Source organism: Bacillus sp. FSL R9-9410, from assembly GCF_038050385.1.
Lineage (GTDB): Bacteria > Bacillota > Bacilli > Bacillales > Bacillaceae_G > Bacillus_A > Bacillus_A cereus_U.
The window spans coordinates 3225479-3283149 of record NZ_JBBOTV010000001.1; the positions used below are offsets into that span (position 1 = coordinate 3225479).

Sequence of the window (57671 nt, forward strand, 5' to 3'; positions counted from 1 at the left end):
TTTGTCCAGGTTTTAAATAAATTGCCGACCCTTCTACTCGTACCGCTTCACTACTAACCGATACTAACTCTTTCATTTTTCCTGATTCAGCAGCTAACAATGCTGTCATAATTTTTGTTATACTAGCAATTTTTTGTGGCTCATGTTCTAATTTTCCATATAGCACACGACCGGATTGTTGTTCCATTAAGACTGCGTTACGAGCGCTGACACCACCGTTCATTTTTGCATATGCAGGAATCGGCATAACGCTTGCGTACATTATAATTAGCGTAATTATTATACAAATTCGTCTCATATTTCCCCCCACGTCCTTTTGGCACTTTTTGTACAAGTGTATGCTTGGCCTTTTAAAATATGAACGAAATCTTCCTTCCACCTCCACTAAAAAAGACGCATGGGATATGCGTCTAATACGGTGTCCATTCAATTTGCTTCGCACTTTCAAATCTCTTTTCTACATCTGGCCAATTTACAACATTCCACCAGTTTTTAATATATTCATCTTTTCGATTTTGATATTGTAAATAATACGCATGTTCCCATACATCCAGTACAAGGAGTGGTATCGTATCCCACTGTGTAAACAATTGATGAAGCGTGCTTTGCAAAATTTCTAACCTTCCTGAACGGGGTACCCATACAAGAATCGCCCATCCTGAACCTTCCACTTTAGAAGCTGCTTCTGTGAAATGCTTTTGAAAACGTAAAAAACTTCCGAAATCTTGCTCAATTTGTTGTGAAAAAGCCCCTCTCGGACTTCCACCACCATCTTTTTTCATGTTATTCCAAAATATCGTGTGTAAGTAATGACCTGATCCATGAAAAGCCGCTTCTCTTTCCCAATGCTTAATTAAATCGAATTGATTTGTTTTTCTCGCTTCTTCCATCATCTTCTCTGCTTTATTTAATCCTTCCACGTAACTACGATGGTGTTTATCATGGTGTAACATCATAATTTCTCGTGAAATGTACGGTTCTAGCGCATTATATGGATAAGGTAATGGCGGAAGGGTATGCCCCCCAATCGGAACAGCTCGTTCGCTATCCCCTCTTTCACATAGTTCATATTCCTCTCCTTCTTGCATAAATACTTCCTGTAAATGGTGTTGAATATGTTCTACATCATCACTTATTTCATACATAAACTCGGCATCTGTGTCGTATTCATGCTCTTTCATACGCTCTAATAACGTTTGAATTTTATAAGCAAGCATATGGACATCATACACTTCCATTGCACGGCTATCTAATACTTGAAGAACACTTTCACACCAGCTTTCTACTTCATGAAAGTAATCTGTAAATACACCTTGCTGACTCATGTCACACCTCCTTGATGCTATTCACTTTAACTATATTCAATTAAAATCCCTTATATAACTGGACAAAAGGAAAAGAAGCTAAGCGTCCTTAGCTTCTTTTCCTTAATTAATATTTGTGCAACATTTTTGTTTGGTAATCTGTCTCATAATATTCTAGTTCTTCACGCATCAATTGAAATTTCCCTTCTAACTCCTTCATCACTCGTTCTATAGATCCAGGAGGGATTTGCTGAAAAACAATAGAATTTTTCCCTGTATAAGCAGAACGACTATTTTCATACCAATGATCATTCTTTGGCGAAAAAAACTCTGCAATTACTTGATGGTAAATCTTATATAAAACTTTTTCAGCTGCGGTCTTTCGAAATGGTTGGCCATTCAACAAAACAAAACATGCATCAAGTCCTTCTTCACAAAAAACAAGAAGTCTTCTTATTGATGCTAATATACCTTTATAATATTGCTCGTTTCCTGTTGGTGTCTCCTCCAATAAAGAAGGTAACGTATGATAATTCACATAATTAGTTATCAAGGAAATTACATCTTCTAAAAATATAGAAACTTGTTCTGTTTGATTTTCAACCATCAAATTAGACATGGCTTCTCTCTCCTTTGCCGTTTTACGCTATTTCTACTCTTTTATTTTTATGTAATTCAGCTAATATTTCTTGTACTTTCACCACTGTTCCCTCGTCAAAGTATCGTTGAAATTCTGTTACTTCATTGAGATACAAGCGTTTCTGCCCGCGTAGCTCTTTATTGTTCACTAAACAAGCAATCGCTACAATATCTCGTAAATATACGTCTTGTTCTTCTACTTTATAAACTGGATTTCCTTCAAAAGGGATAATTTCTTGTAAAATTTCTTCAAAATATCGAACATATAAGACAGAAAAGGTTTTCTCTTGATTATTTAATATATATGTCACTTCAGATCTATTAAAAAAATCTTCTGATGTATTCGGTTTTGCTTTTTCTAACTCATATCCTGCATAACCTATTATAATCATCTACTTCCCCTCTCTTCCTTCTTTCATCTTATCTTAACTTAATTTTTCGATAAACGAAATATTCTTTTAAATATAACCTATATAAAAAATAGCTTCCCTATACAGGAATTTACCTTTTTATTTTTCTTGAAGTTTGTCATAATAATATTATTGTCTCAGTTTTCTTACACAAGGAGAGTTGTATTTATGTCGTTTTCATGGAAACGTTTCTTACAAATCGGGAAAATAATCTTCCCATTTGTTGTCTTAACAATTGTTTTCTTTCAAGCTAAAAAAGAATTAGCAGGCATTTCTTTTTTAGAAGCAATTGAAACAATTAAAAACATTCCAACTGGTGGGGTATTTTTAGCGATTACACTCGGTGCATTTGCCGTTTCAACAATGTTCTTTTATGACTTTGTTATGCTTCGTTACTTAAAAGCAGATATACCTGTACAAAAGATTTTCCGTATCTCATGGATTGCAAACACTTTAAATGGATTTATCGGTTTTGGTGGTCTTGTTGGTGCCGGTGTACGTACAATGCTATATCGTCCACATATAAAAGAGAATGGGAAACTTATTAAAAGCATTGCTTGGATGACAACCGCTTTTATTAACGGATTAGCCATTCTGTCATTCCTCGGCCTTATTGGAATATTAGACACTAGTTTTATTCTGCACGAAAAACCGTGGTTATGGCCTGTTCTTATCTTCTTTGCTCTTTTCGTTCCTATATATATTGGGTTTTCTAAAATTAAAAATAGAAAAACAAAACAGCTAGACGGACAAGAAACTGAAGAAGAAGAGAAAAATCCAACTGTTTTATATTCATTAGTGTCATTAGTCGAGTGGGTATCTGCTGGTATCGTTATGTACGTCATTTTAATATTGTTTGGAATTGATATCGAATTTCAAAAGTTTTTAGGTGTTTATGTAATTGCTGCTTTAGCTGGTGTCGTAAGCCTTGTCCCTGGTGGTCTTGGTTCATTTGATCTTGTTTTCTTAACCGGACTAGGACAATACGGAGTTGATACAGGCGTATTACTACCCGCTATGTTATTATATCGACTTGTCTATTACATCTTACCATTCTGCCTTGGTCTCATTTTTGCAGCATTTGAAATGACCGGAGCGGCCATAAAAAAAATTGAGGATAAACCATTTATTGCACCTGCGTTAGAAACAACTGGTGTAATTTGGACTTTACAACGTGATTTTTTAGGGAAATTAGGTTCATGGGCATCCGCCGCTTTAACCGTATTCGCTGGCTTAATGGTTATTCTATCAACAATTTTACCGACTAGTATAAATCGAGCTCACGCCTTACATATTTTAGCTCCAAAGCACCTTATTCAATTTTCTTTTAGCTTATCATTAACATTCGGTATTCTCCTCCTGATTCTTTCGCGAGGCATATATTATGGAACAAAGCGTTCTTACTATATGACGATTGTTTCTTTAATTGGAGCAGCAATCTTTAATACCCTAAAAGGAATTGATATTGAAGAAACCTTTATTTTATTAATCGTACTTGCTGTGTTGTATATGCTTCGTAAAAGATTTGCACGCGAGAAAATGGAAGTCTCTCTTTCTGACATCGTAAAAGTTTTTATCTTCTTATTACTTACGTTATATTTATATAAAAACTTAGGTATTTTATTTGCGGGTGCAAAAGAAGCATTCCAACCTGATTTTGTCGTTCGAAATATTACACAAGTTAAACGAAGTGCATTAGCAGCAGCCTTTTTCGTTCCTACTTTTTTACTTATCGGTTCACTAATTGCCAATCGTTACCGTAGTCAATTTCCCGGGCAACCAGCAAATGATAAAAGGTTAGAAAACTTCTTAGATGAACATGGTGGGAACGTACTTAGTCATTTAGGTTTTTTAGGAGATAAACAGTTCTTCTTCAGTAGTGACGGAAAAGCACTTCTTCTCTTTTCAATTACTGGAAAACGTCTTGTTGTACTAGGTGATCCAATTGGTGATCCATCCTCCTACCGCACTGTGTTGCAAGAATTTTTAGCTGAAGCTGATCGATTTGGGTATATTTGCGTATTCTATCAAATTGAAAGCAAATGGATGAGCTTATACCACGATTTCGGCTACAACTTCTTTAAACTTGGCGAAGAGGCTGTCGTTGATTTAAATACCTTTACAATAACAGGAAAAAAACGTGCTGGTATGCGAGCTACTTTCAACCGTTTTGAACGAGAAGGTTATACATTCTCTATTCATGAGCCACCATTCTCAGACGAATTATATGAGGAACTAAAGAAAGTGTCTGATGCTTGGCTCGGCGGAAAAAAAGAGAAAGGATTTTCACTTGGGTACTTCGATCGTGAGTATATTAGTCGTGCCCCTATCGCTACATTATCTGATGCAGAGGGAAAAATCATTGCATTCACAACCTTTATGCCAGTATATCAAAGTGGCATATTATCTGTTGATTTAATGCGTTATTATCCAGATGCCCCTAGCGGAATTATGGATGCAATTTTTATCCACTTATTCCACTGGGCAAAAGAAAATGAATACCATTCCTTTAATATTGGTATGGCACCACTCTCAAATGTCGGTTTATCAACGCAATCGTTCTGGTCTGAACGAGTTGCTGCTGCAATATTTAATAACGTTCGTTACACATATAGCTTCAGCGGTTTACGACATTTCAAAGAAAAATACAAACCTGCATGGAGTGGAAAATATTTAGCATTTCGAAAGAATCATTCTTTACCAATTACAATGCTCTCTGTAACAAAATTAATAGGAAAACGAAAAAACAGCTAAGTACTTAGCTGTTTTTTCGTTTTTGCACTTGTATACTAAACTCCTTTTCATACTTCTTACCATTTATATAGAAATCCCCCCATATTTTATATGTTCCTTCTTCTGGAAATGTAATACGATATTGTAATTGTTCATCCGTATCAACAGGAATGGCGTATAAAAAATGTTTCCTCGTTTCATCAACGATATATAGAGCGTTGACTTCACCTCTCCCTGAATTTAATTTCAGCTTTTCTCCCTTTTTCGCTTGAAACTGAAATGTTAATGTCGTTGCCTCATTCGGATGTAATGCACCAAATAAAAGAGACACTTGATGCTCTCCTATATTTTTTGTAAGTACGGTATCGACAGGTATTTTCTTTTTATTCTTGTCCTTGTTTTTCTCCTTTTTTTCTTCACCAAAATCTTTCTTAGCAAATGATTCCACGGACTTGTTTTCATCTTCATACAAAAATATCGTGTACTCTTCACCTTTTGCTACATCTGAAGATAGCTTATACGATCCATTTCCAGCAAATATAGGCTTCGTTTGTTGTATGTTTTTCAAATTCCCATCCACTATCACTGCTCGAATTTGATCGTTCACACCACGAACTTCATTATTCATTTTATTTAGCAATTGAAACGAAATATCGACTTTTTCATTTCCCTTTTTATTTTTCACATCCCATTTCACTTCTTGAACATCTCCAGTCGTTTCTACAGTTTCTTGATATTTTTTTATGTAAAATCCTCCTGCCACAATAAGTACTAGTGCAATAAGCCCAATGACAAGATTTTTCAAAATATCACCTACCATTTTCATTGTTTTTATCTATGCAAAACCTCTTAAATATATATTCTAGATTATGATTTATGAAATCCTCCTCTTTTGCACATATTACAAATAAAAAAGATTTTAATTGAAAGGAGTCGTAGTGTATAATGCAAATGATATTGATTTCTATCAATACATTATAAGGAGGATTTTTCATGAGTGTACATATTGAAGCAAAACAAGGCGAAATTGCTGAATCTATTCTATTACCTGGTGATCCATTACGTGCAAAATATATTGCTGAAACATTTTTAGAGGATGTTACTTGTTATAACAACGTGCGTGGCATGTTAGGTTTCACTGGAACTTACAAAGGAAAGCGTGTATCTGTTCAAGGTACAGGCATGGGTGTTCCTTCTATTTCTATTTATGTAAACGAATTAATTCAAAGCTACGGAGTGAAAAATTTAATTCGTGTTGGGACATGTGGTGCAATTCAAAAAGATGTTAAGGTACGTGACATTATTATTGCGATGACGGCTTGTACAGATTCTAATATGAACCGCTTAACATTCCCAGGTTTTGATTTTGCTCCTGCTGCAAACTTTGATCTTTTAAAGAAAGCTTACGATGCTGGAACAGAAAAAGGATTACACGTTCGTGTTGGTAACGTATTAACAGCAGATGTATTTTATCGTGAGAGCATGGACATGGTTAAAAAACTTGGAGATTACGGTGTATTAGCAGTAGAGATGGAAACGACTGCTCTTTACACATTAGCAGCTAAATATGGTGTAAACGCATTATCTGTATTAACAGTAAGCGACCATATCTTCACTGGTGAAGAAACAACATCTGAAGAGCGTCAAACTACATTTAACGAAATGATTGAAATCGCTTTAGATGCAGCAATTCAGCAATAGCACACTAAAGAACTTGTCATACGTCTGGCGAGTTCTTTTTTATGCTAAAATACTTCGACAGTCACTGCACCTTCTCTTTATGTGACTTTCTATAAAAAACTACTTTAGAGAGAGACAGATTTATCCCCTCTACTTTTTTGTAACCTTTGTTATAATTAAGAAATCATTTATATTACAGTATTTTTCATACGAGGTGAAACAGTGAAGAACAGAAGCATCGTCTTTAAACTATTTTTATTAACATCAACTTTATTTACAATCATATTTCTCCTTTTTTTCCTTGGACAATCTCTATTTTTAGAGAAGTTCTATATTAATAAGAAAGTAAAAACCGTTCAAACGGCTTTTGAAAAATTCGTAGATAATTACGAGAAAAGCGACCAAGGCTTTGAGGAAACTAGAAAGTTAAAACAAGAATTTCATGATAAAACAAATGCCGAAATTCAATTTTTAGATTCTAACGGAATTATTAAAAGTGAAAACAGTTTTTACATTGATGTGATTAACCCTAACAATAATAAAACCTATTCCATCCCCCTTAACAATCTTTTAACACCAGAAGAATATAATAAATTCGCAAACTTAGGATTAAAAAAAGATGGAATAATTTATGTAGACGGACTACTCCAACCGAATAATATAATAACCCCTCAAGAATTAATAACTAATAATACTAGATGGGAAAATGAACAATTCAATTCAGATTTTCAATCCATTAGTGGTAATCCATCTAAAAATAAACTTAAAAATCGATATGATAATACTGGTTCTCCAATCCATTTTACTGGGGTAATATCTAAATTACAGCTTCCTTCCAAGACTGAGGTTCGTCTTGCAAAGGATTTTGAAACATTACAAGCTGTTCAATATTTTGCAAGAACTATTAGACAAGGTACTTCTAATTCAAATCAATTAAACACGTATATTTTAGATAGTGGGGAAAATATAAAAAACAGTGTCTTTGTAAAACCTATTATGGAAAACGGAGAAATTAAGGAGTACGCTTTTGTGATAGCATCTTTACAACCTGTTAATGAAGCGATGCTCGTTTTAAAAGATTATTATGTCTATGCCTTAATTATCGTGTTTCTCGTTATTATTTTGTTATCCTTCTACTACTCAAAAATCATTGTTAAACCATTAATTAAGATAAATCGCGTTACAAAAAAAATGGCCAACTTTGATTTTAGCGAGAAGTTACCTGTTACAGCAGACGATGAAATTGGCGGTTTATCAAGTAGTATTAATACACTCTCTGTAAATTTAAAAGATCGAATCGACCGATTAAATGTTGCCAATACAAAATTACAACAAGATATTGAACGCGAACGTCAATTGGAAAAAACGAGAAAAGAATTCATTTCTGGTGTATCTCATGAATTAAAAACACCACTTAGTGTTATTCGTAGCTTCGCTGAAGGTATTCAAGATGGCGTAAGTAAAGATACGACATATTATACAAATGTTATTTTGGAAGAGACAGATAATATGAACAGGCTCATTGTTGAAATGTTAGAATTAGCAAAACTAGAATCAGGTACGTACAAACTAGAAATGTCAACATTCTCGATCGGTGAATTAATTCAACAAGTCTATACAAAATTATTATTTAGTATGGAGGAAAAACATTTACAAGTGGACATCCACTCTGACTCTTCTCTATTTGTTAAAGCAAATCGTAGCCGTATTGAGCAAGTCGTTGTAAACTTACTTAGCAATGCAATTCGATATACTCCAGATGGTGAAAAAATACACGTCTCTGTTGTAGAAACGGAAGATACAGTGAAAATCGAAATTGAAAACACAGGTAATCCTATTCCAGAAGAAAGCCTTGAAAAAATTTGGGATCGCTTCTACCGTTTAGACGCTTCTCGTAGCCGTCATACTGGAGGTACTGGCCTTGGGTTATCCATTGTGAAAAACATTTTAGATCTCCATCGCGCCGAATACGGTGTGTATAATACCACTAATAGCGTTGTATTTTATTTTAATTTACAAAAAGTGAAAGAAGTCAAATAATTTGTCTTAATTTCACTAGGAGTTCACATGAAATTCACACTCTCCCTTTATAGTAAGAAACAAGTTAATCCTTTCCTTTACACATATAAAAGAGGAGAGTGCGTGAAATGAAACAAGCAGGACAACCTATTCAAAACGAAAAACAATTAGAAACTATCAAAAATATACTTTTACAATCTTCGAAACGTGATGGCTTATTATTCGTATTAGCTGTAAATTCTGGCTTAAAAGTAAGTGAAATCTTACAATTAAAAGTTAGTGATGTAATCGATGAAAATGAAAATGTTCGCCATTCCATTTTATTTTACAATGAAAAAGTAAAGAAACATAAATGGTTTGCTGTAAATGAAGACTTACAGCACGCAATCGAAGACTACATGAAAGAACGTAAAACTTGGAAACGTAATGAACCATTATTAAAGTCTCAAAAAGGAACAAAGTCTATTACGAGACAACATGCATGGTACATTTTAAACAAAGCTGCAAAAGAAGTTGGATTAGAAGGGATTAGCTCACATACACTTCGAAAAACTTGGGGCTATTGTGCATACAAATCAGGTGTTGATATTGCATTTTTACAACACTTCTTTGATCACAGTACTCCATCAAAAACTTTAAAGTATATCGGTATTGCTTAATAACTCTTATACATAAAAAAGGTTACCATTTGTAAATTTGGTAACCTTTTTTATGTTTCATATTCTCTTTTCTTGTCTCTCCTATACTGTAGTGGTAATCTAATAGTAAGGGGGAGAAATTATGAACACATTAACAATTGAATTACCGAAAGAAACGGCTGAAAAACTTGATTTATTAAAGAAATCTTATGAAAAGAAAACAGGTGCTACAATTTCTGAAAGCACTCTTGTTCAAACACTTATCTCAAAGGAATTTATCCAAGCGATAACTCCTTTTGATTTACAACAATTCGTCAATGGAAAAGAACAGCAGTAATGAACTGCACCCCAATTGTTAGACACAGTCTAACAACTGGAGGTGCAGTTTTTCTATGGCTAAATTTACAGCTGATGAAAAAATACAAATCGTTCTACGTTATTTGAACGGAAATGAAAGTTATCGAGAAATGGGTAGAGCGATCGGTATAAGTGGCACAATCATTTTGAATTGGGTAAACCAATATAAGCAGAATGGTGTGGAAGCTTTTCTAAAACGATGTACAAATTACACACAACAATTTAAACTAGACGTACTAAACTTTATGATTGAAAACGGTATGTCCTTATTTGAGACGGCAGCTATCTTTAACATTCCTGCCCCTTCAACGATTTCTGTTTGGAAAAAACAACTCGAAACACAAGGAATTGATGCCCTTCAATCTAAGAAAAAGGGGCGTCCATCCATGAAACAAGATTCAAATAAACAATTAAAACAAGCTTTAGCTAAAGGGTCAGTCGAAGCACTTGAAGCACGTATTAAACAGCTTGAAATGGAAAATGAGTACTTAAAAAAGTTGAATGCCTTAGTTCAAAACAAGGAAAAGTCACTAAACAAGACAAAGCGCAAGTAGTCTATGAATTAAGGCATAAATATTCGGTGAAGGCACTCGTGGAGTTAGCTAATATTCCACGAAGCACGTATTATGATTTAGTAAAGAAAATGAATCGCCCAGATGTAGATGCCGATTTGAAAGCTGAGATTAAAGCGATTTATGAGGAGAATGAAGGTCGTTATGGCTACCGTCGTATTCGTGATGAGTTAACGAATCGTGGTCAGAAAGTGAATCACAAAAAGGTGCAACGTATTATGAAAGAGCTTGGATTAAAGTGTGTTGTGCGTATGAAGAAATATAAATCCTATAAAGGGAAAGTCGGTAAAATTGCACCCAATATTTTAGAGCGTAATTTTTATGCAGATGCACCGAATCAAAAATGGGTAACAGACATCACAGAGTTTAAATTGTTTGGAGAAAAACTGTATGTATCACCTGTATTAGACTTGTATAATGGTGAAATTATTACCTATACAATTGGTTCTAGACCGACGTATTCACTTGTTTCAGAGATGTTAGAGAAAGCATTAGAACGTTTACCTGAAAACCACCAGCTACTGATGCATTCGGATCAAGGATGGCATTATCAAATGAGACAGTACGTCCGTACACTTGAATCAAGAGCTATCGTACAGAGTATGTCTCGAAAAGGAAACTGTTACGACAACGCAGTAATAGAGAATTTCTTTGGGATTATGAAGTCGGAGTTCCTCTATATAAAAGAATTTGAATGTATAGAGCATTTTAAAATAGAATTAGAAAAATATATAGATTATTATAATAAGAAACGGATTAAGGCAAAATTAAAAATGAGCCCGGTACAATACCGGACTCATTTGGATCAAGTAGCCTAATGAAATAACCGTGTCTAACTTTTAGGGGTCACTTCATAATCGCTGTTCTTTTTTTATTTATTTTCCGAAAAACTATTGACTATGATAATGATAACCATTATCATTTATTATGAAGCCAACAATTGATGAATCAACCAAACGCTCAGTAACATTGTTACCCCTCTTTTCCATATAGAAAAGCATTGTACATTCCCCCTGTTTGTACAGTGCTTTTCTTGTTTGTATTTATTCAAATAAATTTAATTGCTCTGGTTTCGGCTCGCCATATGTAATATTCGCCATTTCCATCAAGTGTTTCGCATTGTCCGCCGCATCCCCACCCGAATTATTATTAAACAAAACGTATATGTCCTTAGTCTTTTTTTTCAATTGCTCTAATCGTTTTACCCATTCTTTCAACTCATTATTATTGTATCGATATAAACAACGAACCGCTCTCCAATTTTCTCCTTTGTCAAGCCATCCATGAACATTCCGGCCATGAAAACGTATTAACGCCATGTCTGAGTTTGTTGCCTCTAATACAAGCGGTACTGAGCCTATTCCTGCCTGAGGCTCATCGCAAATTGTATGAATCCATTTTTCTTGTTCTAAAAATTGTAACGTCTTATCTCTCATTTCTGGATAAAACCATGTTTGATTTCGAAATTCTATTGCACATGGGAAATCTTCCATTTTTTCTCTCGTGTATCGAAGTAAATCTACATTTTTCACTTTACAATCGAACCATGGTGGATATTGAAATAAAATCATTTTTAATTTATTCGTTTCTATTAAAGGAAGAATTGATTGTTTATACACATCAAACATCTCATCGAACGTAGAAAAAGGGATTTCCCCTTTCATATGTCCTGTCATTCCTTGATAAGCTTTTACTATAAAAGAAAAATCTTTCGGCGTTTCCATCGCCCATTTTGTATAATTCCGCTCAGGTTGTATCGCATAAAATGAACTATCTACTTCCACAATGGGAAAATGTTCACTATAAGTTCGCAATTTATTTCTATTTTCATAGGGATTACTATATAAAGAATCATGATCTCCCCATCCCGTCACTCCAATAAAAAACAAACGAATTCCTCCCTTCCCAACTTCAGCTTACATTCATTCTATATTACTTCACAAAAATACCATCCAATCACTTTCATAAAGTCGCTCTTTCTTTAAGAGTATCCGTATAAAAATATGATATACTAGATGGAAGAATTTTTAAATTGAGGAGTTATTTATTTATGCTTCAAGACGATATTATTTTATCTCATGAAAATCGAATAAAAGAATTGGAAAATAAAGTACGGTTATATGAAGAACTTGTAAATCAATTACCACATCATTTCACATATAAAAATCCACATATTGGTTTACAAATAAAAAAAACGAGAACATCTCATTCTATTCAACACATACAACAAAAAGATAAAGAGCCTACCTTTCAGCTTACTTGCGATTCACTATTTTTATTTGAACAACTAGAAAAACATTTTGTTCATATTTTCGATGCATTCTCGCATCACGTCACTTTTATTAATAATAAAGGTAACATTACATTATGTAATCAGGCTGCAGCAGATGATTTTGGTGTAATACGAAATTCTATAATTGGGAAACCAATTCAACAATTACTAAACTTACCTGAAGAACAAATTAAAGCTATTGAAACGTTAAAAACGGGAACCGAAATATATAATGAGGAAGTGTTAGACAAAAACTATGGCATCGTAAATAACCGTATTATTCGTGATTATAATGGGGAGATTTTTCGAGTTATTAGTGTATTTCATTATTTAAATACAGAACGTGATGCCGAAAAGTTTTCCCTAGCTGGGCGAATTGCAGCTGGGATTGCACATGAAGTACGAAATCCCCTTACAACGGTACGTGGGTACTTGCAATTTCTACAAGATAGCGTTTCTCCATCCAATAAAGAATTGTTTAAAAGTCTACTCATCCCTGAATTAGATCGTGCCAATAGTATTATTACAAAATTTTTAGCTATTTCAAAAACGCGTGAATTTACTAGAGAACACTTTCCAATCAATACGTTTTTACGCGAGTATATTCAACAACTACTTGCTAGTGAAGTTTTTTTGCACAACATTTCTATTGACTATGATTTTTCTACCGAATTAGATGGTGTACTCGTCAATATTGATCGCCATGAACTCGTGCAAGTTTTTTTGAATTTATTTCAAAATGCTGTCGACGCTCAAGGTGAAGAACCTCTTTCTATTCAAATTACTAGTTATCTCTTAGATAATTTTGTTCGTATTACTTTCAAAGATAATGGAACCGGCATTCCTCCAGCTATTCAAGAATATATATTTGATCCGTTTTTCTCTACAAAAGACTCAGGAACGGGACTGGGATTATCAGTAACGAAGAAAATTATTCAAAATCATAATGGCACATTAAAAGTTACTAGTAATCAAAATGGTACAACTTTCACTATTTCTATCCCAATTTTACCTAAAACAAACCACGAAAGAATTAATCGTTAAAAATGTTGGACTGTTCCACGAACTGCACGCCAATTGTTAGATATAACCTAACAATTGGCGTGCAGTTTTTTTATTATAGCCTATTCTTTTTTTACTTATATAAATCTTTCTCTACCTCTTAATTTTTCTTTGTTTTCGCAAGATGGGTAAACTTCTTATTTTTTTGAAATAGTAGTTTGTCCATCACGAATTCAGTTTAATTTTCATTTTATTATATAGTAAAGACTATTTATTCTATAAAAGAAAGGAATGAAAAAATGTCCAACAAAAATAAAGGGAAAGTATTCTATGGTAATGATTGTTGCGAAGTAAGAGCTTGCAGTTATATTAATATCTCTAAGTCCGAACTTAAAGAGTATGTTAGACTTCTTCAAGCTCTTGGTCAAAATATTCAAGCTGTATTTCAAAACCCTTCTCAAGATAATATTGATAAACTAATTGATCTCCTAAATAATCTTCAAAAATTCCTCAGTTGCTTAGATTTATCACCTGCACAAGAACAAATCGGAAACTCTATTATTACTAACTTATTAACTATCCTAAAGACATCACCTTTCTCATGCGGAGCATTATACGTTGAACTACAAAGTCTGCTTAATTATTTATTGTATATTGCTAAGTTATTCAAAATCGATTGCTGTACTATCGATAAACTCGTTAAGCTCATTACAGAAATTCAAGCTATCCTAGTGCAATATGGATCAGGTTGCCTTGGCGGAGGAGCAATAGGTCCTACGGGAGCTACTGGACCTCAAGGGCCTCAAGGAGCTCAGGGACCGGCTGGCGCTCAAGGTACTACTGGTGCTCAAGGACCTCAAGGTATTCAAGGGCCAGCAGGGGCTCAAGGACCAGTTGGCGCTCAAGGACCAGCTGGATCCCAAGGCGCTACTGGACCTCAAGGTTCCCAAGGTATTCAAGGACCAGCTGGCGCTCAAGGCGCTACTGGATCTCAAGGTTCTACCGGCGCTCAAGGTTCTCAAGGACCGGCTGGATCCCAAGGCGCTACCGGATCTCAAGGTTCTCAAGGTATTCAAGGACCGGCTGGCGCTCAAGGCGCTACTGGATCTCAAGGTTCCCAAGGTATTCAAGGACCAGCTGGTCCTCAAGGCGCTACCGGATCTCAAGGTTCTCAAGGTATTCAAGGACCGGCTGGATCCCAAGGCGCTACTGGACCGTCGGGCACACCACTACCTGTAACTATAGGTGCAATAGGAAATTCTAATCCACAAACTATATCACCTGGAACAAATATCCAATTCAATCAAGTTTTCGAACTAAATAATCTCTTTTTTAATGACACTTCAGATACTTTAACTATTTTAGAAACAGGGGTATACGATATTAGTTTCTCAGCATCTACAACCTTCCCGGGTTCTTCACCATTTGGATTCGGTATTTCATTCAACGGTCAACCACCTACTCGTAATTTTTCAACTAACGTTATCGGTAGTGCGGTTTCTTTCTCCACAATTATTACTTTAACAGCTGGTACAACAATCTCTGTACAACCTACAGTAAATACTATTTCCATCCCTAACACTGGTGACACAACAGCTACACTATCAGTCTTCCGAATTTACTAACTTTTAGTTTTCATCTTATTTTTGAAAGACCAAGAATATTTAATTTATAGTAATTTGTATTATTTTGATTGCATATTAAATCTCTCTTTTAATAAGAAGGAGCACTTACTTTGGAAGATAAGTGCTCCTTCTTTACGTTTCTTTACGTTTCTTTACCTCAAATTCACTCTATCTTAATCCTCTTTTTGTATGATAAATAGTGAAGACAAAGACATGAAAGAGGGATGATAATGAGAATTATATCACTGACACGTTTTTGGTTTGTTCTTATGGTTTGCATAATTTTATGTATAGGGTTTCTTTTAACTCTAAATTATTCAAATGTTTCAAAAGCAGAAAGAAAAACAATTCCATACGAACTTCTGTATACAAAACAAAACAACATCCCGTATTCCTCTTCCACACAAAATGAAAAAAAAGTTATAAAAGGAATGCTTGTTACAGAAGCTTCTAGTTATGAAAACCTACTTCAAATCGCTGAAACGATTAAAGATCAATATAAAAATAAAGATGTTGATGAAATAACACTCTCTATCCATAATGAAAATACTGGAATTTTCGAAGAGGAATTACCATATGAACCTATTAGTAAAGGAATAATAACCGTCACGTTTGATTCTCAATCCTTCGGCAGGACCAATGTTACGCTAAATAAATAAACTGAAGCTGTAATCAGTGGCGCTTTTCCCACCCCCACTGATTATTAAGTTAAACCAATCAGATTTTTATAGGCAGCTCGATTCTCACCTAACTTCTTTTCTGTTGCCACATTTTGAATCGAGATAAAATCACTCATTTCTCATAAAAAAGAGGCGAACTCGTTATTCGCCTCTTTTTTTACCAAAATGGAATCCACTCTTTTACTTTATCTATCCATTCATTTTGCTGTTCTTTTCTTTGTTGTTCCTCTTCTTTTCGTTTTTTCTCTTCTTCTTTCCTTCGTTTTTCTTCCTCAATCATTTTTAATTGTTTTGTATAATCCGCCTCAGGTATTAGTGATAACTGAAATGCCTTTTGAGTTGGATTTCCATTCGCTTTCTTCATAATGTCCCGGAACATTGTCGTTGTAATTTGGCTGCCTCCTGGCACATAATGCTCACTATCCGTTTTATCATACCCTACCCAAATCGCACCTACTAAATCCGGTGTGTATCCAACAAACCACGAATCCTTCGCACCAGTGCTTGGTCCATTTACAAGCTGGGTAGTCCCTGTCTTGCCTGCGGTATCGATATTATTAACTTTCGCTTTTTCACCTGTTCCCCTTTCAATAACACCTTTTAATAAGTATGTCATCTTTTGGGCAACTTTCTCGTTCGTCACACGAGTTTCTTTCTTATACCATTTTCCAATTGTTTCCCCTTCAGCATTTTGGATTTCTCTAATGGCATGAGCTTCTACTTGGACACCATCATTTGCAAGTGCGCTATACGCTTGAGCCATTACAAATGGTGAAGTCCCTACATGCATACCTCCTAAAGCAATCGGATACGTACGGTCTTCAGGATCTAATGGAATACCAAACCGCTCTAAAGATTTCAATCCTTTATCTAATCCAATTTGCTCTAATAGCCAAACTGCTGAAACATTATATGACTTTGCCACTGCTTCATACATCGTTACATTACCATGGAACATATGATCACTATTTTGTGGTGCATATTCTTTAATATTAAATGGTTCATCTTTTAAGACATCGTATACTTCATATCCTTGCTCTAACGCTGGTACATACACTGCAAGAGGCTTTAACGTTGAACCTGGCTGTCTTTTTAATTGTGTTGCATGATTAAACTGTAAAAATTGATAAGGACCTCTACCTCCAACTAAAGCCGGAACACCGCCAGTTTTTGGATTCATAAGGACCACTCCAGTTTGCATAAGCTGATCTGAACCACTATCTTTAAAATAACTATCATTATTCACAACATCTTCAACCGCTTGTTGTTTTTTCGGGTCAAGTTCCGTATAAATACGATAACCACCTGCTAAAATTTCATTTTGTGTTAATTCATACTTGTCCATCGCTTCTCTAACAATATAATCTACGTATTGAGAATATTTCCCCTTATATTTATCGTCAACACCACGTCGTAATACAAGACCTGATTCTTTCTCCTGACTATATTGTTCTTCAGAAATATATCCTTGCTCCTTCATTAAACCTAATACGACATTACGTCTTTCAATTGATTTATTAAAGTTTTTATACGGTGAATACGCAGATGGCGCTTTAATTAATCCTGCAATCGTTGCAGCTTCTGAAATCGTTAAGTCTTTTACTTCTTTATCAAAATAAGATTTAGCTGCTCTTTTTATCCCCCAAGCACCTTCACCAAAATAAATTTGATTCATATACATTTCAACAATTTCATCTTTCGTATAAGTACGTTCTATTTTTTTCGTTAGAAAGTATTCCTTTATTTTACGCGAGAATGTACGGTCTTGCGTTAAAAATACATTTTTCGCAAGTTGTTGTGTAATTGTACTACCACCTGCCACAACTTCACCGGCTGTAATGTTCTTAAATACAGCACTTATGATTCCACTATAGTAAATACCATGATGACTAAAAAATTCCTTATCTTCTACTGCAACAATTGCTTGAACCATAATATCAGGAATATCTTTCCTTTTGACCCCTTCTGTTTTAGAAGAAGCTAATTTAGTCGCAACTTCATTATTTGCATCATAAATTAAAGTCGGTTGTGGAACAGCTTGTTTTAATTCAGATATATCTTGAATGGAAATTATTATATTTACAACAATAAATAGAGTAGCAAGTAAACTTCCCAATACAATTAATGAATTGCGTAGTTTCTTCCTCTTATTGAACCACTCAAGCGTTTTTTTAAAGTGAGTGTTCTTCAATTTCATTCGTTCACTTCCTTCATTTGTTTACACTCTTCTTTTTAAAAGGAAGAATATACCTCCTTTTAAATTTATTATAATAACGTAGTCGTTCCTATAGTGTAAAGCTTTTCTTTCACATTCATACTTTTTGCAAGAAAAGGACATTCTACAAGTAAGATATTCACTATTCAGTATTAATATTATTAATACAACAATGAGAGTTATGTTAAGTTTTTGTAAACTTTTCGATAAAATGTTTTAAAAAACGACAGTTTTTTGTTAGAATTGATTAGCCAATATATTTTACATATATTACTTTTGTGGGGGTAACAATAATGGTCTTTAAATCAAAGAAAGATAAATTTTCTGAAATGCTAATGAATGTTTCCGAAAATTTAAAAGAAGGCGCGCAGTTTTTCGTGGAGTATAAAATTAAAAATGCTAGCGATTTAAAAGAGTTTTCTATGCGCATGAAAGAGTATGAGTCAAAAGGTGACTCATTCATTCACGAAATCATTATGGAGCTAAACAAAGCGTTTATTACTCCTATTGAACGTGAAGACATCCTACAGCTTGCAATGAGTATGGATGATGTATTAGACGGATTAGATCACAGTGCTAGTCTATTCGAAATGTATTCTATTACAGAAGCTGATGAATACATGATTAAATTCGTTGAAGCAATTAATCAATGTGCAATTGAGATTGCAAATTCTGTTGAACTACTGTCTAAAAAGAAACTAGTCGATATTCGTACAAATGCGATTAAGATTAAGGATTACGAGTCACAATGTGATGATATTCGCCGTCATGCGATTAAGCACTTATTCTCTCGTGAGAAAGATCCGATTAAGATTATTCAATTTAAAGAGATTTACGAAGAGCTTGAAGAAGTAGCTGATAGCTGTCAAAGCGTTGCAAACGTATTAGAAACAATCATTATGAAGAACGCGTAAGGAGTTTGATCATGGATACACTCTTGATACTGACCGTTTTAGTAGTCATTTGCGCTTTAGCTTTTGACTTTATCAATGGATTTCACGATACAGCAAACGCTATTGCAACGGCTGTTTCAACGAAAGCTCTAAAGCCTAGACATGCAATTGTTATGGCAGCTATTATGAACTTTTTAGGTGCGATGACATTTACAGGTGTAGCAAAAACGATTACAAAAGATATCGTTGACCCGTTTGCCTTGCCAAATGGTTCACTTGTAATTTTAGCTGCTTTGCTTGCGGCAATAGTCTGGAATTTGCTCACTTGGTACTATGGCATTCCAAGTAGTTCTTCGCATGCAATCATTGGTGCAATCGCTGGTGCAGCAATTGCTGCTGCTGGTATTAGCTCATTAAACTATAAAGGGTTTATAAAAATTCTTGAAGCTTTAATCATTTCACCGATTATCGCTTTTGTTATTGGTTACATCGTATATAGTATTTTTAAAGTGGTCTTTAAAAACTTTAACTTAACGAAAACGAACAAGAACTTCCGTATATTCCAGATCTTCACTGCAGCATTACAAGCTTACACACATGGTACGAATGATGCACAAAAAGCAATGGGAATCATTACGATGGCTCTTATGGCCAATAACTATCATACTTCTGACGACATCCCGTTCTGGGTACAATTATGTTGTGCAATCGCAATGGGTCTTGGTACTTCTGTCGGTGGATGGAAAATTATTAAAACTGTCGGTGGACAAATTATGAAAATTCGTCCTGTAAATGGTGTAGCTGCCGATTTATCATCATCACTTGTTATTTTCGGTGCAACATTCATTCACTTACCAGTTAGTACAACGCACGTTATCTCTTCTTCTATTTTAGGGGTTGGTGCTTCACATCGTGTGAAAGGTGTAAAATGGGGAACTGCAAAACGCATGTTAATTACATGGGTTATTACACTTCCTATCTCAGCTTCTTTAGCTGCATTATTTTACTACTTATTACACTTAATCTTTTAATCAAAAGTCGTCTTCCTTATTTTTCTAGGAAGACGACTTTTTTGTGAACAAACCTATTTTTTATTAAAAAGCGTGTATAATGATTGATGGATAAGTTATATAGAGGAGTTGGCAATTTTGGAATACATCATGTTACTTTTCATCGGATTAATCGCCGGGACAGTTGGAAGCCTAGTCGGACTTGGAGGCGGAATTATTATCGTTCCATTATTAATTGGATTACACAGTTTATCACCACAACTCGCAGTAGGAACTTCAATGGTAACAGTCGTTTTTACAGGGCTGTCTTCTACCCTTACTTATATGAAACATAAACGGGTAGATTATAAAAGTGGACTTATTTTATTTATCGGGAGTGGCCCTGGTGGTATTATCGGATCATGGGCAAACAAATTTTTAAACCAAGATACATTTTCTTTATACTTTGGGATTTTTCTTATATTCGTCTCCATTCTTCTTATACTACGAGACAAATTGAAACCTCTTTCCCTATCAAATATGACTGTAATTAAGCGATCTTTTACAGATAAAGAAGGAAATACTGTAGACTATCAATTCCCACCATTTCTCGCTATCTTTATTGCCTTTATAGTTGGATTTATATCCGGATTATTCGGAATCGGTGGTGGCGCCTTACTTGTGCCAGCGATGATGCTCCTTTTTGCGTTCCCAGCACACATTGCTGTAGCAACTTCAATGTTTATCGTATTTCTCTCAGCAATTGTAAGTTCTTTAACTCACATCTCTCTAGGAAATGTCAGCTGGGCTTATGCATTAATTCTTATTCCTGGTGCATGGATTGGTGGAAAAATCGGGGCTTATATTAACACAAAATTAAGTGGTAATGCAGTAATTAATTTATTACGTATCACATTAATTATTCTTGGAACTAGATTAATCATTACTTCATTTTTATAACGCGTTCTTTCTAGAATGCGTTTTTTCTTATACACATGAATATAAAAAGGCTCCTAGGAGAACAAATAAAACTAAACAAACACTTAATAGCGTAAAATTTGAAATATGTACTTTCTTCAAGTTGATCACTCCTATAGCTATGACTGTTATCTTTATGATAGCGAAAAAACAGTTATCTTACAGTTACAAAGTGCTAACAATGCAAAATCATTTATTACAAATTTTATCCTTATATTTCATTTCTTTGTATAATCTATCGATTCAATAAAAAAAGATGTCATATTGACATCTTTTTAGTGAAGAAGTGACCATCCCATAAAGTCTTCATGTACTTGGCACGCCCTCTTATCGTTTCGATCATATAATTCAGCATAACTATCTGTTTCCTCATCATAAGCCATCGTATAAATAATTTGGCCGTCTATTTCAACGGATAAAACGACTCCACCTTTCATCTCTTCTACATGAATGATAGCATTCGCCGGAATTCTCATATCCGTCATCTTCATCGCATCTAACAATATACTAAACCCCCTACAGCGTATTCATTGCTAGTACTATTACACACTAAATAGTATACTACTGTAATAGCATACATTTCGTCAATGAAATTGCTGTTTAAAAAGCATATTATCTTTATACATATACGCTAAAATATAAGAAATAGAAATGTTTTAATGGGGGGCTAACATTGATTCTACATAAGGGAGATATATTATTCCGTCAAGGTGAGGACGGTCCTTTATACTTTATAAAAACAGGTTTATTAAAAGTTATTCGATTAGAAGAAAATGGAACAGCATTTTTATTTAATATTATCGTTCCTGGTGAAACGATACCTCACCATTCTTTAATTTCACCGAAGGAATATCATGGTACAGCTATCGCTTTAATGAAAACAGAAGTTGAGCCTATAATTAGTAATGAATGGTACGATCAACTTCAGGAAAATCCTGCATCATATGCAAATATCGCTATGCAATTACAAGCGAAGTTACGAATGATGCAACAGCGTATCGATCAATTAACAACCGTCTCTCCTAAAGAGCGCCTCCATCGTTTACAAGAATGGTTCACCTTATATTTAGGTGACATCCCTATTTATGAAATATTAACACAAACTGAAATTGGTCAGCTCATAGGTGTACGCCGTGAAACAGTAAATCGATTATTAAGAGAACAAGCGAAAAACGAGGTAAAATAATACCTCGTTTTTCGCTTGTTCAAATTTAATCTATTGTAAGCTTGCTGCGGGACCGAAAAATTCATAATGAATGTGCTCTTGTTTAACACCCAAATCAATTAATGCAGCATTTATATGTTTCATAAATGCTACTGGACCGCAGAAATAAAATTCTGCTTCAGTCGTTGGAATAATAGTTTGTAACCATTCACGTTCAATAAATCCTTCTTTATCAAAATTCTTCATTTCGACATCTTGCTCTGTCGGTGAAGAATAGCAAGTATATGCTTTAACTTGTTCATACTCTTTTTCTACTGTCTCAACATGCTCTTTCATCGCATGTGTATTACTATTTACCGCCGCATGTACAAAGCATACATTACGCTTTGATTCTTGTTCAATTAACGTATTTAACATGCTCATCATCGGTGTAATACCTACCCCACCACTAATTAGTACAACAGGTAATGTTGAATCCATATTTAATACGAAATCTCCCGCTGGTGCACTTACTGGTAAGACATCTCCTTCTCCTACATGATCATGTAGGTAATTAGATACTTTACCATCTGGTGTATCTACACCTTTTTCTTTCTTTACACTAATACGATAATATTCTTTTCCAGAAGCATCAGATAAGCTATATTGACGATTATGCGTATATGTTTCACCTTCAATATTTATTTGAATCGTTACATATTGTCCTGGGATGAATGAAGAAACTTTCCCGCCATCTTCAGGTTTTAAATAAAATGATGTAATAACGTCGCTTTCCTTCACTTTTTTAACAATCACAAAGTTGCGGAAATCTTTCCATCCACCTTCTTTATGTGCGGCTTCTTCATACATATCCGCTTCAATGCTAATGAATGCATCAGCAATGACGCCATAGGCTTCTCCCCATGCATTTAAAACTTCATCAGGTGCGCCTGCGACCTCTTTAATCGCTCGTAGCAAGCATGTACCTACTATTGGATAATGCTCTGCTTTAATACCTAAACTTCTATGCTTATGACCGATTTGTTTTACAACTGGAATAATAGCTTCTAAATTATCAATGTACGTTGCAGCTGCATAAACAGCATTTGCTAACGCTTGTTGTTGTCTTCCCTTTTTCTGATTCGTATGGTTAAAAATATTCAATAACTCCGGATGTTCCGAAAATAAAATTTGATAAAATCTCGTTGTAATTTCAACGCCTTTTTCTTGTAATAACGGTACTGTTGACTTTACGATTTCAATTGTTTTTGCACTTAACATTGTATCCCACTCCTCTATTTCCTTAACTGTTTTTAGTTTAACTGAATTGTATAATACATATTGTGATTTTAATCACTATTAACATGGTGTTTTTGTGAAAAATATATGAACAATTCACATATTAAATAAATTTTAACTAGTGTGGCGTGCTACCATCCGCCACTAATTATTAGCCCACATTAATTGTGCTCAAAAAAAAAGCTAACTAGAATTCTAGCTAGCCTACTACTTTGTTTGTATTGCTTGTTCAATCCTTTTTATATTCTGCCCATCTCCAAACTCTGTATACCCCCATACATTCGTTTCACCTTTATATTTATTCACAAGTATATCCAAGTCATGATATACGCGATGAGCATAGACTACATACTCAATATTCTGAAGCTCCACACCTTTCTTTACAATTTCATAACTTCTATTCACATCGCGTTTTATTTTTTCACTTTTTATTTCTTTATGTATATTTTTTAAAGAGGCTTCTTGCCCTTGAAACCATTGTTTAAAATGTTTCCAGTCCCCATCTGTATATTTCTCTGCCTTACCATAATTCAAGAAATTATTATAACTTTCATGTGTCGTACGAACAAAATCGAGTGTCTTCTTCTTCTCTTGTACCTCTTCTATTTGTGCTACTGTATTTACTCCAGCAGACTTATTCCCATAATATAATAGTACTTTCATAAGACTATAGCTCGCTATTGCCATCACAGTAATAGTTACCAATACACTTAACAATCTCTTCATATACAGAGCCCCTTTTCTACTATGAATATTACAATGTACTGTTACACTTGTAACATTCTCTCGTAGAAATGTAATTCCTGTTTAAATCCTTCTTGTCATTTCGACACTATTTTCCTACAAACTTCTCCTTGGTAAATGCTCTTGTAAAACAACATAACCTTCATAAGCTGTATAACCGAGTATAGCCATTAATCCGATATAACAAGCAAATACTGTCCATTTCGTTTTCGTATCGACTTTATAATAATTTTCTTGTTGTTCTTTTTCTGTTTCCCATTCATTTAATTTTCTTTCTGACATTTCAAATGCTTCTCTTATATGAATTGTATGCATTTCTTTTTCATCTTCATATGGGACATAATCAAGCGGCTCAAACTTTGGTAAAAGGTACTCTAGCACTTCAATCTTTTGAAGTTCTCCTGTTTTTAATTCTTTTTCACGTTCTCTTTGTCTTAATACATTCATCTCATGGTGAATCATATAAATCGTTCGATGCACCGCACCAGTTTCGTTTAATTCCTCTTCAAGCCTAGCAACATAGTCTTTCATTCCATCGATTTTATATCCTAATTCCTTAATCGGCTCATCTCTCTTTATTACTCTATATAGTTCCATACAACCGATAATAACAATAAATCCTCCTAAAATACTCTTGAAGTAAATAGAATAGCCGAGTAGTAAAACTAGCCCTGCTCCCCAAATTTTCGTACTTACAACTGAAATTATTCGTCCACCATCTAACGGAGAAACTGGAATTAAGTTAAAGAAATTAATCATACTGCCAAGTAAAATAATAAGCGCCCAAAATGGCTCTTTCGTTACCAGATAAAGTGGAATCGCGGGTAAAAATGAAAGCAATCCGAAAAGAGGTCCCATATAGGCAATGTATGCTTCATCTTTTGCATTTTTCGGCATCTCTTTCATCCCAATAAGAGCCCCCATAAAAGGTATGAAGATTGCTGGCGATGTTGGTATACCTTTCTTTCTCGCTGCCCATAAATGCCCCATCTCATGTACAAACAACAAATAAACGAGTGCTACCCCAAACTTCCAACCATATATGACTGCGTATGCACCAAGCGATAAAAACATACTAAATACTGTTGAAAATTTTGCTAACTTAAAAATGGCAAATACCCATTTTAACTTAGACAGTAAAAATAACCCTATTGCAACGATAACTCCCCATAATCCTTTTTTATTTTTTTTCATATTCCTCTCCTTTATCTCGCTTTACTGAGCCATATACACTCATCAAAACTTATTCTTTTTCTCTATTATGACATATTTTTTTCTATTGTTAGAAATAATGTTTATTTCATCCATTTTTAGCCAAAAATAAAAATAAAAGGAGGTAAATACAAATGAAATTACAATCTCTTATGATAGGCGCGCTATCGTTTTTAGCTTCAACTCTTATTTTTTATACCGTCAGTTACGTATTATTATTAGATTGGTTGCCAAATCACTTATTTATAGCCCTTATTATTCTTTCTGCTCTTATGATTTCCTTTCTAATTACACGAAAATCAATGAATGAACCATCTGCAAAAGCAAAATAATAGAGGGGATCTTTCCCCTCTATTATCATTTCCTAGGAAAGGCCATATAGACTTTATGATTCTTACTGTCCGCTATTTGCGGGCAGTAAGAATCCCACCTCAAAATTCGGCTGGAGCAAAGAAGTTAGGTGGGAGTCGTGCTAATAATCAGCGGGGGATGCCCCCCACTGATTAAAGTTTCACTTTATCTTTGTAAATTCATTTTTTCACCATACTCTTTAACAATTTGAATAATGTTTTGAAATGCTCCTACTTTTTCTTTCTTACTATTTAATATTTGTAAATCGTAATTATCATAATAAGTTTCTAGTGATTTTAATTGTGATTCTGAAGCATCTTTTATCGGAACAGTAACATTCAATTCATACTGTTTATACCCTTCCTTTACTTTTTCAGCTGAAATCATTTCACTATCTTTTGCGCCAATTAATTTTTGAACCTTTTCCGGGAAAATCAATTGCAAATAATATTCTTGTTCCTTTGCTAACTTATTATATAGTGATTGTGAAATCGTATAACGTACCGTATAATTTATTTTTTGATCGCCTGCTTTAATATGAAACGCGGTAATCTGCAAATCTTTTTTCGTTACTTCCGTTAAAGGCCCTACTTGCATCTCATCTTCTTTTTGTTCTAGAATCTTTGGAAAGATAGCCAAAAGTTTTTCCGTATTTTTTTCGTTCAGCATATACATATCTTTCTTATATTGCACCCATCCTCGGCGGTCTTCTCCTCTTAACCATGCATAATATGTTTCTTTTTTTCCATCTCTACTAATTTGTATTTCATATTCCGGTTCACCAAAACTACCCGTTACTTCTTGTTTTTCCGCTTTGTTTATAATATCCACCACCAACTCCGCATCCATTTTCTTTAAATTTTTTTCTTCTTTACCTTTTTGCATAACAGTTACTTGTAATGGTTCTTTCACTTCATTCACTGTCTCCTCTACTTGTTTCGATTCCTTCTTTTGCTCGGCTTGACCACACGACGCGAGTAAAATAACACATAAAAACATTAAATATTTCCCTTTCAAATCGATTCTCCTTTTCCAATAAGAAATTCTTATAATCCTCATACATAAAACAAAAACGTTACATTATATAGAATGAGCTATACTATACATTGAAGGGAGGATTTTACAATGTCCATTAATTTTCATGATGCAAATAATAAGTATACGTATGCAAATCGTAACGCACATATTTCATGGCAGGACACAATACACAATATTGCAGATGTGCAAAATAAAAAAGTAATTGATATAGGTTGTGGTGGCGGCATTTATACGAAAGAACTTGCTCTTATGGGTGCCAAAAGTGTTGTTGGGCTTGATTTTTCAAAAGAAATATTACAAGCTGCAAAAGAAAATTGTAATGCCTTCCCAAACATTTCATTCATTCACGGTGATGCGCATAATATTCCATACCCTAACGAAACATTCGACCTTATCATTTCACGTGCAGTCATTCATCACTTACAAGATATTCCTACATTTATAAGAGAGGCTTCTCGCATATTAAAAAAAGACGGTACACTTATTTTACAAGACCGAACTATTGAAGATTGTACAATTCCAGGAAATCCTGAACACATTCGTGGATATTTTTTCTCTGTATTTCCAAAACTCATTGAAATAGAATCAAAAAGAAGACCAAAAACCACTACCATACAGCAAGAATTACAAAAATATTCTCTTCAAGTATTCCCCATACAAACACAATGGGAAGTACGAAAAACACATGATTCTGTAGAAGCATTGCTGCAAGATTTATCTCCTCGAACCGGACGATCCATTCTATATGAATTAACAGATAATGAACTTTCTCAACTTCTACATCATATCCAAACGGCATTACAGAACGTCTCTCCTATCATCGAAAGAGATCGTTGGACAATTTGGAGTGCGAAAAAATTGTAAGGAAGGAAGCCTCACAAAATAATGTGAGGCTTCCTTCTTTCATAATCTAGTTTTGCAACACTCTTGATATCCTCCACTCCTGGCCTGTGCACTTCCACACTTCGGACATACTAAATATCTAGACTGATTTGTCAACAAACTACCTTTTTGAAAGAGTAAAACTTCTGCTTGTTTAAACGAACGCGAATAATATAACCACATAAAACCAATTATAGCAATAATGCCAAATAATACTCCCATCGCAAGCATTTCAGTCACCTCTTTTGGTTTGTTCTTTCCAGCAAGTGGATTGTTGTATTATTCTCTGCAAATTCAAATAATTCCTTCCTTATTCCTATAAATATGGATTTTCTCTATAAACTTTACAATTCTCTATAATGTTTTACAGCATTTTCACAAATAGCATTAACCCTTATATTCTCAGCTATATTTCTACAAGAAAGTGTATTTCCCAAAAAATATATTGACTTTCCAAAAAAAACATGTGAAAATATTGTCAGAATACTTGAATAAAAATTCATTGACGAGAACGAGTACGTTATAGGTCTGTTCCCCAGAGAGTTGGTATTTTGCTGAAAACCAATGCTCAGTTCGTAACCGAAAATCATCTCCGAGAAGTAGAACCGAATGCTGAAGTAAGTTCTTACCGGTCGTCCTCCGTTACAAGGAACACGTATCATGTTGTACGTTGTAAGCCGTATACATATAAATATATTTCTACATGTATAAATTAGGGTGGTATCGCGGGTAAATATAACTCGTCCCTTTCTTAAGGGACGAGTTTTTTGTGTTCTTACAATGAATTTACAAAAAAGGAGGCAAAAACAATGAACACTGTATCAAAAAAACATATTTTTTTCACAGGTCTTATGCTATTTTCTTTATTTTTTGGAGCAGGTAATTTAATTTTCCCTCCAATGCTTGGACAAAATGCTGGTGAAAACTTTTGGCCAGCAATGATTGGTTTTTTACTAACAGGAGTCGGCTTACCGCTACTTACTGTTATCGCCATTTCTCTATCAGGAAATGGTATGCAACAACTTGCAAGTCATGTTCACCCATCATTCGGAATATTCTTTACAGTAGTTGTATACATTGCAATCGGTCCATCTATGGGCATCCCACGTGTTGCTAATGTCGCTTATGAAATGGGAGTTAGTTCTTTCTTACCAGAAACTATTCGCTCTAGCAGCCTAGCGCTATTTTTATACACGGTCATCTTCTTTGCTATCGTATTTTGGCTTAGCTTAAATCCTTCTAAACTCGTCGATCGTATCGGAAGCGTATTAACACCTATTTTATTACTCTCTATTTTCTTATTATTCGTTAAGGGTGTATTTACACCCCTCGGGCAATCCGGACCAGCAATGCAAGAGTATCAAATTTCTCCAATTTTCAAAGGTTTTATGGAAGGATACTTAACAATGGATACCATTTCAGCACTTGCATTTGGAATTATCGTTGTAAATGCAATTCGCTCAAAAGGTGTGAATGACCGTAAATCCATTGCCATCGCAACAGCAAAAGCAGGACTTATTGCCGCTACCGGTCTCGTACTTGTATATGGTGCACTTGGCTGGCTTGGTACAACTAGTGTCTCTCTCGGATACGCAACAAATGGCGGACAGCTCCTTACCGTTATCGTACAACAATTACTCGGTCCATATGGTCTAATTCTATTATCTCTTATCGTTACACTCGCTTGCTTAACAACATGTATTGGACTTGTATCTGCATGCAGTCAATACTTCTTAACATTATTAACGAAATTTTCATACAAAACGTTAGCAAGTGTCATTTGCTCATTAGGATTATTAGTTGCCAACTTAGGTTTAACAAAAATTATCGCAATCTCTGGTCCTATTTTACTTGTTGTATATCCAATTGCGATTGTACTCGTATTACTATCATTACTTCATAAATATTTCGGTGGATATCGTTCTGTTTATGTAGGTGCGTTAATTGGATCTGCAGTTGTGAGCCTATTTGATGGATTAAAACAAGGGAATATTCCTGTTTCATCTATCACATCTTATTTCGAGTTTATTCCATTATATAATGAAGGAATTGGCTGGTTAATACCAGCATTAGTTGGGGCTATTATCGGTTTTGCTATCGCAAAATTAAGTGGCGCCAAAGCAGTACCATTAACGGATCATTCATCTGAATCGAAAGTATCATAAAAAAACTCCCATTTCGGGAGTTTTTTACATTTGATAAGAAGTATGATTAAAGCTACTTACTTTATAAGCTTTCGTATAGTAATCAATATTCGTATCCACTGTTTCTACTTTTACAACATCATAGCAATCTTCTTGCTTCACTAGAAATAAATAATATTCTTCTGTTGCCTCAATAATTGCAATACGATCTGTTTCAATATCATATTGTTCACAAAGTGCTTGCAGCGCATTCACATAGTTACCTAATTTTTTCGTTTCATCCATTCCAAATATCGTTTGAACTAACATACACTCTCTCCCCTTTGTATGTACTGTTAACACCTTAATGATAACGCTTACATAAATAACCGTCAATAAAAAGCTTTGACCATATATAGTCAAAGCTTCCTTCTTATTTCGTCAATTGGTGTCTAAACGCATAAATAACCGCCTGTGTCCGGTCACTTACATTTAGCTTATTTAATATATTACTCACATGTGTCTTTACTGTTTTAAGGGCAATAAACAACTCATCTGCAATCTCTTGATTACTTTTCCCCTCTGCAATTAATAACAAAATTTCAGACTCTCTTTCTGTTAACTCCTCATGCAAAGGTTGTTCTTTCTTCTGACGCATACGAGACATCATTTTGCCAGTAACTTTCGGCTCTAATACCGTTTCCCCATCATAAGTAGCTCGTACAGCGTCTGCAATATCACTCGCTCTTGATGTTTTTAATAAATAACTTGTCGCTCCCGCCTCAATAACAGGATATAACTTTTCATCATCTAAAAAGCTCGTTACAACTACAATTTTTGCTTCTGGCCATTCTTGAATAATAGCGTGTGTTGCTTCAACCCCGTCCATCTCATCCATAACAAGGTCCATTAAAATAATATCCGGTCTTAATTGCAAAGCTAACTCTGAACCTTTTCTTCCATTTTCAGCTTCTCCAACTACTTCAATATCTGGCTGCGTTGATAAATATGCTGATACACCCATTCGAACCATTTCATGATCATCAACTAATAATACTTTTATCATGATTCTCCCCCTCTCTCAATCATAATCGGTACTTTCACTTCTATTTGCGTACCTTTATTCGGAAAACTAAGAACTTTTAATGTACCACCAATTTCATGAACTCGCTCTTGCATTGACCTTAAACCGTATGAACCAGCCTTATTAACACCAACTTTAAACCCAACGCCGTCATCAATAATTTTCAAAATCGCATATTGATCAATTTTACGAAGGCGTACTTCGGTTTTCTTTGCCTTCGCATGCCGTAAAGTATTAGACAGCGCCTCTTGTACAATACGGAATAAATGATCCTCTACACCTTTTTTTAATTGAATCGGTTCAATTAACCATTCAATTTTCATATGTTGCTTTCTAGACAGCTCTGTTAATAATTCTTCTATACCCTCTGTTAGTTTCTTACCTTCTAACTGCACTGGGCGTAAATGAAGGAGCAATGCCCTCATTTCTGATTGTGCATTTACAACCATATTTTCAACAAGCTGCAACTGTTTTTGCGTCGTGTCTGGAATTTTAGCTACTTGTTCATTAATGGCTGACATCATCATCGACATTGCAAAAAGCTGCTGACTTACAGAATCATGCAGCTCTCTCGCTAATCGATGCCTTTCTTGAGAAATCGCTTCTTGTCTCATCTCTTCATTCCAATGGGCTCGTTCATTCGTTACTTTTTGAAATAGCCCAGCTTGCTCCTCTAAGCGACGAGCAAGACCAATTACTTTTCGTTCCACTTCATGAAATTCATCATCCGCCGTAAATGAAACATCACTCGGAAAATTCCCTCGCTCTACTTCAAATAGAAAAGTATTTAATCCTTGTATACGCTGCTCTATATAATAACCGATCGCATATCCTACAATTCCTCCGATAAGAAGACTCGTACTCATAATAAACAAGCCAATTGGAACAGAAGCAATGGATTCTTTCCATAGTAAATCATAAACTTGTTGCTCACTTTTCCATACATATACAATTGTACAAATAAGTGCGATACTCACAGAGGACAACATAGAATAACGAATATACATCCACGAAATATTCCTTTGTTTTTTCATTATACTTTCCTCACTTCCGTATCGCCTACGACAAGCGAAGAAATAATTTTAATACGACGAGGGGCTTCTTTATACTGTTCTGTTCTAAACGTAACATTACGGTTAAATCCAGTTTCTTCATGTCCTGGCAGGAGCACTCGCCCAACAATAACAGAATGATTTAAAGACAATTCAATATCATATGGTACATATAAACGAATATTACCAATGACGCCCCGAATAACAATAACCGTTTCCCCCTCTGGAATCATAGCAGTTGTTAAATCAATCTCGACGTCACAAGCACCATATTGGACGTTAATATCCTCTATTTCATAAATATGATCCATCATTCGTACATTACCTACAAACATATTTTTTATATACGGTTCTGTACGATATATTTGTTTTTCTTCATCTATATATCCCTTTTCTTTAATTTCAACTTTCATTGCTTTTTGCTGATGTCCTTGTTGAATAAGTTGATAACCAATTAAAGCTAAACAAGCAAACACAACAAGTACGAATGCTGCTGATGAAAATAAGAAGAATAAGAATACAATACCACCGACAAATAAAAATACATTCCCTCTTACATAACGATTCTTCTTTCGATAATGTCTTCCAAACATAATCATAATAAATGCAAATATTAGACCACCTGGTTCAAAATGTCCAAGTATCATATCAAGAAAAAGACCGAATCCAAATATGATGAGGAGCATCCCCATAAATTGTGTTTTTGAAAAGCGCTTCTTCATTTCAGCTCCCCCCTCTTTGTCACATATACATAGAAGAAAAGGCATTGCTTTCCAACACCTTTTCTCCTATCACTATATCATAAGCCTGTTTTATTATATACTACAATTATTTTGTTACTTCTTTCGTTAATGATACTTCATTTTTCTCTTTCATTTCACGCTCTAGTTTTGCAATTTTCATATCAAATGTATCACGCTCATGCTCTTCATTTATACGAAGCTCTACGTCACGAATATGATCTTCAATTTCTTCGAATCGTAAGAACGGATTATTTTCATCCATTTTATGCATAGCAGTATTCATACGACGGTTTGCATGCGCCATATTTTCACGTGCCATTAATTCCATACGCTTTGCGTTCATTTCTTTTAATTTATTTTTCATTTCTGAAAGACGACGCTCTAACTCATCAATTTGCTCTACAACACCAGCATACATTTCTTCTAAGCGAGTTACTTGCCCTTCATAATACGCTACTTCTTCTAATGCACGTTCATGCAATTGCAATTCGCCTGCTTCTTGTGCGATGATAGCTTGCTTTGATCTTTTATTAACGAAATAACGTGCTTGCTCAAGCTCACGAGCAAAGTTAGATTTTAATGTTTTATGACGCTGAATTAGCTTCTCAATTTTTGTTATTTCACGCTCACTGTCGCGTAAATATTGGTTTAACATAGCAATTGGATTTTTTCTTTCTTTCTCATCTAATACATTATGAAAATCAGCTAAAATTGCATCGCGTACACGTCCGAATAAAGATTGTTTCATTATAATCTTCCTCTCTTCTACTTTATAATTTGATTTGATTTATTTTATATTAGTTTTTCATTAACTTGTTCCACTCATCTTCAAAGTTGCTATATGATTTAGAACTTTCTGGAGCAGAATCAACAACTACATTTTTTCCTTTTTTCCACTCACGGTATCCGTAGTATAAAACTACTAATGCTGCGATACCGATTAATGCTGGGGAATGAGAAAGTGCAATGGACAAACCGATTAAACCAACAATACCCCAAGCTAACTTTCCAAAAAATGATTTAGCTCGCACAAATGATTTATAGCTCCAGTACACAACTCCTGCTCCGATTGCGAATCCTACAATACCAGCAAGACTACCAAGAGCAATTAAAGCCAAAATACCGGCCGCGATAAACGCTAGAAATTGTTTCATCTTGTGCTTGCCTCCCTTCGATTTGATACTCTTATCTTAACTATTTTTTCATTTTTTCATAACGAGCTTAAGAACTGTTTTCGACTCAGACTTAAGACCGAGTTGAATTCAGCCTTTTGCAAAACGAACATGTATGCGATGCGTATAGATACAGAAAAATCCTTATTCAATAACGGATGAGAATCTCAACTTGCACGTCAAAAAAATTAGCAATACGTACAAGCGTTTATTAAATTAAACATATTATTAAGAAAATTATGTTAAAATAAATCAAAAGGTTACATTTAAATTGAAGGGGATATATCATGAATTTACACATTACGAAAGAAATCAATACCGCCGCTAAAAACTATATAAACAATCAGCTTTATGAATATAATTTAAAGCACTTTCCATCTGATTTAAAAGACAGATACTTAGAGATTCATTTATTTCTTAAAGATGAAAATGGTAAAATACGCGGGGGAATATTAGGTGAAGTCTGTTGGAATTGGTTAGAGATTCACTCTTTTATCATAGATGAAGATATACGTGCATTAGGGTATGGAACTAAACTGTTATTAGAAGTAGAAAAAATCGCTTTAGAAAGAAATTGTGATTTTATAAAAGTTGACACTTTAAGCTTTCAAGCATTAGATTTCTATAAAAAATACGGTTATAAAGAGTATGGTATCCTCGATAACGTAGGAAGAGATTATAAACACTACTATTTGAAAAAGGATTTATAAATAATAAAAAACGCTCAGAGAATGTTCTCCGAGCGTTTTCAACTGCTAATAATAAATGTCTCTTTATGTTATGCAGTTTTATGATACTCTTTTTTTTCCGCCACTTTAGAAAACCTGGGGAAACCAATTAATATAGAAATGATTCCACATACTCCAACTAAAATTGGATAAAATGCATATGGTAACAATTCGACCGGAGATAACGCAGCAAACCCTGCCGCTGTTAACATTTGAGCACCATATGGGATTAACCCTTGTATACAGCAAGAGAAAAGATCTAATACACTCGCTGATTTACGGGGATCAATTTCATATTGATCTGCAATGTTTTTCGCAAGCGGACCTGTAAAGATAATTGAAATCGTATTATTCGCTGTACACATATTCGTCATACTCACTAAGCCAGCAATACCGAATTCTGCGCCCTTTTTCGAACGAATATTACGCGTTAAAAGATTCATTAAATATTGAATGCCACCATTATATTGGATCAGTTCAACCATACCACCGATTAAAATGGCAAGTAATACTAACTCCATCATACCGCCCATTCCAGTCGTTACACTTTTAAAGAAACTTTCTAACGTGTAACTTCCATCTATAAGACCGATAGCACCTGATAATACTGTTCCACCAGTTAATACAATGAGTACATTCCAGCCAAGTAGCGCGGTAATAAGTACTCCTGCATACGGTAAAATCTTTATCCAGTCAAAACTATGAGCTTTAATTGCTGTATCACTTCCTGAAGTAATTATTACTAATAGTACAATTGTAATAATAGCCGCTGGCAATACAATTAAAAAGTTCGTTTTAAACTTATCTTTCATTTCTGTTCCTTGCGAACGAACAGCTGCGATTGTTGTATCTGAAATAAATGATAAATTATCACCAAACATCGCTCCGCCAACAACAGTAGCCATCGTAAGTGCAATTGAGATATCAGTTTGCCCACTAATACCTACAGCAATCGGTGCTAACGCTGCAATTGTTCCCATTGAAGTTCCCATCGCTAATGAAATAAATGCCCCTATAACAAAAATTCCAGCTACGATAAATCCTGGTGGCAAAATAGTTAACGCTAAATTAACAGTGGAGTCTACTCCGCCCATTCCTTTTGCTGTTTCAGAAAATGCACCTGCAAGTACAAAAATTAATACCATAATCATAATATCTGGATTTCCTGCACCTTTAGCAAATCTTTCTACTTTCACATTAAAGCTTTCTTTACGATTCATCACTAAAGCAATTCCTACAGCAATTGAAATCGCTACAAGTATCGGCAATTTATAGAAATCACCTGTAATAATCCCAGAACCAATAAATAGCGCCAAAAATATTCCAAGTGGTAATAACGCTAAACCATTTCCTCTCGTTTCTTGCAAAGTATCATCTCTCCCTAGTTTTCAACCTTTTCTAATAAACAACAAAAGACCTCTTCCAACGAGAAGAGGTCTTATACATCTATAAGAAACACTCTTCTCATCTTTCAAGCACATGCTTGCTGGATTTGGCACAGCACTCTGAAATCGAGTCCGCTGCCGAGGCATCGTAGGGCCAGTCCCTCCGCCTCTCTTTATAAGAAGGTTTCATATTTATTTTTTAATAATAATTTCTTTCCTAACTTTACTCGCTTACAAAACAAAAGTCAATTATTTTTTGTATAGATTTTTTTGGTAATTATACAAAAATATGAATAAACCAATCATTTTAACTTTTCGATTTCTTTATCCAATATTGAGATCCAATAAAATTTTCTATTTTTTATCGTCGCGATAATCCATTTTGTTGTATTCCATGCTAACTCATATTCTTCCTTTGTAACATCACCAATTTTATAGGCATCCTCTAACTCCTCTTCATCCAATACATAAATCTCACCGTTTGGTAACAATACTACATCTAAATATAAATCATCAAAATAAGGTAAACCACGCTCGTCTATTTTATATTCTTTCGTCACGTCGATATAATATTGTACTAATTGTTTTTGATTGTCTAACATAGCTGTAATTGCAAAGTTTTTCCCGTTTATAAAATATTGCATCCATGTATACCCATCACCTGCAATGCAAAGCTCTTTACTATTGTATTCTTTATAACTAGGCTCTCTCACCTTTTTTATATCCAATATTCCTAACATACCTGCTTCAGCTTGTTTTACTGTGTATGTCTTCTCTATTAATCGCTTCCACGTAGAACCATCACCGTACTTACGTTTCATAACTTTCTCTCCTCTTCTACATACAGAAAAGCTCTCACATAATATGTGAGAGCTTTTCAAATCATAATTAAGCCGCTTGACCCTTTTCAGATATCTCTTTTAAATAGGCTTGTCCTTTTTCAGCGTCATATTGACCTTCCCACTTAGACATAACTACAGCCGCTAAAGAGTTACCTACAACGTTAACTGCTGTACGAGCCATATCTAGAATACGGTCAATACCTGCAATAAACGCTAAACCTTCAGCTGGAATACCTACTGTACCAAGTGTTGCTAATAATACAACGAATGATACGCCCGGTACACCCGCGATACCTTTTGATGTAACCATTAATACAAGTAATAATGTAATTTGTTGTGTAATGGATAATTCAATACCGTACATTTGAGCTAAGAAAATTGCCGCAATTGCTTGATATAAAGTTGATCCATCTAAGTTAAATGAATAACCTGTCGGAATAACGAAAGACGTAATTGCTTTCGGACAACCGAATTTCTCCATTTTCTCCATAATTTTCGGTAAAACTGTTTCTGAACTTGCTGTAGAGTACGCTAAGATCAGCTCGTCTTTTAAAATTTTAAAGAATTGGAAAATGTTAATACCGAATATTTTCGCTGTAAGTCCTAATACAACTACAACGAAGAAGATCATTGCTCCGTATACTACAATGAGTAATTTTCCTAATGGAATTAAAGAAGCTAATCCGAATGTAGAAACTGTAACACCAATTAATGCGAATACACCAAATGGTGCAAACTTCATAACTTGGTTTGTTACATAAAACATTGCATCTGCTACACCTTGGAAAAATTGTAGCACTGGTTTACCACGCTCACCAATCGCTGCTACACCTAAACCAAATAATACTGAGAAGAAGATAATAGCAAGCATATCACCTTCAGCTAATGATTTCATAATGTTCGTCGGAACAATATTTACAAACGTATCCGCGAACGAATGACTTTGTACTTGCTCTGTCGTAGCTGTATATTTTGAAATATCTGTTTTCGTCAATTTATCCATATCAACGCCTTTTCCAGGTTGGAAAATGTTCGCTATTAATAGACCAACAACAATTGCAATCGTTGTAATAATTTCAAAGTAAAGAATTGTTTTTCCGCCTAGTCGGCCTAATTTCTTAACATCGCCAACACCAGCAACGCCAACAACAATACTTGCTACAACAATCGGTACAACAATCATTTTAATCAATCGGATGAAAATATCACCAATTGGTTGTAAGTACTTCACCACTTCCTGATTGCCAAAGAAAATCGCCCCAACTGCAATACCAAGCGCAAGTCCTATTAAAATTTGCCATGCAAGTCCTATTCTTTTCATACTTGTGGTAACCCCCTCTTCGATGTGTCACTCTATCTCTCATTCTATCTCTATAAAACATGAAATTAAGAGTATTACATATTATTCGACAATTCACTACATTTTGTCCCTGTTAAAAATCATAAATCAAAATTTAAAATCTGACAACAAAATAAGTTTGCCCGAATGCAAATAATTTTGTTGACAAAAACAAAACTCATGTCAGAAAACCTCACATGAGAACGATTCCTCACTAGTGATTTATAGGTTTTCAAAGTAATGTTTCACCATCGAAAACTCCATCATTTTCCATGTTTTTTTTAGAACAAAATAGAAAATAGTACATTTTTGTATGCATGCAAAAATTTAACTTCATGACAAACAATACGAAAAGATAATAAATTCCGACAAAATTTAGCAAATTTATAAAGTTTTCTTTACATTATGATTACAACGATAGACACCCTTCTTCTTCTTATGATATATACATTCATAGGGAAAGGAGCAAGACAACAATGAAAAAGAAATTTGCAGCATTTAGTGTTTTAGCAGCTGGAACGATTTTCGTTTCCCCATTACTTTCACCCGTATACGCTGAAACGAATGAAAATAAATTATCTAATATTCAATCCGAATTAGAAGGCAAACAAAATGACTTACAAAATAAATCAGCTGAGAAAGAACAAATAGAAAAAGAAATCCAGGAATTACAAAAAAAAATCGACGAATTAACTACTTCTATTAATAAAAACGAAGCTGAATTAAACGATACAAAAAAAGAAATTAGCAAAACGCAGCAAGCAATTACTGAAAAAAAGAAACATATAGAGCAATTACAAACGAACATAGATACACGGCAGGAAGTTATTAAACAACGACTACAATCTATGCAAGAAAAGCCTCGTACGAGTATCATTACAGAAGTAATAACAAGTTCTGCAAATATTGCCGATCTTGTTGATAATATGTATTCTGTAAGTTTAATTTTAAATAACGATACAGATATTGTAAAAAAGCAAACAAGTGATCAAGATGCTGTGACGACCGAAAAAGAGGCTGTTGAGAAAAAAGAGCAACAACTGAAAGAATCTGAACAAAAATTAGAACAAAAACAACAAGAGTTACAAAGTAATCAACAACAGCAACAAACTCTTATTAAAGATCTACATACGAAAGTATCAAAAGTAGATTCCGAGATTGAAGGATTAGAAGAGTCACAAGGTATTTTAGAAAACCAGCGTCAAGCTGTTCAAAAAGCAATTGAAGAAGAAAAACGTGCGGAAGAAGCTCGGAAAGCGGAAGAGGCACGCAAGGCTGAGGAAGCAAAAAAACAAGCCGCCGCTTCTGCTAAAGAAAGCACACAATCCGCACCAACACTGCAAGATACGAACAAAGGTGGATTTATTAAACCAGCGGCTGGATCAAAAACTTCTGGATTCGGCACACGTTCTTTAGATAACCATAAAGGAATCGATATCGCAGCTCCGGGAACAGTTCCAATTATTGCCGCTGCAGATGGCGTTGTTATCCGTTCAGAATTATCCTCTAGTTACGGAAACGTTGTTTACTTATCTCACCGTGTTAACGGAAAAACATATACGACAGTGTATGCACATATGAGTAGCCGTTCTGTATCTAATGGACAAACTGTAAAACAAGGTGATCAACTTGGGTTTATGGGAAATACTGGCCAATCTTTCGGACAACATTTACACTTCGAACTTCACCTTGGAGAATGGAATGTCGGTAAGACAAACGCTGTCGATCCATCTCCTTATATTGGATTATAAAAAACTCGGTGCATACCGAGTTTTTTTACTACCATTTCACACTTTTTAGGCATTTCACATAAACTACAACTAAATGCCTATATTTTGCGGGGTGGTAAATATGAATACACAATTGCAAGAAGAAATAGAAGAAGCTAGAGAAACATACATCGGCCGGTTATTTACATTCGGCGGCTCAGCGTTATTTTTAATTGGATCATTTATCGCCGTTGTCACAGCTTATAAAGCATATAATCGCTTATTAAATACTTCTACAACATAATAAAAAGACGGAGAGATCTCCGCCTTTTTATTATGCAAACATTTTAAATACGCCTATCGCATTTAAAAATACGATAATTACAGTTACCGGAATAACATAACGAAGTAAGAAGAACCAAATGTTAAATAATGTTTTCCCTTTCGTTTCCGTAACTTCTAATTCTTTCATTAATAACTCTTTACTCATTTTATTTGGTACGAATAGCGAAATGGCTAGTACTCCGAGTGGCAGTAACACATTACTTACCGAAAAATCGACGAAATCAAAGAATGTCTTACCAAATATTTTCACATCACTCATAATTCCAAACGATAACGCTGATGGAATTCCAACTGCAAAAATAAGAATACCAATTAATAACGAAGCTGACGGACGCTTCTTCTCATTATCTTTCGCAACAGATGCTACTACAATTTCAAGCATTGAAATCGCAGATGTTAAAGTCGCAAAGAAGAATAAAACTAAAAACATAATGAAGAAAAATTGTCCAAATGGAATTTTCGCAAAGACAGCAGGAAGAACGATAAACAGTAGCCCTGGTCCTTCTGTCGGTTTAACTCCTAATGCGAAAATCGCCGGAAAAATCGCTAATCCTGCAAGTACTGTAACAAATACAGTTAAACTTACAATAGATGTTGCTGATTTAGCTAAATGCTCTTCTTTCTTTAAATACGAACTATACGTTACCATTACCGAGGCACCTACCGTTAGTGAGAAGAAAGATTGTCCCATCGCATATAAAATCGTATCTGCTGTAAGCTTTGAAAAATCTGGTTTTAAGAAGAACTCTACCCCAGCCATAGCACCATCAAGTGTTAACGCACGAATAATGATAGCAATAAATAAAATGAATAATAGCGGCATCATGTACTTACTTGCTTTTTCTATGCCTTTTTCCACACCTTTACTAACAACAAAAATGGTACAAAGCATAAAGATGAATTGCGCCCCAATCGCACTTACTGGATTTGAAATTGTTTCAGCAAACAATTGTCCATAATCGACTACTCCGTTCCAGAAACTACCTGTGACACTATAGTATAAATAAAGTAAAATCCATCCACCTACAACACTATAAAAAGATAGTACGCTAAAACAAGTAACAACCCCCATACGACCAATCCAAGGATATAACTTGCTATTTGGTACTAATACTTTATAAGCTGTAACTGCCTCTTTTTGAGTACTACGGCCAATAACAAATTCAGCTACAAGAAGAGGCATACCAATAAATATAGTTAATAGTAAGAATACAAGGAAGAATGCGCCTCCTCCGCCATTACCTGCAACATATGGAAACTTCCATATTGCCCCAAGACCTACTGCGGCTCCCGCTGCTGCGAGTACAAAGCCAATTTTCGACGTCCATTGCTGTGTTTCTTTCATCATAATTTCTCCTTTTCTGAATATTGTAATTTTTATTAATTATACACTTTCATTTCATACTCGCACACCTCCTTTAGAAAATAAAAAAGTCCCCTACACGCAAATATGCATGTAGAGGACGATATATGTAATATAAATACCGTGGTACCACCTCAATTGGATTGATAAATCCCACTTGTTCAAGTACAGGAAAATTCCGATACCCTATCCTTTTAACGGCGGAACCCGGGTTGCCTACTGCAATGTTCAGCATACCTCTCGCAAGCCCATTCTGTATATTTTATCGTACCGGGCTCACACCTTACCCCAGCTCTCTGAACGCATCAAATATACGTACTCTTCTTGCTCATCGATTTCATCTTTTGAAGTTACTTGTGATTATAAATTATATTCTTATAGTTGTAAAGTACAATTTCCCCCGAGTGGTGAGGACTCATAAATAGTGGGTGCTAGACACCTCACTGATTAAAGTTTCTCTTTATTTACTATCCTATATGAACTTTTCCCTCTAATTCTTGTAAAAAGAGTTCTCTCTTTTGTTCATTTTGAACATATATAGACTTTAATACTTCTTGTAATAATATATTTTTCTGCCTTTTCTCTACTTGTAATTCTTTCACTTTTATTCTAACTTCATATAAAAAATCAAGATACGATTCATACTTCTCATCATATTTATTTGCGATATCATCACGAATTTTTTTTGCAAGTTTCGGACTTGCCCCTCCAGTAGAAACAGCTACATTAAGTAGTCCACGATGAATTGCCGCCGGAAAATGAACATTTCCACTTTCCGGATTCGTAATAACATTTACCAATTGATTTACCGAGGCATCTTCAGCAATTCGTTCATTTAATACCGAATCGCTAGTCGCTGCAACTACTAAAAAAGCATCTTTAATATCACGTTTCTTATACTCTCTTTGATACCAACGAATTTTCTTTTCTTCTACAAGTTTCACTAAATTTGCATCTAATTCTGTACTTACCACAACAATATCCGCACCTTGTTTTAGTAAAGGAATAATTTTAAACCCTGCTACTTTCCCTCCACCAATGACAACAACACGTTTCTTATCAACTCGCACTGTAAGTGGATACATATTGATCTCCCTTCAATATTTCCTCTGTTTTCTGAATTAACATCTCTCGAAACGCTACATTATTTCCTAAATATGGACTTATTTTTATCTCTTCCGACTCATATTGACGCACTTCTTTCTCAACATGTTTCATGAGTAATCCTGTAAATAATAAGTAAGGCACCACAACAATGTTCCGTTCTTTTTGTTCTACAATTTCTTTCAACTTCTCATCAAACTTCGGCTCCGCGGCTGCTAAATAACAAACTTCCACCTCTTTAATGTTCTCTTCTTTTTGAAATAAAGAAGAAATCCACTTTATGTCTTGTAAAGTTTCCGGATCACTACTCCCTCTTGCAACAAGCAAAAGTGTTACTTCTTCTTCATAGTCTTTAATGCCACTTCCGTTATATACCGCTTTTACAAGCACTTCTGATACACCAAATGGATTACCATACACTATTTTGATATCCGGATATTCCTCGTTTAACTTTCGTAATTCAAGCGGAATATCTTTCTTTACATGTCCTGCCGCTAATAAAAAAACAGGAATAGCGACAATCTCTGTAGCACCACGCTTCACACATGTACGAAATCCTTCTTCAATAGAAGGATTCGCTAGCTCTAAAAAACAAATTTCTTGAATATTTGCCTCTACACGGTTCATACATGACGTAATAAATGCAACCGCTTCTTCTTTTGCTGCTTTCAAACGACTTCCATGACATATATATATAACAGCCTTCATTTTACAATACTCCGCTTACTTGATATGCATTTTCCGTTTGTTTCTCAAACCAATGTATCTTTTCTCTAAAACGGACAACTTCCCCAATAACAATCATACTCGGATTTTGAATTTGTTCTTTTTTGGCAACATCTACAATTGTTCCTAACGTCGCTGTAACAGTACGCTGCATAGATGTCGTTCCCCACTCAATGATAGCGGCAGGTGTACTTTGATCTTTCCCATGTTTTATTAGTTGTTCACATATGTAAGGTAAATTACTAACCCCCATATAGACCGCTAATGTATCTACACCTTTCGCTAAACTTTCCCACTTCACTTCCTCTGCAGCCCCTTCTTTCCGGTGCCCTGTCACAACAGCAAAACTTGCACTTGCATCGCGGTGCGTTACTGGAATTCCAGCGTAAGCAGGAGCTGCTATACCAGCTGAAATACCAGGAATAATTTCAAATGGGATACTTTGCTTCGCTAACGCTTCAGCTTCTTCTCCACCTCTTCCAAATACAAATGGATCTCCGCCCTTAAGCCTCGTTACAACTTTTCCTTTTTTCGCATATTTAATAAGAAATGTGTTAATTGTCTCTTGCTTCATCGTGTGATAATTCGGGAGTTTCCCGCAATAAATTAAATCCGCTTCAGGCTTTGCATAAGAAAGCAATTCTTTATTTACGAGACGGTCGTACAAAATAACATCAGCCTTCTCGATGCATCTCAACCCTTTAACAGTAATTAAATCCGGATCACCAGGACCCGCCCCGACGATATAAACCTTCCCCATCATCTCTCCTCATTTCTACTATAAAATGAAACTTCCACTCTTCATCACGAATGGAAGTTACTATTATTTCGTATTACATGTTCTCTACTCATGAATAACAAATGCCGCCCCTTTTCGAATCTTCTTTTTTTCATATAAAGAGAGTTCCTTCACTTCTGGTAGCGGTAAAAAGTATTTTTCAAGTTCTATCTCCGCAAGCTTAAATGCTTGCTCTTCACTTTGAGCAACAACGACTATTGGAACAACACTATTCACTAATACAGCTTCAAATCGATATAAATCCATATTGTCCCTCCTAAGACGCTATTACTTCTTCTACTACTTGGTTTAGTACAATTTGTAATTCTTCCACTCCAACACGTCCGACGAAATCATAAAACGTTTCGGCTAGTAATTTATTCTTTTGGAAATAACTTAAAAAGGACACGAGAACATCCGGCAAATCTTCTCCATCTATTTTCCCTTTTAATTTTTCGTTATATGCTCCTCCGTCTAATAGCGTTCCGCCCACATATATTTCAAACGCCTCAACGATTCCCTTTTCCTTCGTTTTCAGTTTTACCCCTTGCAAACCAATATCAGCAATTTGACGTTGACCACAGGAGTTCGGGCATCCTACCATATGAATTCGAACTGGAACATCGAGTGCAATTTGTGTATCTAAGTACTCTGCGATTTTGCGTAATCTTTCTTTCGTTTCTACTAACGCAAGATTGCAGTACTCAATACCAGTACATGAAACCGCATGACCAATAAATGATTTCGGATTTGCAGAAATCGCTTCAAACAACGGTTCACTTAATAATCCAGCAACATTTCCTGGCGGAATATTCGGAATAATAAAATTTTGAGAGTTACAAGTTCGAATTTGCCCGTTTCCATATTTCTTTGCAATTCTTGCAATCTCAAACATTTCCTCTGCATGTAAACGTCCTACTGGTACATTAAAGCCGACATACTTTAATCCTTCTTGTTTTTGATCTTGAACGCCATAAAAGTATCCTGCATTCCAGCCTTCGAGAGCACTTTCCCCTTTACTTTGCAATGGGCCTGTGTATTCTACTAGTTTCTCTTGAAATTTCTCAGCGCCCCAGTCAGCGACAAGAAATTTCAAGCGTGCTAAGTGGCGTTTTTCACGATATCCAAAATCACGGAATATAGTAGCAATTGCAATCGATACTGCCTTCACTTCTTCTGGTAAAACGAATGCATCTAATTCTTCCGCTAAGTACGGACGAGCTGATAAGCCTCCGCCTACTTTTATGTGAAAACCAACTTTTTTCTCACCATCTATTTCTTTCGTAGCAGGTGTAAATGCCACACAGTTAATCTCTGCATTTGCTGAATTATAAATGTTAGAACTAATAGACATTTTAAATTTACGTGGTAGATTAGAAAACTCTTCATTATGTTGGAAGTAATCGTATATTTCTTTAACAATCGATGTTGTATCAAATAGTTCATTCGCATCAATTCCAGCAAGTGGATTACCTGTAATATTACGCGTAATATCACCGCATGCCCCCGCTGAAGACAAACCAACTCTCGCTAATCTTTTAAAAATATCCGGAATTTGCCCAATTTCTAGCCAATGAAACTGAATCGCCTGTCTTGTCGTAATATCTAACACATCACGCCCATAATCTTCAGCGATGGAAGCTAGCACCTCTGCCTGCGCATTTGTAATAATCCCAGAAGGAATATTGACACGCATCATAAAATAGCCCGCTTCTTTCGGTCGTTGCAAATACAATCCCGCCCATTTAAAGGCGTCCCACTCTTCTTTCGGAATAGATTCAAATCCATTCTCCGCATAGTAAGGAATATCATTAAAGATTTCTAATCCGTCTGTCTCTAATTTCTTTTTCTCTGTTTGATTTAATTTTTCATTATTAGCCCACACTTTTTCATAACTCATCTTTTATCCCCCTATATAAAACTACGCTCTTGTAAGTACTTCACAATTTGCTCTGCACATTCTTCAATAGAATACTTGTGCGTTTCTACAATTAATTCTGCTTGTTTTGGTTCCTCATACGGTGAATCGATACCTGTAAACTCTTTAATATCACCTTTTCTCGCCTTTTTATAAAGTCCTTTCGGATCACGTTTCTCACACTCTTCAATTGGACATTTTACAAACACTTCTATAAACTCATCTGCAGCTAATAGTTCCCTAACTTGTTTTCGGTCTACTCGAAATGGTGAAATAAACGCTGTAAGGACAACAGTTCCTTGATCTACAAATAACTTCGCCACTTCACCAATACGTCTTATATTTTCCATGCGATCACTTTCAGAAAAACCTAAATCTTTATTTAAACCTTGGCGAATATTATCCCCATCTAGCACATAATTTCCGATATTCTTTTCAAACAGTTTGCGAGCAACCGCATTCGCTACTGTAGATTTACCCGAAGCTGATAAACCAGTAAACCAAACTACAAAACTGTGATGCCCATTCTTCACTCTTCTCTCATCTTTTGAAACAGAAGCTGTATGCCAAGTAATATTCGTATCCATCTCATTCTCTCCCTATTCTGTTACTACTTCTTTTTTCAAACCTTTAATTAGCACTTCCACTACTTCTTTACGACTAAATGTACTTGGCGGAATCTCACCATTCCTTAACATTTCTCGTACTTTCGTACCCGATAAGATGACACGGTCTTCTTTTCCATGCGGACATGTTTTCGTTGAAGCCATTGCTTCACATTTCGTGCAGTAAAAACTATGTTCAAAAAATAACGGCGTAATCCCTAACTCTTCTACTGTAAAATTCGTAAAGATTTCCTGCGCTTCATATGTTCCGTAATAGTCCCCTACCCCAGCATGATCACGCCCTACAATAAAGTGGGTGCAACCAAAGTTCTTTCTTACTAGTGCATGAAATATCGCTTCCCTTGGTCCTGCGTAACGCATTGCTGCAGGAAATACGCCTAAAAAGACACGGTTTTTCGGATAATAGTTTTGAAGTAGTACTTCATAGCTTTCCATCCTTACATCAGCAGGAATATCATCTGACTTTGTTTCCCCAACAAGTGGATTTAAAAAGAGACCGTCTACAATTTCAAGAGCAGACTTTTGAATATATTCATGAGCACGATGTACCGGGTTTCTCGTTTGAAATCCGACTACTGTTTTCCAGCCACGTTTTTTAAATTCTTCTCTCGTTTCAATCGGATCTAAATGATAAGAAGGAAATGGATTATTCCCAAAACGTTTTGTAAGAATAATAGCTCCTCCAACGTAAACGTTTGGTCGTTCATATAATTTCTTTACTCCTGGATGAGCTTCATCCGTCGTTTTATATACAAGTAACGCTTCTTTTTCTTTATCAGGTACAAAAATATCTTCTATTTGAATAACACCATATACATTTCCGGCGTTGACAAGTTTTACTTCCTCTCCAGCTTTCAGTCCCTCTGCTACTTCCTCTGTTACCGGCAATGTGATTGGTATACTCCATACGCTACCATTTGCTAAACGAAGCGTTTCTACGACCGAATCATAATCTTTTTCCCCTAAAAAACCAGTAAGCGGACTATACCCCCCTGTCGCTAGCAGTTCTAAATCACTTAACGCAATATTGTCTAGTTTAATTTCTTTTTCAATTTGTAATACGTCGTATGTCTCATCTACACGGTTTATTAATTCGTTTATTGTAGTCATTTTCTATATCCCCTCTTAGCTTTATTTCAAGATTCACCTTATTGGTAATGAATACCACATTCGGTTTTCACTTTCCCAGCCCATCTACCATCTCTTGAATCACCATCAGCTCCTACAGGTAACGTGCACTTCTCACACCCGATACTTGGATATCCAATATCATGCAATGGGTTATACGGCAAGTTATGTTTGTATACATATCGCCACACTTCTTTCCACGTCCAATGAATAAGCGGACAAACTTTAATAGATTGAAAACGATGATCTTGATTTATAAACTTTGTATGCTTACGCGTGTCTGATTGTTCCCTTCTTAAGCCTGATATCCACGCTTTTTCCGCTGCAAGTGATTTTTCTAACGGTAAAATTTTTCTAATACTACAGCAGAGATTTGGATTACTTTCCCATAACTTCTCTCCATGAAGCTTCGCTTGTTCATCGAGTGTAAGTTCTGGCTGTTTTTCTATAATATTTAATGAAGGAAATCTCTCGCGTACCTTCTTAATTAATTCGTACGTTTCTTGAAAATGAACATTTGTATCCAAAAATACAACTTTAGCAGATGGATTTACTTGGTTTATAAGATGCAATAAAACCATTCCCTCCACCCCAAAGCTACATGCATATACAATTTCATCTTTATATTCGTTATAAGCCCAACTTAATACGGATAGCGCGCCTTTCGTTTCATCTTCTTCAGAAAATGAAACACTATTTTCTTTCCACGTTTCGTACGTCAACATGTTTTTTCCCCCTGTAAAAGCAAAAAGACGGCTTTAACCTATTAAAAATAGATTAAAACCGCCTCTAGTTTTTCTAGTCAGCGCTTTTTACTTTAAACGAACCTTTTCACTTTTTTCTAATTGAATCACTTTTCCATCTTGCACAACAATTGTAATGGAACCATATTTCATATCAGCAAGCATCGCTTGAATTTTCTCAGATACTTCATCAAAATGCTCCCGTACGCTCACGCAAACAGCCCCCCTTTTTATTCATAAAAAAAATCTTTCCCATTTCGAAAAGACTGTTCGGTAATATATTTTACCTTATCTTTCAAAATGGATTCCATTTTGCTGGATTTAGCACCTTGCTTTCTATAAGCAGGTTGCCGAGCTTCGTAGGGCCAGTTCCCTCAGCTTCTCTTGATAAGCTTTGTATTTGTATTTTATCACAATTCTGATTTTTTTCAATCCTAGTTTTCCGATATATTTAATTATTTTTCCTTTTTTAAAAGGAGCTGCCTTTACTAGACAACTCCTCCTTTCTCATTCACACCAGCTCTTTAATACGTATGCGATCGTTCCCAATGATATTTTCATATGTTTCACGTTCTACGACAATTTGTGACGTCCCGCCTTTTGCAAAGACTACAGCCGGTCTACGAATACGATTATAATTATTAGCCATCGAGTACCCATATGCCCCTGTACAAGAAATCGCTAGTAAATCAGAAGAAGCAACTTTAGGAAGATTAATATCCCAAATCAGCATATCTCCACTTTCACAACATTTCCCAGCAATCGAAACAAGTTCCTCATTTTCATCATTCCCTCGATTCGCCAATATCGCCTCATAACGCGCTCCATATAGAGCCGGCCTTAAATTATCTGTCATCCCACCATCGACTGAAACATATTTTCTTATGCCTGGAATCTCTTTCACCGCTCCGACTGTATAAATTGTTGTTCCCGCATCCCCTACAATACTACGCCCTGGCTCAATCCATATTTCAGGAAGCGGATATTCACATAATGTAAACTGCTCTCTCACTGTACTTGTTACAGCGTGCACATACGTTTCAAGTGTTAACGGTGTATCAGACTCCGTATAACGTATACCGAAACCTCCGCCGACATTTAATACTTTCACCACATAGTTTGTTCGCTCTCTCACTTCTTCTAAAAATTGACGTAGTACTTCAATTGCTCGAACAAAACCAGCCGTTTCAAATATTTGCGATCCGATGTGCGAGTGAATTCCTAGCACATTATAATTTGATTTTTGCAAAGCTAGCTCAATTGCTTGCATCGCTTGACCATTTGAAACACCAAACCCAAATTTCGAATCCTCTTGACCTGTTGTTATATATTCGTGTGTATGTGCCTCTACTCCAGGCGTTACACGGATTAATATGTTCACAAATTTCCCATGTTGCACTGCTAAATCATGTAAAATTTCTAATTCTAAGAAATTATCTAACACAAAACAACCAATATTCGCCTGAAGAGCCATAATCATTTCTTCTTCTGTTTTATTATTTCCGTGAAAATGAATGCGCGATGCCGGAAATCCTGCTTGGAGTGCAGTATATAATTCTCCTCCAGAGACAACGTCTAAAGACATATTTTCTTCACGAGCTACTCGGCACATCTCCATGCACAAGAACGCCTTGCTAGCATATGCTACTTGATAAGAGAAACCACTTTCTTTAAAAGCACGATGAAACGCACGACATTTCCCTCGAATAGACTCTTCATCGTATACATAAAGTGGTGTTCCGTATTGTTTTGCTAGTTGCGTCGTATCGCACCCTCCAATTTCTAAGTGTCCTTGCCCATTGATTCGGCTTGTGCCGTGTAAATACATTTGAATTCCTCCCTTATTTCCTCTAAAACTCATAACCCCAATCTTCTATTCATTGCAGCACGCTTTTAGATAGACAAAAAACGCGCGGAACAATGTTCACACGCGTTTCTTATTAGGAAAAATATATATTGAAAAAATAAACGAGTTGTTATCTTCTCAAAATAAGAAACCGCATCAACATCTCCAAATAGCTCTTCATAAAATAAATATTATGACAGTACTACATTTATTCAATGCAGTCCCAATATATGAATAACGTGGTTATTCTTATATTTCGGCAATAGTCCCTTTCAACCTATGATCACAGATTCCACTAAATCTCCCATAGCTTACTCTTTCCTATCGCGGCCTCTACCTTTGAGAGTAGATGAGGTAAGTCTATTTAATTTTCAAACATCTAATTGTTGCTATTAACAATACCAAAGGACCATTTTATTTGTCAAACAATTTTTTATATTGTTTTTTTACAGTTTAATTTCGTGTTATCTGGTAAGCGCTTTATAGAAATTTTTGTAACAGTCCATTCTCCTTCTTCATTGTTAAACGTCATACTTATCTTCTCAAACGGCGGAAGTACTTTTCCACCTATTCCTGATTCATATTTCGTTATTTCAATTACTGCTTGAAATAAATATGTACCACTATAAAGTTTTTTTAAACTAATAATTTTAGGACAATCAAACGGTTTTAATTTTCCATATTGTTTCTCAATCGCTTCATTTATTTTTGGAAATAACACAGAATAAAGTGCATCTTCTATGAGCGGTGCATCATATTGTGCTACTGATACACTCGGTGAAGAAAAAATGATAAAACTAATGCATACTATAAAATATAATAATTTTCTCATTATAACCTCCGTATCATTACGCGATACTTTCTATGTTTAACAATTGATATTAATCATACATAGAAATTCCATTTTATTGTCTCCCACTTCGCTTTTTCTACTCAATTGTTGCAAAAAAAGCCCACAACTCTCTTTTATTTTCGTATAATGATACTCATAGTATAATAATCATAATAACAAAGGACCGTTCGTATATATAAAGTGAAGGTTTATTTAAATTAACTCACGAGAACTGTCATGCTTGTAAGAGAGGAGTATATTATGCTAAAACATTTGTTTCCAAAACTGCGATTTGCACTCGTTGCAGTCGTTTTATTATGGATTAAAACATATATTGTGTACAAGCTAGCATTTGATATTAAAATTGATAACTTCTTTGAAGAATTTATGCTTTTTATTAATCCAATAGCTTCATTGTTTTTATTTTTCGGTTTAGCTTTACTTGCATCTAAGTACCGAAACCGAATTATTATTGGAATTAGTTTTATACTGTCATTTATTTTATTTGGAAATGCAATGTTTTACGGATTCTATAACGATTTTGTTACTTTCCCTGTTTTATTCCAAACAAATAATATGGCTGACTTAGGAACGAGCATTAAAGAGCTCTTTACGTACAAAACATTACTTTTATTTGCAGATGCAATTATTTTAATGTTTATTTCACGTAAATTCCCATCATTTTGTGACAGGGCGCCACTTTCTCGTTCTGAGAAACGGACTTTCTTTAGTGGTGTAACAGCGCTATTGGCACTGCAAATTACTGTTTCAGTTATTTACAAACCACAAATGTTCTCACGCTCATTTGATCGTCAAACTGTCGTGAAAAATCTAGGTTTATACACATATCATCTATTTGATATTACACTTCAATCTAAATCTTCGGCTGAACGTGTATTTGCAAGTGGCGACGGATTCTCTGAAATTAAAAACTATACAGACGCAAAAGATAAGCAAGTTTATAAAAACTTATTTGGAGCTGCAAAAGGTAAAAATGTAATTTTAATTTCAATGGAATCTACACAAAGTTTTGTTATTAATAAAAAAATAAATGGAAAAGAGATTACTCCATTTTTAAATGAGTTTATAAAAGATAGTTTTTACTTCGATAACTTCTATCATCAAACGGGACAAGGTAAAACTTCCGATGCTGAATTTATCGTTGAAAACTCACTTTATCCGTTAGACCGTGGTTCTGTATTCTTTACTCATGCAACAAATGAATACACTGCCACACCAGAACAATTAAAGAAATACGGATATTCTTCTGCTGTCTTCCATTCAAACGATAAAACGTTTTGGAATCGTGACGTAATGTATCCTGCGCTTGGATATGATCGTTACTTTAATTTAAATGATTACGTAGGAACGGAACAAATGTCTGTCGGTTGGGGATTAAAAGATAAAGAGTTCTTTGAGCAATCTATTCCAAAGTTAAAATCTTTACCACAACCGTTCTATACGAAATTTATTACGTTAACAAACCATTTTCCATTTCTTCTAAATCCAGAAGATCAATATGTTGATGAATTTAATTCCGAAAGTGGTGTTTTAAATCGCTACTTCCCAACCGTTCGTTACACGGATGAAGCTCTTAAATTATTTATTAAACAATTGAAAGACGAAGGACTATATGATAATTCCGTTATTGTCATTTATGGTGATCATTACGGCATTTCTGAAAACCATAATGCAGCTATGGCTCAGTTCCTTGGGAAAGACGCTATTACACCGTTTGATTCTATGCAATTACAACGCGTCCCTCTCATTATTCATGTGCCTGGCCAAGAAGGAAAAGTCATCTCTAAAGTATCTGGTCAAATTGATATTAAACCAACTTTACTTCATTTACTTGGTATTAAAACGAATCAATCAGTTGAATTTGGAACTGACTTATTTATAAAAGAAAAAGATCCTCTTATGGTAATGCGCGATGGTAGTTTTGTAACAGAGGATTATGTGTACACAAAAAATATGTGCTACAAAAAAAGCTCCGGTGAAGAGGCAGATGTAGCGCTATGTCAGCCGTATATTGAAAAAGCAAAAACAGATTTAAAACTCTCTGACAAACTGATTTATGGAGATTTATTACGGTTCGATCCTAACAATCGATATAAAACTGGAACGATGACAACGAAATTTGAATAATGTAAGAAGCAACTTTGTGAAAAGTTGCTTCTTTTTTACTTACACTTCAAATCTTTCACAAATTGGGAATTTTTTTCGTATGAGAAAGAAATTTATGATATGATAAAATAAGTAAACTTTCATACACTAATTAAGAATTTATAACAGAAAGCAAGGGATCAGATTTTGTATAGAGCAGCTATTCCAAACTTATTTACGCTCGGGAATTTATATAGCGGATTTTTGTCAATCGGCTATGCATCTTTAGGATATTATAAATCAGCTGCTATTTTAGTACTGATCGGGATGATGTTAGATAGTCTTGATGGTCGTGTCGCTCGTTTATTACGCGTTGATTCACAAATGGGAAAAGAGCTTGATTCACTCGCGGATGTTGTAACATTTGGCGCAGCACCTGCTGTTTTAATGTATTACACATCTTTTTCCAACTACGGAATCATTGGACTATACATAGCGGGATTATTCCCTCTGTTCGGAGCATATCGCTTAGCACGATTTAATGTAACACCATCTTCTACTTCTATGAAATATTTCACTGGAGTTCCGATTACTGCAGCAGGAGGGCTTGTCGCTTTCCTAACATTATTTTCACATACCATTCCAAAAATCGTTCTTATTACAGTATTTGTAACGTTCGCATTTTTAATGGTGAGCCGAATTCGCATCCCAAGTTTAAAAGATGTACCAATTCCACGATATAGCATAATTATTACACTATTTTTAGTTGGAATTATTATTACAATGTACCAAACAAGCTTTGGCAACATTTCTGTTTTCTTATTCATTGCCATTCCACTATACATTTTGTATATGTTATCTCAATTTATTAGACAAAGACCTTCTAAAAAAACGAATAAAGAAAAATAAAAAACCTTCCGTATTTCGGAAGGTTTTTTATTTCGCTATTTAAGGGTATCCCGGTTGGCGAGGGCTAATAATCAGTGGATGGATCCCTCCACTGATTAAAGTTTCACTTTATTTTGTAACTAATACTTTTTGATTTACAGGTGTTACAGGTTCTTCACCATTTAATATAGCTAAAATATTTCTTACTGCCATTTCAGCCATTGCATCACGCGTTTCGAATGTTGCATTCCCTACGTGAGGAGCAAGCACCACATTCTTTAATCCTTTTAGCTCTTCTGTAATTTTCGGTTCAAATTCAAACACATCAAGAGCTGCACCTTCAATTTCATTTGTTTTTAGTGCATGAGCAAGTGCAAATTCATGCATAATTGGTCCACGTGAAGCATTTATAATATATGCTGTTTTCTTCATCATTTTAAACTGTTCTTCATCGATCATATGATGTAATTTCGGGTTATAAGCACAGTTAATTGTAATAAAGTCCGCTGATTGTAATAATTCTTCCAATGTTACATATGTTGCTCCCAGTTCACTTTCAGCTTCAGGCTTACGATTTGGCCCTGTATATAAAATATCCATTCCAAATGCTTTCGCACGCTTTGCAACTGCCTTCCCGATTTCTCCAAGGCCAATAATTCCAATTGTCTTACCATGTACTTCGCGGCCCAAGAAAAATAATGGTGCCCAGCCGTTAAATCCAGTTGTACGGCATAACGTATCCCCTTCAGGAATTCTACGTGCCGCTGCTAAAAGAAGTGCAAATGTTAATTCTGCTGTCGCTTCAGTTGATACTTTTGGTGTATTCGATACCACAATGCCTTTTTCTCCTGCATACGTGAAATCAATATTGTCGTAACCAGCACCATAGTTTGCAACAATCTTTAAATGAGGTGCCGCATCAATAACTTCTTTCGTAACCTTTGTAGAAAGTAAGCTTAACAATGCATCTTTATCTTTTACACGCTCTGTTAATTCGTCTAAAGAAATTAACTCTTCTTTATCGTACATTTCTACATCATGATCCTTTAATAATTCTAATCCGATTTCTGGAATTTTCCCTGCAACTAATATTTTCGCCACTACTAACACCTCTTCTATACAAAATAAGATATCTCTTATATTTCATTGTAAGAAATCCACATATAAAAACCAAGGAATTTGATTATAGTTTTGAAAATCGACACTTTTTCCCATAAGAAAAGAGGAGATTCATCTCTCCTCTCTTCTTATGCTTTCTCTTGTGATCCTTGCCCAAGCTTTGCATCGATTGTTCCTTCTGCAACTGTATCGCTAATTTGTTCTTCGATAACTGAGTTAGCTGTATTATTCGTTTCAGAAGTATAAGCCTGATTTGCCGCTTGTACGTTTTGTTTATTTTGTTGTTTCGCCATTTTCCACCCTCCTTTTCATTCTTTCTTATTTTGAACAAAAAGGGTGGTTTTCATCAAAAAATCGTGTTTTATTTTGAAATTGTTACTTCTTCTTCAAGCAATCTCATCGTTCTTACTCGTTTCGTAAATGTAGCTATGTGAGAAATATCATGATTGCGTAATGTCTTTATATTTTCTTCCACATATTTCCCTAAATCATTCGGATAATGAGCATCTGAGGAGAGAGTAATCGGAACTCCATGCTTAGCTAATACTTGTAAATAAAGCGGACTTGGACACATTTCGCGCACAGGATAGCGATAGTACAATCCCGCATTTATTTCTGTTGCGGTATTCGTTTCTACTAACGCACGCGCAATTTCCTTATAATAAGAAAGCTGTTCATTCTCATCTAACCGGTAATTAAATACTTTTATGTTATCGAGGTGAGCTATAATATCAAAGAGCTCAGAACGAACAGCACTTTCAACTGTAGCGAAAAACGTATGATATAAAGTATGTAACTCATGCGTATCAAAATACTCTTTCGTATCTGGATTATCAAATCCCCAGCCATCTATAAAATGGACCGAACCGATTACATAATCGAAGTCTCCTAATGCTAGTAAACCTTGTAACTCTTGTTCACCGCCGATAAAATAATCCGCTTCAATTCCAAGTTTGAGCGTTACCCCTCGTTTACTCCATCGCTCTTTTGCTTCTTCAATCGCCTTTGTAAAATCATAAAGAGACGTTACTCTTACTTGATCTAACCATTCTTTTTGCAAGCGACCAAGCTTAGAATCACTAATATTTACATACTTTTCATAATATCCTTGCGCCTCGCGAAAACGATATAAATGATCAACAATACCAACTTGTTTTATACCTTTTCGTAAAGCTTCTTCTAAATATAAATCAATCCATTTTGCTGTAAACGGCCCTTCCTTCACACGTTTTTGCAGGCGTTCTTGCGTTTTTATAAGCCACTCCATAGAATGTTTTTCTTCTTTAAGCGGTTCATAATATTGTAGTGCTTCATTTATTTTAGCAAGCCAACCTATTGAATACGGTCCTTCTTCTAAATGAATATGATAGTCCACTTTCATCTATATTCCCCCTTATAATGTATCTATTTCTCTTCTGTCCCCTACTCTCGAAAGCTTTCCGTTTCGTTCTTTCACTTCCTTCATAACATCTTCTAATGATATATTTTTTTCGGCTAATAAAACAAAACAGTGATAAAATACATCAACCATTTCTTTCACTAGTTCTTCTTTATCATTATTTTTAGACGCGATAATTACTTCGGTGCACTCCTCACCAATTTTCTTTAAAATTTTATCTTCACCTTTTGAAAATAAATAATTCGTATATGATTCAGAGAGTGGATTTTTCTTTCGTTCTTCAATTGTTTCAAATAATAACTTAAGGATATCTTCCATATGTATCCCCCTATATAATTTTGTAGTGAAAACAAGTTTTTTCTCCCGTATGGCAAGCAGGCCCTACTTGCTTTACGACAACAACGATTGCATCTTGATCACAGTCTAAATAAAGTGATTGCACATATTGGACATTTCCCGATGTACCTCCTTTATTCCATAACGATTGTCTCGAACGGGAATAAAACCATGTTCTTTTCGTTTCCAGCGTCTTGTCATACGCTTCTTCATTCATATAAGCTAACATTAAAACTTCTTTCGTATCTTCCTCGATAACAACTACCGGTATTAAACCTTTTGCAAAGTTAGGTTTCATAACCGCACCTCAACGTTTGCTTCTCTTAATTTTCGCTTTACATCCTGTACAGTCGCTTCACCATAATGAAAGATTGATGCTGCTAATGCTGCATCAACTGTTGTCTTTTGAAATACTTCTATAATGTGATCCACATGACCACATCCACCTGATGCGATTACTGGGACAGAAACGCTGTTTGAAATTACTTCTGTTAAACGAAGATCATATCCGTTTTTCGTTCCATCTGCATCCATACTCGTCAATAAAATTTCTCCTGCTCC

Annotated in this window: 61 protein-coding genes, 3 riboswitches and 2 other annotated features (2 of these 66 running past the window's edge); of the genes, 21 read left to right on the top strand and 40 right to left on the bottom strand. The window is 35.1% G+C overall.

The annotated features are described in order from the left end of the window. The 4 genes from MKX77_RS16755 to MKX77_RS16770 all read right to left on the bottom strand — a co-directional run. Positions 1–298: the start of a D-alanyl-D-alanine carboxypeptidase family protein gene (locus MKX77_RS16755; protein ID WP_341307264.1), read on the bottom strand. It extends 827 nt beyond the left edge of the window; 298 of the gene's 1125 nt are visible here — the first part of the coding sequence; the start codon lies at positions 296–298; its stop codon lies beyond the left edge, outside the window. 112 nt (positions 299–410) lie between these two features. After that, entirely contained in the window at positions 411–1325 is a 915-nt protein-coding gene (locus MKX77_RS16760) for a superoxide dismutase (protein WP_002030730.1), read from the bottom strand. A 106-nt stretch (positions 1326–1431) separates the two neighbouring features. Next, positions 1432–1923, bottom strand: a complete 492-nt coding sequence (locus MKX77_RS16765) for a YpuI family protein (RefSeq protein WP_002158618.1) — start codon at positions 1921–1923, stop codon at positions 1432–1434. A 22-nt stretch (positions 1924–1945) separates the two neighbouring features. Beyond that, positions 1946–2335: a hypothetical protein gene (locus MKX77_RS16770; RefSeq protein WP_341307265.1), complete on the bottom strand. Its 390-nt coding sequence runs from the start codon at positions 2333–2335 to the stop codon at positions 1946–1948. A 186-nt stretch (positions 2336–2521) separates the two neighbouring features. On the opposite strand from MKX77_RS16770, the gene mprF reads away from it, so the two are divergent. Continuing rightward, positions 2522–5107 carry a bifunctional lysylphosphatidylglycerol flippase/synthetase MprF gene (gene mprF, locus MKX77_RS16775; RefSeq protein WP_088078165.1) on the top strand — a complete coding sequence of 862 codons (2586 nt, stop codon included), beginning with the start codon at positions 2522–2524 and terminating at the stop codon, positions 5105–5107. Positions 5108–5111: 4 nt separating this feature from the next. On the opposite strand, the gene MKX77_RS16780 is transcribed toward mprF, so the two are convergent. Continuing rightward, complete coding sequence (locus MKX77_RS16780; RefSeq protein ID WP_341307975.1) at positions 5112–5906, bottom strand: hypothetical protein; 795 nt, start codon at positions 5904–5906, stop codon at positions 5112–5114. Positions 5907–6079: 173 nt separating this feature from the next. Between MKX77_RS16780 and deoD the strand changes: the two genes are divergently transcribed. The 5 genes from deoD (at position 6080) to MKX77_RS16805 (ending at position 11170) form a co-directional block, all read left to right on the top strand. Further along, positions 6080–6787 (top strand): purine-nucleoside phosphorylase, encoded by a 708-nt coding sequence (gene deoD / locus MKX77_RS16785; RefSeq protein ID WP_002158622.1) that lies wholly within the window; start codon positions 6080–6082, stop codon positions 6785–6787. Between the two features lie 201 nt (positions 6788–6988). After that, positions 6989–8806, top strand: a complete 1818-nt coding sequence (locus MKX77_RS16790; RefSeq protein WP_215555747.1) for a sensor histidine kinase — start codon at positions 6989–6991, stop codon at positions 8804–8806. A 107-nt stretch (positions 8807–8913) separates the two neighbouring features. Beyond that, complete coding sequence (locus MKX77_RS16795) at positions 8914–9444, top strand: tyrosine-type recombinase/integrase (protein WP_000806236.1); 531 nt, start codon at positions 8914–8916, stop codon at positions 9442–9444. Positions 9445–9565: 121 nt separating this feature from the next. Further along, a complete protein-coding gene (locus MKX77_RS16800; RefSeq protein ID WP_002149425.1) occupies positions 9566–9760 on the top strand; it encodes a DUF3924 family protein in 195 nt (64 codons plus the stop codon). A gap of 55 nt (positions 9761–9815) precedes the next feature. Then, a protein-coding gene (locus MKX77_RS16805; protein WP_341306157.1) for an IS3 family transposase occupies positions 9816–11170 on the top strand; the annotation gives its coding sequence in 2 pieces (ribosomal slippage) (positions 9816–10269 and positions 10269–11170; 1356 coding nt in all). A gap of 225 nt (positions 11171–11395) precedes the next feature. On the opposite strand, the gene MKX77_RS16810 is transcribed toward MKX77_RS16805, so the two are convergent. After that, positions 11396–12241 (bottom strand): DUF72 domain-containing protein, encoded by an 846-nt coding sequence (locus MKX77_RS16810; RefSeq protein ID WP_341307266.1) that lies wholly within the window; start codon positions 12239–12241, stop codon positions 11396–11398. Positions 12242–12402: 161 nt separating this feature from the next. On the opposite strand from MKX77_RS16810, the gene MKX77_RS16815 reads away from it, so the two are divergent. The 3 genes from MKX77_RS16815 to MKX77_RS16825 all read left to right on the top strand — a co-directional run bounded on the left by MKX77_RS16815 (position 12403) and on the right by MKX77_RS16825 (position 15910). Further along, entirely contained in the window at positions 12403–13668 is a 1266-nt protein-coding gene (locus MKX77_RS16815) for an ATP-binding protein (protein WP_341307267.1), read from the top strand. A 257-nt stretch (positions 13669–13925) separates the two neighbouring features. Continuing rightward, positions 13926–15251: a Gly-Xaa-Xaa repeat protein gene (locus MKX77_RS16820; protein ID WP_341307268.1), complete on the top strand. Its 1326-nt coding sequence runs from the start codon at positions 13926–13928 to the stop codon at positions 15249–15251. 230 nt (positions 15252–15481) lie between these two features. Continuing rightward, positions 15482–15910, top strand: a complete 429-nt coding sequence (locus MKX77_RS16825; protein WP_341307269.1) for a hypothetical protein — start codon at positions 15482–15484, stop codon at positions 15908–15910. Positions 15911–16088: 178 nt separating this feature from the next. On the opposite strand, the gene MKX77_RS16830 is transcribed toward MKX77_RS16825, so the two are convergent. Continuing rightward, a complete protein-coding gene (locus tag MKX77_RS16830) occupies positions 16089–18128 on the bottom strand; it encodes a transglycosylase domain-containing protein (protein ID WP_341307270.1) in 2040 nt (679 codons plus the stop codon). 311 nt (positions 18129–18439) lie between these two features. On the opposite strand from MKX77_RS16830, the gene MKX77_RS16835 reads away from it, so the two are divergent. The 3 genes from MKX77_RS16835 (at position 18440) to MKX77_RS16845 (ending at position 20988) form a co-directional block, all read left to right on the top strand. Then, the gene (locus tag MKX77_RS16835) at positions 18440–19060 is read left to right on the top strand and encodes a DUF47 domain-containing protein (RefSeq protein ID WP_002086688.1); all 621 of its coding nucleotides are present in this window, start codon (positions 18440–18442) and stop codon (positions 19058–19060) included. A gap of 11 nt (positions 19061–19071) precedes the next feature. Beyond that, the gene (locus tag MKX77_RS16840; RefSeq protein WP_002149443.1) at positions 19072–20070 is read left to right on the top strand and encodes an inorganic phosphate transporter; all 999 of its coding nucleotides are present in this window, start codon (positions 19072–19074) and stop codon (positions 20068–20070) included. 117 nt (positions 20071–20187) lie between these two features. Continuing rightward, positions 20188–20988 carry a sulfite exporter TauE/SafE family protein gene (locus MKX77_RS16845; RefSeq protein ID WP_215555741.1) on the top strand — a complete coding sequence of 267 codons (801 nt, stop codon included), beginning with the start codon at positions 20188–20190 and terminating at the stop codon, positions 20986–20988. A 293-nt stretch (positions 20989–21281) separates the two neighbouring features. On the opposite strand, the gene MKX77_RS16850 is transcribed toward MKX77_RS16845, so the two are convergent. After that, positions 21282–21509, bottom strand: a complete 228-nt coding sequence (locus tag MKX77_RS16850; RefSeq protein WP_000883004.1) for a hypothetical protein — start codon at positions 21507–21509, stop codon at positions 21282–21284. A 170-nt stretch (positions 21510–21679) separates the two neighbouring features. Here MKX77_RS16850 and MKX77_RS16855 point away from each other — a divergent pair, with 170 nt between their 5' ends. Next, positions 21680–22192, top strand: coding sequence for a Crp/Fnr family transcriptional regulator (locus MKX77_RS16855; RefSeq protein ID WP_341307271.1), 513 nt, complete (start codon positions 21680–21682; stop codon positions 22190–22192). A gap of 30 nt (positions 22193–22222) precedes the next feature. On the opposite strand, the gene hmpA is transcribed toward MKX77_RS16855, so the two are convergent. The 3 genes from hmpA to MKX77_RS16870 form a co-directional block, all read right to left on the bottom strand. Further along, positions 22223–23431 carry an NO-inducible flavohemoprotein gene (gene hmpA, locus MKX77_RS16860; protein WP_341307272.1) on the bottom strand — a complete coding sequence of 403 codons (1209 nt, stop codon included), beginning with the start codon at positions 23429–23431 and terminating at the stop codon, positions 22223–22225. A gap of 225 nt (positions 23432–23656) precedes the next feature. Further along, positions 23657–24175, bottom strand: a complete 519-nt coding sequence (locus tag MKX77_RS16865; protein ID WP_215555738.1) for a hypothetical protein — start codon at positions 24173–24175, stop codon at positions 23657–23659. A 114-nt stretch (positions 24176–24289) separates the two neighbouring features. Beyond that, positions 24290–25387: a site-2 protease family protein gene (locus MKX77_RS16870; protein WP_341307273.1), complete on the bottom strand. Its 1098-nt coding sequence runs from the start codon at positions 25385–25387 to the stop codon at positions 24290–24292. Between the two features lie 152 nt (positions 25388–25539). Between MKX77_RS16870 and MKX77_RS16875 the strand changes: the two genes are divergently transcribed. Continuing rightward, on the top strand, positions 25540–25737 hold the full coding sequence (locus MKX77_RS16875; RefSeq protein WP_000776287.1) for a hypothetical protein: 198 nt from the start codon (positions 25540–25542) through the stop codon (positions 25735–25737). A gap of 184 nt (positions 25738–25921) precedes the next feature. On the opposite strand, the gene MKX77_RS16880 is transcribed toward MKX77_RS16875, so the two are convergent. Then, a complete protein-coding gene (locus MKX77_RS16880) occupies positions 25922–26773 on the bottom strand; it encodes a hypothetical protein (RefSeq protein ID WP_341307274.1) in 852 nt (283 codons plus the stop codon). 108 nt (positions 26774–26881) lie between these two features. Here MKX77_RS16880 and MKX77_RS16885 point away from each other — a divergent pair, with 108 nt between their 5' ends. Next, on the top strand, positions 26882–27658 hold the full coding sequence (locus MKX77_RS16885; RefSeq protein ID WP_341307275.1) for a class I SAM-dependent methyltransferase: 777 nt from the start codon (positions 26882–26884) through the stop codon (positions 27656–27658). A gap of 39 nt (positions 27659–27697) precedes the next feature. On the opposite strand, the gene MKX77_RS16890 is transcribed toward MKX77_RS16885, so the two are convergent. Then, positions 27698–27907, bottom strand: a complete 210-nt coding sequence (locus MKX77_RS16890; RefSeq protein ID WP_000880631.1) for a hypothetical protein — start codon at positions 27905–27907, stop codon at positions 27698–27700. A 262-nt stretch (positions 27908–28169) separates the two neighbouring features. Further along, positions 28170–28427 (top strand) — a binding site (T-box leader). A gap of 58 nt (positions 28428–28485) precedes the next feature. Here MKX77_RS16890 and brnQ3 point away from each other — a divergent pair. Beyond that, on the top strand, positions 28486–29841 hold the full coding sequence (gene brnQ3, locus MKX77_RS16895; protein ID WP_341307276.1) for a branched-chain amino acid transport system II carrier protein BrnQ3: 1356 nt from the start codon (positions 28486–28488) through the stop codon (positions 29839–29841). A gap of 24 nt (positions 29842–29865) precedes the next feature. Here the strand turns inward: brnQ3 and MKX77_RS16900 are convergent, their stop codons facing one another. The 6 genes from MKX77_RS16900 to MKX77_RS16925 form a co-directional block, all read right to left on the bottom strand. Further along, positions 29866–30222 carry a DUF3992 domain-containing protein gene (locus MKX77_RS16900; protein ID WP_002126339.1) on the bottom strand — a complete coding sequence of 119 codons (357 nt, stop codon included), beginning with the start codon at positions 30220–30222 and terminating at the stop codon, positions 29866–29868. A gap of 10 nt (positions 30223–30232) precedes the next feature. Next, on the bottom strand, positions 30233–30865 hold the full coding sequence (locus tag MKX77_RS16905) for a response regulator (protein ID WP_075308725.1): 633 nt from the start codon (positions 30863–30865) through the stop codon (positions 30233–30235). Next, the gene (locus MKX77_RS16910) at positions 30862–31917 is read right to left on the bottom strand and encodes a sensor histidine kinase (protein WP_002158640.1); all 1056 of its coding nucleotides are present in this window, start codon (positions 31915–31917) and stop codon (positions 30862–30864) included. Before MKX77_RS16910 ends, MKX77_RS16905 begins: the two co-directional genes overlap by 4 nt. Beyond that, a complete protein-coding gene (liaF, locus tag MKX77_RS16915) occupies positions 31917–32657 on the bottom strand; it encodes a cell wall-active antibiotics response protein LiaF (protein WP_341307277.1) in 741 nt (246 codons plus the stop codon). Before liaF ends, MKX77_RS16910 begins: the two co-directional genes overlap by 1 nt. Positions 32658–32763: 106 nt before the next feature. Continuing rightward, positions 32764–33426 carry a PspA/IM30 family protein gene (locus MKX77_RS16920; RefSeq protein ID WP_088098860.1) on the bottom strand — a complete coding sequence of 221 codons (663 nt, stop codon included), beginning with the start codon at positions 33424–33426 and terminating at the stop codon, positions 32764–32766. 49 nt (positions 33427–33475) lie between these two features. Continuing rightward, positions 33476–33832, bottom strand: a complete 357-nt coding sequence (locus MKX77_RS16925; protein ID WP_341307278.1) for a lmo0954 family membrane protein — start codon at positions 33830–33832, stop codon at positions 33476–33478. Between the two features lie 305 nt (positions 33833–34137). On the opposite strand from MKX77_RS16925, the gene MKX77_RS16930 reads away from it, so the two are divergent. After that, a complete protein-coding gene (locus MKX77_RS16930; protein WP_215555730.1) occupies positions 34138–34560 on the top strand; it encodes a GNAT family N-acetyltransferase in 423 nt (140 codons plus the stop codon). 68 nt (positions 34561–34628) lie between these two features. On the opposite strand, the gene MKX77_RS16935 is transcribed toward MKX77_RS16930, so the two are convergent. The 3 genes from MKX77_RS16935 to gltP all read right to left on the bottom strand — a co-directional run bounded on the left by MKX77_RS16935 (position 34629) and on the right by gltP (position 38126). Then, entirely contained in the window at positions 34629–35945 is a 1317-nt protein-coding gene (locus MKX77_RS16935) for a Na+/H+ antiporter NhaC family protein (RefSeq protein WP_341307279.1), read from the bottom strand. A 94-nt stretch (positions 35946–36039) separates the two neighbouring features. Then, positions 36040–36145: riboswitch (SAM riboswitch) on the bottom strand. Between the two features lie 120 nt (positions 36146–36265). After that, positions 36266–36784: a DUF402 domain-containing protein gene (locus MKX77_RS16940; RefSeq protein WP_341307280.1), complete on the bottom strand. Its 519-nt coding sequence runs from the start codon at positions 36782–36784 to the stop codon at positions 36266–36268. A 67-nt stretch (positions 36785–36851) separates the two neighbouring features. Beyond that, a complete protein-coding gene (gene gltP, locus MKX77_RS16945) occupies positions 36852–38126 on the bottom strand; it encodes a glutamate/aspartate:proton symporter GltP (protein WP_002158645.1) in 1275 nt (424 codons plus the stop codon). 494 nt (positions 38127–38620) lie between these two features. On the opposite strand from gltP, the gene MKX77_RS16950 reads away from it, so the two are divergent. Further along, entirely contained in the window at positions 38621–39895 is a 1275-nt protein-coding gene (locus MKX77_RS16950; protein ID WP_341307281.1) for a murein hydrolase activator EnvC family protein, read from the top strand. A gap of 100 nt (positions 39896–39995) precedes the next feature. Further along, positions 39996–40157 (top strand): hypothetical protein, encoded by a 162-nt coding sequence (locus MKX77_RS16955; RefSeq protein WP_002158647.1) that lies wholly within the window; start codon positions 39996–39998, stop codon positions 40155–40157. 30 nt (positions 40158–40187) lie between these two features. Here the strand turns inward: MKX77_RS16955 and MKX77_RS16960 are convergent, their stop codons facing one another. From MKX77_RS16960 to MKX77_RS17015, 12 genes are all read right to left on the bottom strand, one after another. Then, a complete protein-coding gene (locus MKX77_RS16960; protein WP_341307282.1) occupies positions 40188–41543 on the bottom strand; it encodes a sodium-dependent transporter in 1356 nt (451 codons plus the stop codon). 111 nt (positions 41544–41654) lie between these two features. Then, positions 41655–41902 (bottom strand) — a binding site (T-box leader). Positions 41903–42028: 126 nt separating this feature from the next. Further along, positions 42029–42646: an NAD(P)-binding protein gene (locus MKX77_RS16965; protein WP_341307283.1), complete on the bottom strand. Its 618-nt coding sequence runs from the start codon at positions 42644–42646 to the stop codon at positions 42029–42031. Beyond that, positions 42621–43373: a sirohydrochlorin chelatase gene (locus MKX77_RS16970; protein ID WP_341307284.1), complete on the bottom strand. Its 753-nt coding sequence runs from the start codon at positions 43371–43373 to the stop codon at positions 42621–42623. Before MKX77_RS16970 ends, MKX77_RS16965 begins: the two co-directional genes overlap by 26 nt. A 1-nt stretch (position 43374) precedes the next feature. Continuing rightward, the gene (gene cobA, locus MKX77_RS16975) at positions 43375–44151 is read right to left on the bottom strand and encodes a uroporphyrinogen-III C-methyltransferase (RefSeq protein WP_341307285.1); all 777 of its coding nucleotides are present in this window, start codon (positions 44149–44151) and stop codon (positions 43375–43377) included. Positions 44152–44235: 84 nt separating this feature from the next. Next, on the bottom strand, positions 44236–44436 hold the full coding sequence (locus MKX77_RS16980) for a DUF3906 family protein (RefSeq protein WP_341307286.1): 201 nt from the start codon (positions 44434–44436) through the stop codon (positions 44236–44238). 10 nt (positions 44437–44446) lie between these two features. Beyond that, positions 44447–46069 carry a nitrite/sulfite reductase gene (locus MKX77_RS16985; protein ID WP_341307287.1) on the bottom strand — a complete coding sequence of 541 codons (1623 nt, stop codon included), beginning with the start codon at positions 46067–46069 and terminating at the stop codon, positions 44447–44449. An 11-nt stretch (positions 46070–46080) separates the two neighbouring features. Then, a complete protein-coding gene (gene cysC / locus MKX77_RS16990; RefSeq protein ID WP_002011691.1) occupies positions 46081–46674 on the bottom strand; it encodes an adenylyl-sulfate kinase in 594 nt (197 codons plus the stop codon). A 12-nt stretch (positions 46675–46686) separates the two neighbouring features. Next, positions 46687–47823: a sulfate adenylyltransferase gene (gene sat / locus MKX77_RS16995; RefSeq protein WP_341307288.1), complete on the bottom strand. Its 1137-nt coding sequence runs from the start codon at positions 47821–47823 to the stop codon at positions 46687–46689. Between the two features lie 38 nt (positions 47824–47861). Then, a complete protein-coding gene (locus MKX77_RS17000) occupies positions 47862–48566 on the bottom strand; it encodes a phosphoadenylyl-sulfate reductase (RefSeq protein ID WP_341307289.1) in 705 nt (234 codons plus the stop codon). A gap of 87 nt (positions 48567–48653) precedes the next feature. After that, positions 48654–48797, bottom strand: a complete 144-nt coding sequence (locus MKX77_RS17005; protein ID WP_000116159.1) for a YezD family protein — start codon at positions 48795–48797, stop codon at positions 48654–48656. 72 nt (positions 48798–48869) lie between these two features. Further along, positions 48870–48978, bottom strand: a riboswitch (SAM riboswitch). 117 nt (positions 48979–49095) lie between these two features. Next, positions 49096–50412, bottom strand: a complete 1317-nt coding sequence (lysA, locus tag MKX77_RS17010) for a diaminopimelate decarboxylase (protein WP_341307290.1) — start codon at positions 50410–50412, stop codon at positions 49096–49098. A gap of 180 nt (positions 50413–50592) precedes the next feature. Next, a riboswitch (Lysine riboswitch) is annotated at positions 50593–50774 on the bottom strand. Positions 50775–50863: 89 nt separating this feature from the next. Then, the gene (locus MKX77_RS17015; protein ID WP_341307291.1) at positions 50864–51262 is read right to left on the bottom strand and encodes a DUF3888 domain-containing protein; all 399 of its coding nucleotides are present in this window, start codon (positions 51260–51262) and stop codon (positions 50864–50866) included. A 261-nt stretch (positions 51263–51523) separates the two neighbouring features. On the opposite strand from MKX77_RS17015, the gene MKX77_RS17020 reads away from it, so the two are divergent. After that, positions 51524–53410: an LTA synthase family protein gene (locus tag MKX77_RS17020; RefSeq protein WP_341307292.1), complete on the top strand. Its 1887-nt coding sequence runs from the start codon at positions 51524–51526 to the stop codon at positions 53408–53410. Positions 53411–53575: 165 nt separating this feature from the next. After that, complete coding sequence (pssA, locus tag MKX77_RS17025) at positions 53576–54277, top strand: CDP-diacylglycerol--serine O-phosphatidyltransferase (protein WP_215555718.1); 702 nt, start codon at positions 53576–53578, stop codon at positions 54275–54277. 108 nt (positions 54278–54385) lie between these two features. On the opposite strand, the gene MKX77_RS17030 is transcribed toward pssA, so the two are convergent. From MKX77_RS17030 to hisF, 6 genes are all read right to left on the bottom strand, one after another. After that, entirely contained in the window at positions 54386–55357 is a 972-nt protein-coding gene (locus MKX77_RS17030; protein ID WP_215555717.1) for a 2-hydroxyacid dehydrogenase family protein, read from the bottom strand. Positions 55358–55503: 146 nt separating this feature from the next. Further along, entirely contained in the window at positions 55504–55668 is a 165-nt protein-coding gene (locus MKX77_RS17035; RefSeq protein ID WP_341307293.1) for a YozQ family protein, read from the bottom strand. 68 nt (positions 55669–55736) lie between these two features. Continuing rightward, positions 55737–56756: a histidinol phosphate phosphatase domain-containing protein gene (locus tag MKX77_RS17040; RefSeq protein WP_341307294.1), complete on the bottom strand. Its 1020-nt coding sequence runs from the start codon at positions 56754–56756 to the stop codon at positions 55737–55739. 12 nt (positions 56757–56768) lie between these two features. Continuing rightward, positions 56769–57092 carry a phosphoribosyl-ATP diphosphatase gene (gene hisE / locus MKX77_RS17045; RefSeq protein ID WP_002158665.1) on the bottom strand — a complete coding sequence of 108 codons (324 nt, stop codon included), beginning with the start codon at positions 57090–57092 and terminating at the stop codon, positions 56769–56771. A 10-nt stretch (positions 57093–57102) separates the two neighbouring features. Next, the gene (gene hisI, locus MKX77_RS17050) at positions 57103–57408 is read right to left on the bottom strand and encodes a phosphoribosyl-AMP cyclohydrolase (RefSeq protein WP_131229879.1); all 306 of its coding nucleotides are present in this window, start codon (positions 57406–57408) and stop codon (positions 57103–57105) included. After that, positions 57405–57671, bottom strand: partial view of an imidazole glycerol phosphate synthase subunit HisF gene (hisF, locus tag MKX77_RS17055; RefSeq protein ID WP_341307295.1) — the 3' end only. 492 nt of this gene lie beyond the right edge of the window; only the last 267 of its 759 coding nucleotides appear in the window; its start codon lies off the right edge, out of view; it ends in the stop codon at positions 57405–57407. Before hisF ends, hisI begins: the two co-directional genes overlap by 4 nt.

Excerpts from the sequence above, each read along its gene's own strand:
- deoD (WP_002158622.1), top strand. The coding sequence starts at position 6,080 with ATGAGTGTACATATTGAAGCAAAACAAGGCGAAATTGCTGAATCTATT.
- MKX77_RS16765 (WP_002158618.1), bottom strand. The coding sequence starts at position 1,923 with ATGTCTAATTTGATGGTTGAAAATCAAACAGAACAAGTTTCTATATTT.
- MKX77_RS16865 (WP_215555738.1), bottom strand. The coding sequence starts at position 24,175 with ATGAAGAGATTGTTAAGTGTATTGGTAACTATTACTGTGATGGCAATA.
- MKX77_RS17040 (WP_341307294.1), bottom strand. The coding sequence starts at position 56,756 with ATGAAAGTGGACTATCATATTCATTTAGAAGAAGGACCGTATTCAATA.
- MKX77_RS16910 (WP_002158640.1), bottom strand. The coding sequence starts at position 31,917 with ATGAAAAAACAAAGGAATATTTCGTGGATGTATATTCGTTATTCTATG.
- MKX77_RS16795 (WP_000806236.1), top strand. The coding sequence starts at position 8,914 with ATGAAACAAGCAGGACAACCTATTCAAAACGAAAAACAATTAGAAACT.
- MKX77_RS16870 (WP_341307273.1), bottom strand. The coding sequence starts at position 25,387 with ATGAAAAAAAATAAAAAAGGATTATGGGGAGTTATCGTTGCAATAGGG.
- MKX77_RS16965 (WP_341307283.1), bottom strand. The coding sequence starts at position 42,646 with ATGTATCCACTTACAGTGCGAGTTGATAAGAAACGTGTTGTTGTCATT.
- cobA (WP_341307285.1), bottom strand. The coding sequence starts at position 44,151 with ATGGGGAAGGTTTATATCGTCGGGGCGGGTCCTGGTGATCCGGATTTA.
- MKX77_RS16770 (WP_341307265.1), bottom strand. The coding sequence starts at position 2,335 with ATGATTATAATAGGTTATGCAGGATATGAGTTAGAAAAAGCAAAACCG.
- MKX77_RS17015 (WP_341307291.1), bottom strand. The coding sequence starts at position 51,262 with ATGAGAAAATTATTATATTTTATAGTATGCATTAGTTTTATCATTTTT.
- MKX77_RS16815 (WP_341307267.1), top strand. The coding sequence starts at position 12,403 with ATGCTTCAAGACGATATTATTTTATCTCATGAAAATCGAATAAAAGAA.
- MKX77_RS16960 (WP_341307282.1), bottom strand. The coding sequence starts at position 41,543 with ATGAAAGAAACACAGCAATGGACGTCGAAAATTGGCTTTGTACTCGCA.
- MKX77_RS16830 (WP_341307270.1), bottom strand. The coding sequence starts at position 18,128 with ATGAAATTGAAGAACACTCACTTTAAAAAAACGCTTGAGTGGTTCAAT.
- MKX77_RS16825 (WP_341307269.1), top strand. The coding sequence starts at position 15,482 with ATGAGAATTATATCACTGACACGTTTTTGGTTTGTTCTTATGGTTTGC.
- MKX77_RS16780 (WP_341307975.1), bottom strand. The coding sequence starts at position 5,906 with ATGGTAGGTGATATTTTGAAAAATCTTGTCATTGGGCTTATTGCACTA.
- MKX77_RS16980 (WP_341307286.1), bottom strand. The coding sequence starts at position 44,436 with ATGGATTTATATCGATTTGAAGCTGTATTAGTGAATAGTGTTGTTCCA.
- hmpA (WP_341307272.1), bottom strand. The coding sequence starts at position 23,431 with ATGTTAAGTGCAAAAACAATTGAAATCGTAAAGTCAACAGTACCGTTA.
- brnQ3 (WP_341307276.1), top strand. The coding sequence starts at position 28,486 with ATGAACACTGTATCAAAAAAACATATTTTTTTCACAGGTCTTATGCTA.
- MKX77_RS16890 (WP_000880631.1), bottom strand. The coding sequence starts at position 27,907 with ATGCTTGCGATGGGAGTATTATTTGGCATTATTGCTATAATTGGTTTT.
- lysA (WP_341307290.1), bottom strand. The coding sequence starts at position 50,412 with ATGTATTTACACGGCACAAGCCGAATCAATGGGCAAGGACACTTAGAA.
- MKX77_RS16940 (WP_341307280.1), bottom strand. The coding sequence starts at position 36,784 with ATGAAACGTAAGTACGGTGATGGTTCTACGTGGAAGCGATTAATAGAG.
- MKX77_RS16930 (WP_215555730.1), top strand. The coding sequence starts at position 34,138 with ATGAATTTACACATTACGAAAGAAATCAATACCGCCGCTAAAAACTAT.
- cysC (WP_002011691.1), bottom strand. The coding sequence starts at position 46,674 with ATGGATACGAATATTACTTGGCATACAGCTTCTGTTTCAAAAGATGAG.
- MKX77_RS16840 (WP_002149443.1), top strand. The coding sequence starts at position 19,072 with ATGGATACACTCTTGATACTGACCGTTTTAGTAGTCATTTGCGCTTTA.
- sat (WP_341307288.1), bottom strand. The coding sequence starts at position 47,823 with ATGACTACAATAAACGAATTAATAAACCGTGTAGATGAGACATACGAC.
- MKX77_RS16875 (WP_000776287.1), top strand. The coding sequence starts at position 25,540 with ATGAAATTACAATCTCTTATGATAGGCGCGCTATCGTTTTTAGCTTCA.
- MKX77_RS16760 (WP_002030730.1), bottom strand. The coding sequence starts at position 1,325 with ATGAGTCAGCAAGGTGTATTTACAGATTACTTTCATGAAGTAGAAAGC.
- MKX77_RS16820 (WP_341307268.1), top strand. The coding sequence starts at position 13,926 with ATGTCCAACAAAAATAAAGGGAAAGTATTCTATGGTAATGATTGTTGC.
- MKX77_RS16925 (WP_341307278.1), bottom strand. The coding sequence starts at position 33,832 with ATGAAACAATTTCTAGCGTTTATCGCGGCCGGTATTTTGGCTTTAATT.
- gltP (WP_002158645.1), bottom strand. The coding sequence starts at position 38,126 with ATGAAAAGAATAGGACTTGCATGGCAAATTTTAATAGGACTTGCGCTT.
- MKX77_RS16835 (WP_002086688.1), top strand. The coding sequence starts at position 18,440 with ATGGTCTTTAAATCAAAGAAAGATAAATTTTCTGAAATGCTAATGAAT.
- MKX77_RS17035 (WP_341307293.1), bottom strand. The coding sequence starts at position 55,668 with ATGGCGAAACAACAAAATAAACAAAACGTACAAGCGGCAAATCAGGCT.
- MKX77_RS16920 (WP_088098860.1), bottom strand. The coding sequence starts at position 33,426 with ATGAAACAATCTTTATTCGGACGTGTACGCGATGCAATTTTAGCTGAT.
- MKX77_RS16985 (WP_341307287.1), bottom strand. The coding sequence starts at position 46,069 with ATGAGTTATGAAAAAGTGTGGGCTAATAATGAAAAATTAAATCAAACA.
- mprF (WP_088078165.1), top strand. The coding sequence starts at position 2,522 with ATGTCGTTTTCATGGAAACGTTTCTTACAAATCGGGAAAATAATCTTC.
- MKX77_RS16950 (WP_341307281.1), top strand. The coding sequence starts at position 38,621 with ATGAAAAAGAAATTTGCAGCATTTAGTGTTTTAGCAGCTGGAACGATT.
- MKX77_RS16905 (WP_075308725.1), bottom strand. The coding sequence starts at position 30,865 with ATGATAAAAGTATTATTAGTTGATGATCATGAAATGGTTCGAATGGGT.
- hisI (WP_131229879.1), bottom strand. The coding sequence starts at position 57,408 with ATGAAACCTAACTTTGCAAAAGGTTTAATACCGGTAGTTGTTATCGAG.
- MKX77_RS16800 (WP_002149425.1), top strand. The coding sequence starts at position 9,566 with ATGAACACATTAACAATTGAATTACCGAAAGAAACGGCTGAAAAACTT.
- liaF (WP_341307277.1), bottom strand. The coding sequence starts at position 32,657 with ATGAAGAAGCGCTTTTCAAAAACACAATTTATGGGGATGCTCCTCATC.
- MKX77_RS16955 (WP_002158647.1), top strand. The coding sequence starts at position 39,996 with ATGAATACACAATTGCAAGAAGAAATAGAAGAAGCTAGAGAAACATAC.
- hisE (WP_002158665.1), bottom strand. The coding sequence starts at position 57,092 with ATGGAAGATATCCTTAAGTTATTATTTGAAACAATTGAAGAACGAAAG.
- MKX77_RS16885 (WP_341307275.1), top strand. The coding sequence starts at position 26,882 with ATGTCCATTAATTTTCATGATGCAAATAATAAGTATACGTATGCAAAT.
- MKX77_RS16970 (WP_341307284.1), bottom strand. The coding sequence starts at position 43,373 with ATGAAGGCTGTTATATATATATGTCATGGAAGTCGTTTGAAAGCAGCA.
- MKX77_RS17020 (WP_341307292.1), top strand. The coding sequence starts at position 51,524 with ATGCTAAAACATTTGTTTCCAAAACTGCGATTTGCACTCGTTGCAGTC.
- MKX77_RS17000 (WP_341307289.1), bottom strand. The coding sequence starts at position 48,566 with ATGTTGACGTACGAAACGTGGAAAGAAAATAGTGTTTCATTTTCTGAA.